Source organism: Pseudomonas sp. DWP3-1-3b3 (genome assembly GCF_049896305.1).
Classification (GTDB): Bacteria; Pseudomonadota; Gammaproteobacteria; order Pseudomonadales; family Pseudomonadaceae; genus Aquipseudomonas; species Aquipseudomonas azotoformans_A.
The window spans coordinates 112,163-158,941 of the sequence record NZ_JAFCUA010000011.1; the positions used below are offsets into that span (position 1 = coordinate 112,163).

Below are 46,779 nucleotides of genomic sequence, written 5' to 3' on the forward strand. Positions count from 1 at the left end.
TTGCATGACAGCCATGCACTGCGGGTTGTAAGTCACCGAACCATCACAATGGATTTCGTCGATGCCATCCTGGCTCTGGCAGATGCTGTTGATCCGCACCGCTTCGTCCTGCGGGCAGGCGTCGGAGAACTGCACCTGGATCTGACCATCGTGCAGCCGCACCGGATACCCGCCCGGAAGCCCTAGAGGCCCCGGCGCATGCACCAGGACCGGCACCAGCGAGAACAGCCCTTCGATGACCGTGACGGCAGAGCACGCGGTGAGGAACTGCCCATCCACTCCGCCCAGGCGACGGAACTCGGATTTCACCGTCGAGAAAATCGCCTCGGCCGGCAGGCGCGTCACCTCTGGTCGGTCACGCACCTCATACAACAGGCGGTAATTGGCACGCGGCGGCAACCCACCGCGCGGCACGTAGTGGCTGAAGTAATGCTGGGCATACAGCTGCACTTGCACATCCGCAGGCGCACATTCGAGCAACCGTGCGATGGATAAACGCACCGCTGGAATCAGGTTGGCCACATTACCCACGCCGATGTCCGGCGCCAGGCCAATGCGCGCCAAGATCGGGTTGACCGCATCCGGGAACGCCGCATTCACGGTTTTAGTGGTGATGCCGGAGGCTTTCACCGCCTGCATCAGGCAATGCATCAACGTCAGGTGCATGGGCAGCCAGGGGCCGAACTGGGCCTGGTCGAGCTTTTCGAACGACAGCTTGGGCAGCCCGGTGATCACCCGCCATGACTGCAGCGATGCGCAGTTCACCAGCATATCCGGGGCTTCTTCACGCAGCAGCTGCGTGACCCTGCCGATATCCGTCAGGTCGGCAACCACGGGCTTGATGTCGATAAACTGGCCCAACTGCGCACACGACAACGTCACCAGGTTGCACAAGCGGATCGTGGCTTCTTCATTGCGCCCCAACACCACAAAGTCGAACGCGTTTTTCGGCCCCAGAATCTTCAGGATCTGCAGGCATAGGTTGCCGGCGCCGACCAGCAGCAGCTTTTTCTTGCGCACCGGAAGGCTCATCGTGGGTAGGCCCCGTTGTCGACCGGAATCACACGGCCGGTGATGTGACGCATCGCATCACCCACCAGCAGCAAGATGACTTCGGCCACGTCACTGGGCAGGATCGGGTCCTTGAGGACTTCCTGGCGGGCGTACTCGGCGCGTCGGTATTCGGGGATGGTGCCGTAGATCGCGGTGTCATGGATCAGCGCCGGGGACACCACGTTCACCCGCACGAACGGCGCGAAGTTCCAGGCGTTGGCCTTGGTCAGGCCGATCACCGCTGCCTTGGTGGCGCCGTAGAGTGCGTCGCAGCTGCCCACTTCACCGGCCAATGAAGCGATGTTGACGATGCTGCGCGGGGCTTCGTGCTTCATCTCCCGTTCGGCAAAGTCTTTGGAGAGGTAGACCAGCGCCTTGAGGTTGACGGTGAGGATCTCGTCTATCTGCTCATCGGAGTAGGCGTAGACACTTTTACCGTGATAAATACCGGCGTTGTTGACCAAACCGTAAATACTTGGATGCCGCTCATACAGTTTTGGAATAAAGCCCTTGATAACGGCCATGTCCGAAAAGTCAGCAATATGCGCTTCAAACACGTCAGCGCCATAGACACCTTGCAGCTTTTTCAAACCCTCGGCATCCTTGTCCGCACCGATAACGAAATAACCCTGTTGAATCGCCAGTTCCACAGTAGCCCGGCCAATTCCGTTGGCCGCTCCGGTAACAATCAACTTTTTCATACAACAATCCCTATTGGCAAAATTCATTCATGCGCGCGTAATACGTACGGTGATATTCGTACATCGCCTTTAAATTCGGATATTGATCAAATAGCTTGATATCAACGTGCGGATTCTCTGGAGAAACAATCCGCTCACTGTTTTCCGCGTCGACATGCCAACTACGCCACGTTTTCCATTGTTGGGGACACTCACGTTTCCATGTCATGGCGTGTGGCAGAAACTCTATATTCAAATGATCACAGAGTTTACGGATCACTCGTTCTGGTTCTGCGGCCAGATCATCCGCATTGATCACATAGGGCACTTTGCCGGTCAGTTTGGTGACCACACAAAATATGTCATACAGTGCTTTATGCCCAATGGCCTGCAAGGGCATATCGGGATGCACCCGATGATGGGAAATAATACTGCTGGCAGGTTCACGAATCAGAAAGATATTGTCCTGTTGCGCGAGAAAACCAACATCAACTTTCAAGTCATCCAAACAGTGATAACACATGTCTTTATGGAAGACGTTCGCACGCTCACGGGCACTCAGTAGATGCTCTTTTATGCCTGGGTAAGTCGTGGGCAAACTGTGATCCCACTCATCCGAAGGAATCGCCGAGTCCTCGGAAAACGCCATGTGCGCAAAAGGTTCATGGAAGACCTCGAAATCGCCCCGCTCGATAAACACGCGTTCGAGCACTGTGGAGCGCGAACGTGGGTGCGCCCACAACCCGATCATCCGGTTCATGCGATCACCCCAAATTCAGCGGCGAGCAATGCGTTGAATGCGCGCTTGAACGGTGTCGTCACGGGGCAGAGCCGAACGCAGTAATCCGCCAGACGCCGGTGCGCGCTGTTGGCTTCATTGCAGGCGTTGATAAAGGCTTCGTGGTTGCCGAAGTCGTACGGTTCGATGCTATCGACAAAGTAGGCTTCGTAGAAATACGGGATACGGATCAGCTTCGCGAAGGTCGAGGCCGGGGGTTTCTGGGGTTCCTGCGCGGGTACGACCGGTTTGCCGTGGCTTTCGCGCTCAATCAGGAACTCCACTACGTCCGGCGTCAGTGTGTAGCAGGTCGCGGTTTGCCCGGTCTTTTCCAAGTGCCAGCAATGCTTGTTGCCACGTTCGTCCACATCGACCTTTATGCTGGAAAGCAGGGTTTTGATCGGCACGGTCGAGGCCGCCACCAGCGTCTGGATCTGCTCGTAAATCATCAACTCGGCCCAGCGCAGTTCCTCGGCGCTCAAGGTCAGGCCACGCTCGGCAGCCTGCAGGGTGAACTCGGGCTGGCAGGCGAAACGCCCAATCATGAAAGTGATCACGTACTTGCAGCGGCAGGTGTCGATACCGTTGCTGCGCGCCGTCGCCCTGCCACGCTCGATGGCCTGGATACCGGCCTGGAACTGGGCAACCGTGAAGCAAAAAGTGATATTGATCGAGGCGCCCTGAGCCACCAGTTGCTCGACGGTGTCCAGCCCTTCCAGGCTGCCCGGCACCTTGACCATCACGTTCGGCGCCAGGCGCTGCAGTTCCAACCCTCGGGTGGTCATACGCTCGGTGCAACGCACGTCCACCGGGTCAACCTGGGCAGAAATCCAACCTTCAGCCTGTGCCGATTGAACCCACCGCGACTTGAGCGTGGCAGCCCCTTCGACGATGACTTCGTTGTACAGCTGCTTGCGCAACTCATTGGGAGACAGCTTGGCCAGGTTGAAACGTGAAGACCAATACTCGCGCTTTTCGAGGATGACGGCCGTCACCAACCGAGGGTTGGTGGTCGCACTGCACAAGCCCCAGGGCTGGGAGAACTCATCCGGCATCAACGTTTGTATATAGGTCGCGGCCGCCGGGTACTTTTCCAGTAGGTGTTGTTTATACGGCAGGTATACGGCAGGCGATGAATCCCACCACACTTGCGAAGATTGATCGTTGCGTTTGAGCCGTTCCAGGTAACCAAGTGTGTTCACGACGCCTCCTCCCTGAGTCAATTAAAAATGGTCAATACTTCGCGTATGTCGGCAATCGGCAATGCCCCTGCCGCGGCCAACTGCGAGTGCCGATGCGCAGGACCAAAGCCCAACACTTTTATATTGGCCGCTACCGCAGCCTGGATACCCGTCACACTGTCTTCCACCACCAGCGCATCACTCACATCAATGCTGTAAGTCCGGCAGGCCGTCAGGAACACCAAGGGATCAGGTTTCCAACGACCCAATTCATAACAACTGAATATTCGCCCTTCGAAATAAGAAAACAATCCCGCCAGGCGCAAGCAGTGCTCTATCTTGTTACGTGGCGCACTCGAAGCAACGCAATAAGGCACGTCCAACTTTTCCAGGACGTCCAGCATTCCATCCGTGGCTTTTAAACTGAGTGTCAGTGCGTGCAGCGCCCGCTCACGAAAACGCTGTTCAAACGCGTCGTCCACACTGACATTTAATAATTGCTCAGCCTCGCGCAAACACTCAGCAATCTTGCGCCCACGAAAGTGTTCGATAAAACGTGTGACATCAAGCAGCGTGTCGCCCTGAGCCAGGGCATTAAGCATGGAGATCAATACAGACAGGGTTATTTCTTCACTTTGGACCAGAACACCGTCGCAATCGAAGATAACTAACTTAGGCACGCCAACTAAGGCCGCTGCTTTTACCTGAACTGGTAGTTCCCCTATATCGGCCGAAAGGCACATAGAAATCTCTTATAGGTGGCCCCGCGATGACTTCCGAACTACCAACGGAGCGGGTTGATGTGTGCCTATAAGACACGCGGCGAAAAAGCCTGTCAAACGCTTTTGAGCGGTTTTTTAGTATCTTATGGTTATTTTTTATAGTTCTGTTATTCCATTTTTCACCATGGTTGTAGTCGCTAAATTCACACGGGTGAACTTCCCTTGCGCACGATCAGTCAGCTACTTGAACTCGCGAATTTAAGGTCGGTGAGCAATGCGTATCTCGTTGGAGCAACAAGTGGCGCTGGTGACCGGCGCCAGTTCCGGAATCGGTGCCGGCGCGGCCAAGGCTATGGCGCAAGCCGGAGCGGCGGTGGTGCTGAATTACAACAGCCAGGCCGCGCCAGCCGAGGCACTGGCAGAACAGATCAGAGCCGAGGGTGGCCGGGCGATTGCCATCGGCGCCAACGTGGCTAAAGAAGAAGAGGTAGAACGGCTTTTTGCCCAGACCCTGGATGCCTTCGGCCACTTGGACATCCTGGTGGCCAACTCCGGGATGCAGAAGGACGCCAACCTGGTGGACATGAGCCTGGATGACTGGAATGCGGTGATCGGCGTCAACCTCACCGGCCAATTCCTGTGTGCCCGCGCGGCGGTGCGCATCTTCAACCGCCAGGGCGTGCGCGAAGGCGTGTCGCGGGCGGCGGGCAAAATCATCCACATGAGTTCGGTGCACCAACTGATCCCCTGGGCCGGGCACGTGAACTACGCAGCGTCCAAGGGTGGCGTGGAGATGTTGATGCGCACCCTCGCCCAGGAAGTCAGTGAGCAACGCATCCGCATCAACGGCATTGCGCCCGGGGCGATTCGCACCGCGATCAACCGAGCCGCCACCGAAGGCGCGGCAGCACAAGAGCTGCTCAAGTTGATTCCCTACGGGCGGATCGGCGACGTGGAAGACGTCGCCAACGCGGTGGTGTGGCTGGCCAGCGATGCGTCCGATTATGTGGTCGGCAGCACACTCTTTATTGACGGCGGCATGAGCCTGTATCCGGAGTTCCGTGGCAATGGTTGATCTGAACGAACCACAAAGCGCCATCGATGCCCACGGCATCATTGGCGACATGCGCAGTGCGGCATTGGTGAACGACAAAGGCAGTATCGACTTCTTCTGCTGGCCGGAATTCGACAGCCCCTCTATCTTCTGCTCGCTGCTGGACAGCCCCGACGCCGGCATTTTCCAACTCACCCCGGACCTGCCCAACGCGCGCCGCGAACAGATCTACCTGCCCGACACCAACGTGCTGCAAACCCGCTGGCTCAGCGACGAGGCCGTGGTAGAGATCACCGACCTGTTGGCCATCAGCGAAGAGATCGACGACTTGCCGCTGTTGATCCGCCGGGTGCGGGTGGTCAGCGGCAAGGCCGACCTTCATCTGCGCTGTGCGGTGCGCCATGACTATGCGCGCACGCCCACCCAGGCCACCCGTGACAACGGCACGGTGTGTTTCAGCGCCGAAGGCCAGCCCGGCCTGCGCTTGTCCAGCAGCCATCCACTGCAGATCAAAGACGGTGCCGCCGTGGCCAGCTTTACCCTCGGCCAGGAAGAAGGTGCAGAATTCGTCCTCGGCGGCCTGGAGGATGAACGGGTGGACAGCAGTTGCACCGACCTGGCGCTGGCCCACACCTTGAAGTTCTGGCGCGGCTGGATCGCGCAATCGAACTACCGAGGGCGCTGGCGCGAAATGGTCAACCGCTCGGCCCTGGCGCTTAAGCTTCTGACGTCGCGCAAACACGGCGCGATCATCGCCGCCGCCACCTTCGGCCTGCCGGAAACCCCCGGCGGCGAACGCAACTGGGACTACCGCTACACCTGGATCCGCGACGCATCCTTCACCGTCTACGCCTTCATGCGCCTGGGGTTTGTCGAGGAAGCCAACGCCTATATGCGCTGGCTCAAAGGCCGCGTGAGTGACTGCTGTGGCCAGCCGACCAAGATCAATATTCTCTACGGCATCGACGGGCGCCAGGAACTGCCGGAAGCCGAGTTGGAACACTTCAGCGGCCATGGCGGCGCCAAGCCGGTACGTATCGGCAACGAAGCCTTCGACCAGATCCAGCTGGACATCTATGGCGAGCTGATGGATGCGGTGTACCTGGTCAATAAGTACGGCGAGGCCATTTCCCATGAAGGCTGGAAACACACCGTGGAGGTGGCTGATCAAGTCTGTGAAATCTGGAACACCAAAGACGTGGGCATCTGGGAGATGCGCGGCGAGCAGCATCACTTCCTGCACTCACGACTGATGTGTTGGGTAGCGCTGGATCGCGCCATCCGTTTGGCTTCCAAACGTTCACTGCCGGCGCCGTTTGCACGCTGGGACCAGACTCGCCAAGCGATCTACGCCGACATCTGGAGCAACTTCTGGAACGAAGAGCGCGGGCATTTCGTGCAGCATATCGGCAGCACCGCGCTCGACGGTTCGATGCTATTGATGCCGTTGGTAAGGTTTGTCGCGGCCACCGACCCGCGCTGGCTCTCGACCCTGGAAGCCATCCAGAAAAGCCTGGTGCGCGACGGCATGGTCTACCGCTACCGCAACGACGACAGCCAGATCGATGGCCTGCAAGGCACCGAAGGCGCATTTGCGGCCTGCTCGTTCTGGTACGTCGAATGCCTGGCCCGCGCCGGGCAAGTGGAAAAGGCCCACCTGGAATTCGAGCAACTGCTGCGCTATGCCAACCCCCTGGGTTTGTACGCCGAAGAGTTCGACAACCAGGCCCGCCACTTGGGTAACACGCCCCAGGCCTTGAGCCACCTGGCGTTGATCAGCGCGGCGACGTTCCTGGACCGTAAACTCAGCGGGGAGAAAACCACCTGGCAACCCTGAAGTGGTCTGTGCACAATGAGCAGCCCCTCGACCACGGACAGGAACGCCATGCGCCAGGTACTGCTGATCATCGATGTGCAACCCTCCTTCAACCCGCCCGCGTGGCTGGTGGACGGCATCAATGCCCTGCTGGGGCGCATGCCGTCAGTCGCCACCGTGGAGCGCCACGACGAGAGCGTCACGCCCTTCGCCCGGCAACTCGGCTGGCAACCGGCGCCGAACGACCAGAGCCTGGTGGCCGCCGATCGCATCTGTATCAAACACGGCTATGCGCCAACACCCGAGACCGTCGCCTACCTCAAAAGCCTCGCGCCGCAACGCGTGCTGGTGTGTGGTATCCAGACCGACACCTGCGTGCTGGCGGCCGGATTTGCGCTGTTTGACGCGGGGTTGCAGCCCACCTTGATCAGCGACCTGACGGTGGGTTCGTCGCTGGATCGGTCGGGGCAATTGGGGGTGGATCTGTGGCGGCATCATTTTGGGCAAGTGGTTGATCGGGACCAGGTCGCTGCCACCTTATGAAGCCCTTCCCTACCCTGCGCACGCCACGCCTGCAGTTGCGGGAATTAGTGGCTCAAGATGCCCAGGCGCTGTTCGCCATCTACCGCGATACCGACAGCATGCGCTGGTTCGGCGCTGACCCGATGACCGAAATCAGCCAGGCACAAGCCCTGATCGAGACCTTTACCCAATGGCGTACCCAGCCTAACCCGGGCACTCGCTGGGGGCTGGAGTTCGAGGGCAGACTGATCGGCAGTTGTGGCTTATTCAAGTGGAACCGTGGATGGAACAGTTGCTCGCTGGCCTGCGAGCTTGCACCCGACTTCCGAGGGCAAGGCCTGATGAGCGAAGCCCTGCGTGCCACACTGGAATGGGGTTTCATGCAGATGCACTTGGACCGTGTCGAAGCGCTGGTTCATCCACACAATCACGCCTCCCGCGCGTTGCTGGAGCGTCTTGGCTTCAAAGTCGAAGGAAAACTGCGAGAAGCCGGATTCTGGAACGGCCAGCGGCATGATCTTGAGGTGCTTGGGCTACTGGCGCGGGAATGGTCGAACCTATCGGTCTAGACAAGTAAGCCCACTGCCGCAAATCCCCCCCAACCCGTCACGGCTTTCGGCTAGAGTTCCAGCATCCCTGGCCAGCCGATGAGCGCTCACCATGACCATTACCGCCCCGCTGCTCTACGTACGTACGTCCATGCTCGATATCGCTTACGAAGCCCACGGCCCCCTCGACGGTGAGCCGGTGATCCTGCTGCATGGTTTCCCCTATGACCCGCGCGGCTATGACGCGATTGCGCCGATACTGGCCGAGCGTGGCTACAGGGTACTGGTGCCGTACCTGCGCGGTTACGGCCCGACGCGCTTTATCAATGAGCAGGTGATGCGCTCCGGACAGCAGGCGGCGTTGGCCAAGGATCTGCTGGATTTCATGGATGCATTGGCGATCCCGCTGGCCACCCTTGCCGGCTACGACTGGGGTGGGCGAGCCGCGTGTATCGTTGCAGCATTGTGGCCCGAGCGGGTGCGCGGGCTGGTGACAGGGGATGGCTACAACATCCAGGACATTGCCAAATCCCTCAAGCCACGGGCGCCTGTGACGGAGCATCGCTTGTGGTACCAGTTCTACTTCCATACCCAACGCGGCGTAGACGGGTTGACCGCCAACCGAGGCGAACTGTGCAAGTTGCTGTGGGCGCTTTGGTCGCCCTCCTGGACCGAGGGGCCGAGCCTGTATGACCAGACGGCACCGTCGTTCGACAACCCGGATTTTGTCGAGGTGGTGATTCACTCCTATCGCCACCGTTTCATGTATGCCCCCGGTGACCCGGCGCTGGAAGCCATCGAGCAGGCGCTGGCGTTGCAGCCGCCGATTTCGGTACCGAGCATTTCGCTGTGCGGTGCCGATGATGGCGTGGGCCCGCCGCCTGAAGTGGATGATGATGTCGAGCATTTCAGCGGGTTTTACCGACGCCAGGTGCTGCCCGGCGTGGGCCACAACATTCCTCAGGAAGCGCCGCAGGCCACGCTCGACGCACTGCTGGAATTGCTGGGCGAAAAGCGTTCGCGGTAAGCCTGGGGTGTGACCGACAAGGCGCGCAGGAAGCTGCGACGCAGGGTCTCTTCGCTGCCAAAGCCACACTGCACGGCGATGCGTTTGATCGATACTGGGCTGTCAGCCAACTGCCGGCGCGCGGTTTCGACGCGGATCAATTCGACGGCGCGTGCCGGGGTCTGGCCGGTTTCGGCGCGGTAGTGGCGTACAAAGCTGCGTTCGCTCATGCCGGCTTGGGCGGCCAGGGTCGAGATGCTCAAATCCAGGGTGAGGTGTTCGGCGATCCAGGCGTGGAGTTCGGCGAAGCGGCTGTCGTCTTTTTGCAGGGACAGGGTCACGCTGAATTGGGACTGGCCGCCGGGACGCTTGAGGAACACCACCAGGTGCCGCGCCACTTCCAGGGCCACGGCGCGGCCCAGGTCTTCTTCCACCAGCGCCAGGCACAGGTCGATGCCAGCAGTGACACCGGCGGATGTCCAGACGGCGCCTTGCTGGATAAAGATCGGGTTGGACTCTACCGTCAATGCCGGGAATTTGCGCGCCAGTTCTTCACAACGCGTCCAGTGGGTGGCTACGCGACAGCCATCGAGCATGCCGCTGGCGGCCAGCAAAAACGCGCCGGTACACACCGAGGTCATGCGCCGGGTATGCCTGGCTTTCTCGCGCACCCACTCCACCAGCGCCGGGTCTTCGGCGGCGCCGTAAACGCCCCAGCCACCGGCAATCACCAACGTATCGCACGGTGCATCGACGGCGGGCAGCGGTTCGGCCAGCAGTGCCAAGCCAGCCGACGTCATCACCGGCTCCGCTTGCGCGGCGATCACCGACACGGCGTAGGGCAACGGCAGGCCGCGTTGACGCGCCAGGTCATTGGTGGAGGCGAACACCTGCAACGGCCCGGTGGCATCCAGCACCTGGGCGTTATCGAAAGCGAGTACGTGGACGATTCTGGGCATGATTGGCGTGATTCGTGGGTTCAATGGCGTACTCGCCAAAGCCTAGGCCTCTAGAGTGAAGCCGTCCACCCCTTTTGACGGAGCGCTATTCATGACCTTGCAGATTGGCTTTGTGTTGTTCCCCGGCATCCAGCAACTGGACCTCACCGGTCCTTATGACGTGTTGGGTTCGCTGCCGGATGTGCAGCTGCACCTGGTGTGGAAAGACCTGGAACCGGTCACTTCCAGCACCGGCCTGGTGTTCACCCCGACCATGACCTATGCCGACTGCCCGCGCCTGGATGTGATTTGCGTGCCCGGAGGCTCAGGTGTTGGGGCGCTGATGGAAGATCCGCTGACGTTGGACTTCCTCAAGGTGCAAGCCCAGACCGCGCGCTATGTGACGTCGGTGTGCACCGGCTCACTGGTACTCGGCGCCGCCGGTTTGTTGCGCGGGCGCAAGGCGACGACGCACTGGGCCTATCACGACCTGCTCGCCCCGCTCGGTGCGATCCCGGTGCAAGAACGCGTGGTGCGCGACGGCAACCTGTTGACCGGTGGCGGCATTACGGCTGGCATCGACTTTGCCCTGACTTTGGCGGGCGAGTTGTACAGCGAAGCGGCGGCGCAACTGGTGCAGTTGCAGATTGAATATGCGCCGGCACCGCCGTTCGATTCCGGGCGTCCGGACACGGCGCCCAAGCATGTGTTGGAGGAAGCCAACAAGCGCACGGCGGAATCGCGCAGGGTGCGTGGGGAGATCGTTGCGCGGGCTGCGGCTCGGTTGGGGTGATTCTGCATAGCACCTGTGGATACTGCAAAAGCGATGCTTGGGTCGGATCGGGGACATATCCGTTATTTGGGTAACGGATATGTACTCAGGATGGCCGAGACATCACCGCCAAACGCACCGCCAGCACCGTCAGCACCGTCGCCAACCCCCACTTCTGCAGCCAGGCACCTTTCGAGCGCCTGGCAAAAAACCGGCTGAGCGCTCCACCAAACACCCCCAGCAGCACATGAAACACCGCTGCAATCAAGGTCAGCACGCCCCCCAGCACCATCAACTGCACCGCAATAGACCCCGCCTCCGGCCGTACGAACTGCGGCAAGAACACCAGAAAAAACAGCAAAGCCTTGGGATTGAGCAAACTGTTGAGCATGGCTTGCAGAAACACCCGCCCCAAGGGCACACGACTGACATGCACAGCGTCGCCTCCAGCATTTTTCTGCAACGTCTTGAACACCAACCACAGCAAGTAGACCACCCCGGCATACCGGATCAGGTCAAAGGATGGCGGCCAACTGGCAACCAACGCCGTCACCCCGGTAGCCGTCAAGGCCGTCAGCAGCAGGTCAGCCACGCCGATGCCCAAGGCCGACGCCATCCCACCACGCCAGCCGTGGGTCACGCCATGGCTGATCACAAAGGCCATGTTCGGCCCCGGCGATAGCAGCAATAACAGCACAGCACCGGAAAAAACCGCCAGGGTCGCAAGGTCGATCATGCTCAAAGCCATCCACCGGAAAAAGCCTGCAGATTAGTCGGTGTCCCTGTGGCGGACAAAAAATTGTGCTGGATACAATGCTCTGCGGTAACTGCGAATGGCCACGCGACTACAACACTGCCGGCACTGCCTCGCGGAGCAACTTCTACCGTGCCCCGCATCATTTCATAGTTACTGTTCCAGACAACTTCCCTGCAGACGAAAGCCCCGCAGACAGGGCACTTAGTGCGCCCTGCCAATCCCTGTCTGTCCCCCTTTCCCACCTCGTTTCGAAAAAGGTTTTTCCATTAAGCAGGAAAAATCTCACATTTGTTCCTACACTCAAAAACACAGCTGATGACCGAGTGTTCAGACAAGGAACGTCAATAAAATGCCGAAAAAAAGACTCATTAACCTGTCTAGCATGCCACCTCCGCACCATAGTCAATTCATTGACTGAATACAGTAAGGGAACACTCCTTTAGTCACTACCCCCGCAAAATCCCTTCAAATGGATAGCTGCATTTGGAATGGAAAATTGCGTATTACCCAGAGTAGCCGGTTTGATCTGAGCTCTAAAGCAGCCTGCTGCTTTATTGAACACACCCTCAAACAGCGAAGTCTGGAGTGCAATGAGGGATGTTTTTATGCGAGAGAAGTCGTCCGTCGACAGTTTGTTTCTAACACGCGCTGGTTTTGTTGAGTTCTTTGTTGTTTTCGTCAAGTTGATCCATGGCCTGACGGCCATTTTGCCCCCACTGGTCCTGGTGCTCTTCCTGGACCCGATGGACCCTGAGCTGCGCGCCCATTTCCTGGGGCTGCTGGTGTTTTTCGCGGTCCTGACCATTATTCTGTTCCAGGCTCTGGGCATCTATTCCGAAGAATTGTTCAGCAACCGGCTGCGCTTGAAAACCAAGATCAAGGCCTGGACGGCGGCCTTTTGCATCCTGCTGTTCATGTACCAGATCCTGCAGTTCTTCCCACAGTTGACCCCGCGCAACCTAGTGACCTGGTACGTCGCCAGCCTGGCGCTGTTCTGCCTTGAACGCCTGGTGATGTTGCGCCTGTACCGTCGGCTGATGCGGGCCGGCAAATACCTGCAACGCACGGTGATCCTGGGCTTTACCGACACTGCCGTGCACGTCGCTGATCACTTGCAACGCAACGGGGATATCCGTTCCGGCCTGATCGGTTTCATCGACGACCGCACCGAGCGCATTCCCAAGGAACTGAGCAACCTGCCGTTGCTGGGCAACACCCGCGACCTGGAAAAACTGATCCGCGCAGAGCAGGTCAATCAAGTGATGATCTGCCTGCCCTGGGCCGCCGAGCAGCGCATCCACGGTTTGGTCAATCGCCTGCGGCAGTTGTCGGTGAATGTGATGCTGGTGCCGGACATGGCCGCCCTGCGCTACGGCCACAGCAAAATCACCGACGTGGGCGGCATCCTGATGTTCAACACCTCGCAACTGCCGCTGCGCGGCTGGTCGCCGGTGATCAAACGCTGTGAGGATTTGCTGCTCGCCAGCCTGGCCTTGGTCGCGCTGTCGCCGGTGATGCTGGCGACGGCGATTGCGATCAAGCTCGACTCCAAGGGCCCGGTGCTATTTCGCCAGAATCGCTACGGCTACAACGACAATGAAATCCGCGTGTTCAAGTTCCGCTCGATGTACACCGACCAGAGCGACTTCACCGCCGAACGCCAGACCACCCGCGAAGATCCGCGCATCACCCGCGTGGGCCGCATCATCCGCAAGACCAGCATCGACGAGCTGCCGCAACTGTTCAATGTGCTGCTGGGCAACATGTCCATGGTCGGCCCTCGCCCGCATGCCACGGCGACCAAGGCGGCCGGCATTCCCTTTGAAGTGGCGGTCAGCGAGTACAGCTCACGGCACCGGGTCAAGCCGGGTATCACCGGCTGGGCGCAGATCAATGGTTACCGGGGCGAGACCGACACCCTGTTCAAGATCCAGAAACGTGTCGAGTACGACCTGGAGTACATCTCCAAGTGGTCGGTGTGGTTTGACTTGTACATCGTCTTCATGACGGTCCCGGCCGTCCTTTCCACCAAGGAAGTCTATTGATGAATACCCTCAACGGATTAATTCCCTGCATCATTTCCGGTGGTTCGGGCACGCGGCTGTGGCCGGTGTCCCGGCAGAACATGCCCAAGCCGTTCATGCGCATGCGCGACGGCCAGAGCCTGCTGCAGAAAACCTTCCAGCGCGCCGCCAAATTGCCCGGCGTGGAAAGCGTGTTGACGGTGACCAACCGCGACCTGCTGTTCCGCACCCTGGATGACTATCGCCTGGTCAATAAGGCCCACCTGCCCCTGGATCTGCTGCTGGAGCCGTTCGGCCGCAACACGGCGGCGGCAATTGCCGTGGCGGCGTTGCACGTGCAGGAACACTTCGGCGGCGACGCGCAATTGCTGGTGATGCCCGCCGACCATTTGATCCTCAACGAGGTGGCGTTCGCCGAAGCCGTGACACAAGCCCGCGACCTGGCCGAGGCTGGCTACCTGGTGACCTTCGGCATCCAGCCGGATCATCCGGAAACCGGCTTTGGCTACATCGAGCAAGGCGAGCCGTTGAGCACGGGCAACCGGGTCAAACGCTTCGTCGAAAAACCCGACCTGGCCACTGCCCAGGCCTACCTCGACGGTGGCAAACACCTGTGGAACGCCGGCATGTTCTGCTTCAAGGCCAGCACGCTGGTGGACGAACTCGCCGCCCATGCGCCCGATGTGCTCGAAGCCGCCCGCGCCGCACTGGACCACAGCCAGAGTCTGCAGAACAAGACCTCGCACCAGCGCGAACTGGACTCGGAGGCCTTTGGCAGCGCGCCGGATATTTCCATCGACGTGGCGCTGATGGAGAAGTCCAAGCAAGTCGCCGTGGTGCCCTGCGACATCGGCTGGAGTGACATCGGTTCCTGGGAAGCCCTGCGCCAGCTCACCCCCAGCGACGCCCATGGCAACCAGGTCAATGGCGAAGCGATTCTGCATGACGTGCACAACTGCTACATCGACTCGCCCAAGCGCGTGCTCGGCGCCGTGGGCGTGCGTGACTTGATCATCGTCGACACCCCGGACGCCCTGCTGATCGCCGACGCCCAGCGCAGCCAGGATGTGCGCTACATCGTCGCCGAGCTCAAGCGCCAGAACCATCCGGCGTACAGCCTGCACCGCACGGTCACCCGGCCTTGGGGCACCTACACCGTGCTGGAAGAAAGCAGCCGCTTCAAGATCAAGCGCATCGTGGTCAAGCCCCAGGCGTCGCTGTCGTTGCAGATGCACCACCACCGCAGCGAGCACTGGGTGGTGGTCAGCGGTGCGGCGCAGATCACCAACGGCGAGCGCGAATTCCTGATCAACGCCAACGAGTCCACCTACATCCCCGCCGGGCACAAACACCGCCTGACCAACCCCGGCATCATCGACCTGGTGATGATCGAGGTGCAGAGCGGCGAATACCTGGGCGAGGACGACATCGTGCGCTTCGACGACATCTACGGGCGCGCCCCGGCTGAAGTGAAAAAATGATATGCGTACGTCTCTGATCATCCCGACCCGTAACGCCTCCAGCCACCTGGCACGCCTGCTGCCGGCGCTGCGCATGCAAACCCTGCAACCTGACGAAATGCTGGTGGTGGACAGCGCCTCCAGCGATGACACCGTGGCGCGCTTTCGCGAGTTCGGCGCACGGGTCGAGGTGATCGACGCGCGCGACTTCAACCATGGCGGCACCCGGCGCTGGGCCAGCCAACAGGTGGGCGGCGATGCACTGATCGTGATGACCCAGGACGCGATTCCCGCCACCCCCGAGACCTTCGCCAACCTGCTCGCCGAATTGCAGCAGGACCCGCTCAACGGCGTAGCCTACGGTCGCCAACTGCCCCACCCCGATGCCGGTGTGCTGGGTGCGCAATCGCGGCACTTTAACTATCCGGAACAGAGCCGCAGCAAGAGCCTGGCCGATGCGCCGGAGTTGGGCATCAAGACCTGCTTCAGTTCCGACTCGTTTTCCGTGTACCGGCGCAGCGTGCTGGAAGCAGTGGGCGGTTTTCCAGCAGATGTGATCGGTAGCGAAGACGCCTTTGTCGCTGCGCGCATGCTGCTTGAAGGCTACAAGGTGCGCTACGCCGCCACGGCGCGGGTGCATCACTCCCACGATTACAAACTCATGGATGAGTTTCACCGCTACTTCGATATCGGCGTGTTCTACGGCCGCGAACCGTGGATCAAACAGGCCTTTGGCGACGCGGGGGGCGAAGGCAAGCGCTATGTGCTGGCCGAACTCGCGGCCTTGCGCAAAGCCGGGGTCTTGCACCGCGTCCCCGAAGTGCTGGTGCGCAGTGCATTCAAACTGCTCGGCTACCGGCTGGGCCATCTGGAGCGTCGCCTCCCCCTCGCCCTCAAGCGGCGCATCAGCATGTTTCCCGGTTATTGGAGGTGAGCATCATGACCTACAGGAAGTCCCCCTTGATGAAACGAACCCTGCTCGTCGTGGCCATGATGGCCCTGGCCGCCTGCAATACGCCGGCACGCATCGTCCCGCCCGATGGCAAGACCGTCGAGGAAGGCAAGCGCGCCCTCGAGCAGCTTGCCCAACTGCCGCCGGCGGTGGAACGCATCCGCATCGGCGACCAGTTGCGTATCGTGCGCGATGCCGGGGAAATGCCGACATTGTCGGCGTTCAACGTCAGCACCATTTATGAGCTGACGCTGTACACGGTGCAGACCGACGGCAAGATCAACTACCCGTTCCTGGGGCCGGTGCAGGTCGCCGGTCGCCAGCCTTCGGAACTGGCCACGGAGTTGACCGGCAAGCTCGCGCCGATCTACCGCGAACCGCGCGTGACGGTGAACATCAACCAGGCGCCGAGCGGTTCGATCATCGTCGGCGGCGCGGTGAACAACCCGACGGCGGTGCAGATCGCCACGGCCAACACCCTGGAACAAGCCATCATCGGTGCCGGCGGGGTCAGCCCGGCGGGCAACGCGAGCATGGTCGCCCTGCTGCGCGAAGACGCCCAGGGCGCGTATCGCGCGTACTTCCTGGACTTCAGCCAATTGCTCAAGACCGGCCCCAACGGTCGCAAACCCGTGCGCCTGCAACGCGGCGATGTGGTGTTCGTGCCCAAATCCAACGTGGGCGAGCGCATCCAAGGGGTGGATACCTACATGAACCAACTGATCCCGTTCACCAAGTCCATTGGGGTGGGCTACAACTACACCCGAACCAGCGGCGGCAATAACTAAAGGAGCGACATCCCATGATCGAGATCCGTTCTTTTCGTGATCTTCTGCGCTTGTTCTTCATCTTCCGGCACGAGTTCAAACTCGCGGCGATTGCCGCGCTGGTGATCATCCTGCTGGGGGCGTTCCTGCTGCCGGCCAAGTACGAATCCACCGCGCGGCTGTTGGTGAAACCGGGGCGTGATTCGACCTTGCCTATCGAGATCAGCAACCGCCAGGCGCTGGTAATGCCCAGCACCCAGCGTGACCCGATTGTCGACGAAGAGCGCCTGCTCACCGGCCGGCCCATCGTGCGTGCGGTGGCCGAGCATTACCTGGAAGTGATCGAAAACGCGCCGCCGCCGGAGGGCTTCTGGAAGCGCACCAAGTACTACGTCAAGAGCGGCGTGGGGGCAGTGTTCGACGGCGTGCGCGTGGTCATGGAAACCGTGGGTATCGTTGAGAAAACCACCCCGGTCGAACGCCTGGCCGCCGGCCTGGAGAAAAACTTCGAGGTGAGCCACGCCGCCGGTTCCACGGTGATGGACATCACGTTCAAGTGGAGCGACCCGGAAATCGCCCAGGCGGTGGTCAAGGATTGGGTCGAGACCTACATCAACGAGCGCACCGAGGCCTTGGGCCGCAAGAGCCTGTATGCCTTTTATGAAGGCCAGGTGGCCAACAGCGCGACCGAGATCAAGAGCTACAAGGAACAGATCCTCACCCACTTGAACGAGATCGGGGCGGCGAGTATCACCGATCGCCTGGAAGACTTGTCCGAGCGCATCAACGTGTTGCGCGGCGAGACCTTCAACACCACGCGGCTGATCGCGTCCTCCGACAGTGCCATTGCGAGCACGCGCACCCAGCTCAAGGGCCAGCCCAAGGAAGTCACCACGGTCCGCCAGATCGCACTGAACCCGCAGCAGCAGGATTTGCGTCGCCTGCTCAACCAGAAGCTGCTGGAAAAGGCCGACATGATGCGCACCTACACCGACAACGCGCCGCCGGTCAAAGCCCTGGACGCGTCGATTCGGGCGATGCAGGTGCAGGTCAACAGCGAGGCCAGCACCGTGCAAGCCTCGGAAAACCGTGCGCCGAACACTCTGGAAATCCACTTGCAGCGCGTGTTGCTGGATGAAACCAGCAACAACCTGGCGCTGCGCACCCAACTGGTTCAACAGCAGAAACAACTGGTGAACCTGGAAGCCCAACGCAAGGAGGCCCTGGAGATTGAACCGGAGCTGGCCCGCCTCTCCCGCGAGCTGAACACCACCGAGCGCAACTACGCGCTGTACGTGGATAACCTGGAAAAATCGCGCATCGACCGTGAGCTGGACAACAGCCAGATCAGCAACATCGCGGTGATCGAAGAAGCCACCCTGAACCCGGGTCGCATCTTCCCGAAAACCCTGGTGATGCTGGTGTTGGCGATCCCGTTTGCCATCGTGGTCGGCCTGCTGGTGATCTACCTGTGCTACTTGCTCGACCAGCGCATTCACGACGGTGGCCTGGTGGAGCGCAAGTTCGGCCTGCCCCTGTGGACCACCCTGCCGGAGCTGGACACCTCCACCGCGCAAAGTACCAACGCGTTCAATGCGAGCATCTACCGCTTGTACAGCCTGCTGCAGCCCGACCGCATTGCCGAGCAAGGCCTGACCCTGGGCCTGACCTCGGCGCGCCATGGCGAAGGGGTGACCTTTGTGGTCGAACAACTGCGCCAGTTGCTGCACGAGAACGGCATCAACGTGCGGGTCGGCGGGCTGGAAGCCGCCGCGCCGGGTGAAGTGGTACTGCTCGACGCCTCGGCCCTGCTGGACAACCGTGAGGCGTTCGTCAACCTGCGCCGCGCCGACCTGATCGGCCTGGTGGTGGAAGCGCGCAAAAGTACCGTGCCGGTGGTGGAGCACGCGCTGTCGATCCTCAACACCGCGTTTGGCAAGGTGGACGGCATCATCATCAACCGCCGCAAGTTCGAAGTGCCGGGCAAAGTGCTGCACACCATCGGCAAATACCGGGGAGCGTTCTGATGCGTATCGCCCTGCTCGCGCCCTTGCCGCCGGAAAAGAACGGGATCGCCGACTACGCGAACCATTTCCGCACGGCACTGGAACAACTCTGCGTGACGGTGCTGACACCGTTGGCCGGGGTGGCGGGCAATTCCGAGGCGATCCAGCACGCCATCGCGGCGTTCGACTGGCAGTCCGTCGACCTGGTGCACGCCGAGTTGGGCGGCGGGCGGCTGGGGGAATTCCTGGCCTTGCGTGAACTGCGCAATGCCTACCCGCAGCTGCCGTTGACCGCCACCGTGCATGACCCGGAGCGCATCGTGTGGCGGCGTGAACACCTGCCCTTTCCCTTGAACCTGATGGAACGTTTGCCGAGCCCGTTGCCCCAGGCGGCAGTAGTGCTGGCCGACCCGCTGACCCTGCGCGAAGAACGCCAAGTCGCCAAAGGGCTGACCCGGCTGGTGACCCTCACCCGCCTGGGCGCCGACTGCTTGACCCAGCGCATGCAACTGCCGGCCGGCAAAGTCGCGGTGATCAACCATGCCAACCTGGCGATTGCGCCGGCGCCGCTACCGTCACTGGACACCCTGCGGCTGCTGTATTTCGGCTTTATCTACCGTGGCAAAGGCATCGAAGATCTGGTGCAAGCCTTGGCGGATGTGTTCAAGCAAGCCCCCGAATTGCGCGACCGCGTGCGCCTGACCCTGGCCGGCGGCACGGCCGCCGAAATGGCGTTTGGCGCGGGCGGCAATTACCTGGAACAGTTGAACGCGCAGATCGCGACACTGGGCCTGACCGACGCCATTGACTGGCGCCTGAACCTGCCGGCCGATGAGATCGCCCAGACCATCCAGGCCCACCATGTGATGGTGCTGCCCTACCGTGAATCGAAAAAACTCGGCCTGCTCGGGCGCCAGCGCGGCACCAGTGGCGCGTTGTCCTGGGCCACCGCCTGCGGGCGTGGCGCGATCACCTCCGACGCGCGCGCGTTTGCCGAGGAAGTCGCCAGCGGCAACGGCGCGATCTACCCTGAAGGCGATGTGCCCGCACTGGGCGAACAACTGCTGCGCCTGGCGCGCACGCCAGTGCTGGCGCGGGATTGGGCAGAGCGTGCCGGGGAAATCGGTCGCGAACGCCTGTGGCCGTTGACCGCGCAGAAATTCAAACAACTCTTCGAGCAGGCCATCAGCGGAGCCCCTTATGGCGCGTAAACGCACCTACCTTGCCACCTTTGCGCTGGTTGCCGCCCTGGGCCTGACCGCATTCTTATGGGGACGGCAAGCGGACGCCGAAAGCCATGTGCTCAAGGGCAGCAAGGAGGTGGTGTGGAAGGATTTCCTGGGGGTGAATGCGCAGTTCCTGTGGTTCAGCCCCGAGCGTTACCAGAAGCAGATTGACCGCCTCAAGGCCCTGGGCCTGGAGTGGGTGCGCCTGGATTTGCACTGGGATCAACTGGAAACCGCGCAGAACCAATACAAGCTCGCCACCCTCGATGAACTGGTAGGCAAACTGCAACAGAACCAGATCAAGTCGGTGTTTTATCTGGTGGGTTCGGCACGCTTTATCACCAGCGCGCCACCGCTGTCGCTGTACCCGGACCAGTACCCGCCAAAAGACCCCAACGTGTTCGCCAACCGCATGGCGTTGCTTTCCCAGCGCTACCCCAGCGTCGAGGCCTGGCAAGTCTGGAACGAACCGAACCTGATCGGCTTCTGGCGCCCGGTGGCGGACCCGGCCGGCTACGCGAACCTGTTGACCGTCACTACCAACGCCTTGCGCGCAGTGAACCCGACCAAACCGGTGGTCGCCGCCGGCATGGCGTTCTTCAGTGAAATGCCCAACGGCCAGACCATGTTCGACGCCTTGGGCGCGCTGGGCGTGGTCAGTCTGAACACGATCATCTCCTACCACCCCTACACCCAATTGCCCGAAGGCAACGACCCGGCCAACCTGGATTTCATCGCCAAGACCACCCAGCTCAACCAGGCCCTGCGCAACGGCGGCGTGCAAACCTTGTGGAGCACCGAGTGGGGCTGGTCGACCTACAAGGGCCCAAAAGACGCTCAGGACATCATCACGCCACAGGCACAGGCCGACTACGTGGTGCGCCGCCTGGCGCTGATGAGCGCGATGGATTACGACAAGATTTTCCTGTTCACCTTGAGCGACCTCGACCAGCGCGCCAGTGTGCGTGACCGCTCCTATGGCTTGCTCGACATCGACACCAACCCCAAGCCGGTCTACACCGCGCTGAAGAACTTCCTCGATGTCAGCGGGCCGAAGCTCACGCCGGGCGATCCACCAGCTGCCGACGCATTGCCCGACGGCCTGTTCAGCATCGGCTGGACCCGTACCGACGGGCGCAAGCTGTGGTTCTTCTGGTCGGCCCAGGGCGGCAACGCGCACTTGCCGGGCTTGGCCAGCGCCACCCTGTACGACCCGCTGCGCGGCACACAAACCCCGGTGAGCGGCGCCAACGGCCTGACCGTTCCGGTCAAGTCGAACCTGCAAATTCTGTTATGGGAGTGAGGCCTGCCATGCGCATTTTATGGATCCTGCCCTACTCGCCCTGGCCCGCCACCAGCGGTGGCAAGACGCGCCAGTTCCACCTGCTGCGCAGCCTGGCCGCACGTGGGCATCGGATCACCTTGCTGCTGCATGACAAACACCCGGTGTCGCTCACCGACCGCCAGGTGCTGGAGGCCTTTCTCGAGCAACTGATCATCCTGCCGCGCCGCCCGTTGCGCAGCGTGAAGACCCTGATCGCCGGGCTGTTCGCGCCCTACCCGCTGCTGGCCAGCGTGAATGGCTTGTCGGGTGCGTTGCAGGACCGCTTCAACCAACTGCTCAACGAACACTGGGATGTGGTGCAGATCGAGCACACGTACACCTTTCAACCGTATGAAGATGCGCTGGCGCGTAAATCCCAGCCGTTCGTGCTGACCGAACACAATGTCGAGTCCGCGCTCGGCGCGGCCACGTATGACCGCCTGCCAGGCTGGGCGCTGCCGTTCATTCGCTACGATCAATGGCGCTATACCCGCTGGGAACGCAGGGTGATGCGCCAGGCCACGCAGGTGGTGGCGGTGACCGACAGCGATGCTCAGACCCTGGAAACAATCGCCGGCAAACCGGTGTCGGTGGTGGTCAATGGCGTGGATTGCGATCACTTCGCAGCCGCGCGCCCCGACCCGTCGACTCGCCGCGTGCTGTTCCTTGGCAACTACGAATACGCGCCCAACGTGGACGCCATCGAGTGGGCCCTGGATGAAATCCTGCCCAAGGTCTGGGCGCGTTGCCCGGATGCGCGCATGAGTGTGTGCGGCTTCGGCATGCCGGACAGTTGGCGTGAGCGTTGGCCGGATCCGCGCATCGAGTGGCAGGGGTTCGTACCCAACCTGCTGAAATTGCAGTCGAGCTGTTCGGTGTTTCTGGCGCCGTTGCGTCACGGCGGCGGTTCCAAGCTCAAGGTGCTGGAGGCGTTGGCCGCCGGCTTGCCGTTGGCAAGTACCGAACAAGGCGTGTCGGGGTTGGACCTGGTCGAAGGCCTGGACTACCTCGGCGGGCAAACCGCCGCAAGCCTGGCCGATGCCGTGGTGCGCCTGCTGCAATTTCCCGACGCCGCCGCGCCCATGGGCGAAGCCGGCCGGGCCTATGTGCGCCGCGCCCATGACTGGAGCGTCGCCGCCAGCCAGTTGGAAAAGGTGTACGCCAGCCTTTCGCCCCTGACTCACAAGGAGCCCGCATGCGTGTAGGCCTGGATTACCGCACCGTCGGCACCTCGCCGCAATCGGGCATCAGCCGCCAGGTGTACGCGCTGGAAAGCGCCCTGCACGGTCTGCCAGGCATCGAGCTTGAGCGGTTTACCGTGGCGCCTCTGGGCGATGAAACCCGTTTGCAGGCCCATTGCCCGGCCTGGGGCTGCGCCAAGACCGCGATGCACCAGCCGCAGAATCGCCTGAGGTTCGAGGCCGGTTTTCTGCCGCGTGCGTTGCGTGAACAGCAGATCGATTTGTACATCAGCACCTTCAACATGGGCCTGCCTTTGCCGCCCAAGCCGAAGGGGCTGCGCACGGTGGTGCTGTTGCATGACCTGTTTCAGATCACGCTGAACAACTACCACGCCAACCGCCTGAAGGCGCTGATCTACAAGACCAGCGATCGCCTGTCGATTGCCTACGCGGTGCACAGCGCCGACCGGGTGTGGACGCCGTCGCAATACAGCGCCGATGAAACCGCGCGGTTGTTTCCCAAGGCGGCCGGCAAGATTCGCGTATTGCCCAACCAGGTCGATGGCTTTGCCGACCTGGCGGCGGACCTCAGCGCTCGCCAATTGCCCGAGCGCTTTTGGTTGCTGGTGGGCACGCGTGAGCTGCGCAAGAACGTGCCGTTCCTGGTCGACGCCTGGCAGCAGGCGCGACAGCAATCCTCCGCCGTGCCGGAGTTGGTGCTGGTGGGCAGTCTTGAGCATTTGCCCGAGGCCCAGCGTACCCTGCCGGGGATACGCGCACTCAGTGGCGTGTCGGACGCCGAATTGCACGCGCTGTACCGCCAGGCCTCGCGCCTGTGGCAGCCTTCCTATGCCGAAGGTTTCGGCCTGCCGGTGATCGAAGCCTTGAGCGTCGGCACCCCGGTGGCGGTGGCCAGCGGCACTTCGCTGGATGAAATCACGCCGCCCTCGGCGCCGCGTTTTTCGCCCACCGACGGCCCGGCGTTGACGCAACTGATGCTCAGCCTCGGCGAACGCACTGAAGAAGCATCCCCCGAGCAACACCGGCAATGGGCGCAACGCTTCAACCATCACGCCTATCGCCGACGCCTGGCCGAATTGATCGAGGAACTGAAGTGAGAATGACCCTGCCCAGCCTCGTCGCCATCCTCTTCGGCCTGTTGTTTGGCGCCGTTGCCCTGTTGTTGTCGCCGGCCAAGGCGTTCCTCGCCGTGATCGGCCTGGCCGGGGCGGTGACTATCTTGCGCTTTCCATTCTGGGGCCTGTTACTGTTCGCGCTGGTCGCTACGTTCATGCCGTATTCAACGATCAACCTGGGCATTCGCAGTACCGTCAGCGAAGCCATTTTGGCGATGACCTGGGGCGCCGTGCTGTGGAACAGCTTCCTGGTGCGCCTGCCGGATACGCCGAGCCTCACCCGGCGCCCGACCGACCAGATGCTGTTGTGGCTGATGCTGTTCAGCGTGTTTCCCTTTATTGTCGGCCAGGTCACCATCCACGCCGACAGCAGCGGCGTGGCCAACTGGCTGCGTTGGTTGCTGAACTTGTCGGGGGTGTTCCTCTGCGCCAAGCTGCTGGTGGACCACAAGCACCGCGAGTCCCTGGTGATCGCCCTGCTGCTGGGCAGCCTGGCGATGCTGGTGCTGTCGATCGCGGTGTTCGTGCGCACGCGCTCCGGGGCCGGCATCGCGCCGGTGCTGGCGCTGTTCAACTACGGCAACTTCGACATGCTCAAATTCGGCTTGGAGGCCATGGCTTCGCGCATGGGCTCGCCGTGGATGCACCCGAATGCCATCGGCGGGATCATGGCGCTGCTGCTGCCCCTGGCCTTCTGTTTCGGCATGACCGAACAAGGCTGGAAACGTGCATTGGGCCTGGGCGTAGCGTGCTTGGGCGCGGCGGCCTTGCTGCTGGCGAGTAGCCGGGGGGCGATGGTCAGCCTGGCGCTGGTGCTGCTGTGGATGGCCACGCGCCGGGTGCCCTACACCGGGCGTCTGCTGATGATCGGCGCGGTGTTGACCGTCGTGCTGGTGATGGCCTACCCACCGTTGCAGGAACGCTTAGCGACGATCTTCTCTTCGAGCAATGCCAGTACCGAAGTGCGTTTCGACGAATACCGCATGTTCCCGCAGGCGGTGGCGTCGTACCCGTTCGGCATCGGCTTCAAGGTCGATCCACCGGTGCCCGACACCCACTTGCTGGGCATCTCCAACCTGTGGCTGAACTACATCTACAAGACCGGCATCGTTGGCATGCTGTTCTTCATCGCGGTGACCGTGCGCTGGTGGCGTGAAGCCCGCCCGGAAAACGGCCCGATCCGTCTGACCAAGGACAATGCGCTGTGGCTGGGCACCACGGCCGGGATTCTCTCGGCGCTGGTCAGCGGCCTGTTCGACCACTACTTCAGCTTCGCCGTGGTGATGGTCGCGCTGTTCTGGCTGATGGTCGGCATCAACGTGCTGGAGGCACGGCGGCTGTTTCCGGCACGCCTGCCGCAGGTGAAACCGGTGGTCTTTCGCAAACCCGTGCTTGATGGCGCGAAGCCCTGATGCTGGGCTCCGCCGTCTGGCTGACACTGGCGACACTGCTGGGCCTGTGCCTGGGCTTTGCCCGCGAATGGTTGCTGGTGGCGGCCTGGGGCGCGGGCGAGCGCAGTGATGCGTTCCTGATTGCGCTGTTTTTGCCGGAAGCGCTGCGCATGTCACTCGCCGGCGGCGTGCTGAGTGCGGCCGCGCTGCCGCTGTACCTGGCGCGCAAGGACCACGAGCGACTGGGCTGGCTGGCCGTGTTGTTCCCGGCGCTGTTGCTGATCGCGCTGGTCACCAGCCTGTTGCTGACGCTGTTGGCGCCGTGGCTGGTGCAACTGCTCGGCCCGGGCTTGGCGGCGAGTGCCACGGCGCTCGCCAGCAGCAACTTGCAGATCGTCGCCTGGTGCGTGCCGGGGCTGATGCTGCACGCGCTGTTCAGCATCCCGTTGCAGGCCAGCGAACGTTTTGTGCTGGCCGGCCTGGGTTCGTTATTGTTCAACCTGCCGCCGGTAACTTACCTGGCCCTCGCTGGCACCGCGACCCAACCGCACTCGCTGGCCCTGGCCTGCCTGGCCGGCAGCCTGTTGATGCCGTTGGCGCTGCTGCCATCGATGTGGCACCAGGGCTGGAGGCCGTGGCGCTGGCAGTTTTCGTGGGCGCCACTGCGGGAGTTGGGCCAGCGCATCGGTCCATTGTTGTTGAGCAACGGCGCCAGCCAGGGCCTGGCCCTGATCGAGCGCCTGGTGGCGTCGCTGCTGGGTGAAGGCGCAGTGACCTGGGTCAACCTGGCGCGCAAGCTGATGAACCTGCCGCTGATTGCACTGATGAGCCTCAACCAAGTGCTGCTGGGCATGATGAGCCGCCGCCAGGGCGATGAACGCCTCGCCCTGCTCAAGCGCGGCCTGGAAACCGCCAGCGTACTGACCCTGCCCGCCGGTGTCGGCCTGGTGGCGGCGGCCCCGAGCCTGGTGGCGTTGCTGCTGCCCAAGCAATCGCTGGACTCGCCGTTGCCGCTGCTGCTGGCCTGGTTTGCCGTGCCGTTGGTATTCGGCGCCTGGAACGCTTTGCTCGCGCGGTATGCCTACGCGGCCGGGGACACGCGCCAGCCACTGCGCTGCGAATTGCTCGGCAGCCTGGTCAACGTATTGCTGCTCGGCGTGCTGCCGTTTGTGTTCGGCCTGGCGGGGATTCCGTTGGCGGCGCTGGCCGGGGTGATCTGCACCGCGCTGCTGCTGATGCAACGCCAGGCCTTGCTCGGCGCCCTGCCCTGGGCGCGGAGCTGGCTGCTCAGTGCCGTGCTGATGGGCGTCGCGGCGTTGGCGCTGTTTCGGATTGAAGGCGTGTGGCTGCAACTGGGGCTGAGTACCCTGGCCGGCGCCGTGGTGTTGCTGGGCATGGGGCTGTGGCTCAAGCCGTGGCGCAAGGCATGAATGATCGATCGGGGATAGGCGGATGAAACATCGTTGGATTCAAATGGACATTGCCAAGGGCATCGGCATCCTGATGATCGTGTACGGTCACAGTTGGTTCGTGGCGCACTCGCTGGAGCTGCAGTACCCGATCATCGCCTCGTTCATCTTGCCGTTGTTCTTTTTCCTCTCCGGCGTGTTCTTCAAGCCCGAGCAGCCGTTTGTGGAGATGGCCGTGCGCAAGGCCGATGGCCTGCTCAAGCCGTTTTTCTTCACCATGCTGGTGTACGTGATCGTACGCGACGTACTGCGCGGCCAACCGCTGCTGCCGGACATCGGCGGCGTGCTGTATGCCTCGGTGGATACCATTCCCTGGCAGGCGCTGTGGTTTCTGCCGCACTTCTGGGTGGCGATCCTGTTCAGTTGGGTGATGCTGCGCCTGATCCAGCGCCTGAAGCTGTCACTGCCGCTGAGCTGCCTGCTGATGGCGGTACAACTGTTGATCGGCATCTGGGTTCTGCCGTGGTTCTGGCAAATCCCGGTGAGCGTCGGCGGGCAGACCTGGACGTTGCCCGGCCTGCCCTTCGGCCTGGAAATCACCCTGATCAGCAGCACCTACTTCATCTGCGGCTACCTGCTGCGCGACTGGCTGCGTCGACATGAGGGATCGTGGCTGGGGCTGCTGATCTCGGTGGCGTTGTTCGCCGCCGTGTTCCTCTACAGCCACGCCACCATGGACTTGGCGCAGCGCCGCTACGACCACTGGCTGTGGACCAGCCTGCTCGCGGTGCTCGGCGTGTATGCGTGCTGGTCGCTGGCGCGGGTGCTGATGGTGTCGACCGTCATCACACGGGCGATGACCTACATTGGCCAGAACACCTTGATCCTGCTGATCTTCCATGGCGAGATCCAGCATAAGACCGTTGACCTGCTGGAGCGCCTGGGGCTGCACGCGCTTGTCGCGGCCTGCGTGGGTTTTGGGGTGGCCGTGGTGGTGCCTTTGTTGATCGGGGAAGTGATCAAGCGGGTGGCGTTTTTGCGTTTTTTCTACTTTCCGTTTCCGGTGCGCAAGGCGCCTGTCGCAAAAACGGCGCCTTGAGGGCGCCGTTCAATCGCTACGTCAGAAGTCGTATTTGACGCTGGTCATCAGGTTACGCGGCGGCCCGTACATGCCGTGGTTGCCGGCGTAGCTCAGGTATTCACGGTCGAACAGGTTGTTGAGGTTCAGCGAGGCGCTCAGTTTGGGTGTCACGTCGTAGCGCACCAGCAGGTGAGTGATGGCGTAGCTGCCTTGGCTGAGGGTGTGCAGGTCTTCCCCGACCTTGCTCTGCCAGTTCACCCCGCCGCCCACGGTCAGTTTGTTGAACGCGCCAGGCAAACGGTAGGAGGTAAAGGTTTTCAGGCTCTGGCGCGGCAAGGTGGTGACGATGCGTTTGTCGTCGGCATCGGTGCTGACCGCATAGGCATAGCCGGCGGAGGCCTGCCAGCCGTCAGCGAGTTCGCCGTTGAGTTCCAGCTCCACGCCTTCGGTGGTGGTGCCCTGCTCGTTGCGATAGGTGTTGCCGCCCGGGGTGTCGATCCAGATGGCCAGGTTGTCCTGCTCCAGCTTGAACAATGCCAGGCTGGTGTTCAGCTTCTCGTCGAAGAAGCTGCCTTTGAGGCCGACTTCATACCCTTTGCCCTCCATCGGCGGCAGCGCCTTGTTATTGATGTCGCGTACCCAACTGGCCTGAGGGTTGAAGATTTTGGTGTAGCTGGCATAGGCCGACCAGTTGTCGGTGAGGTCATACACCACGCCAGCGTAAGGAATATAGACGCCGGTTTCCGATTCGTCGGAGCGTGTCGCCGAGCCGCCGTAAGGGCGGTCTTCGGTTTCGCGCTTCCAGTCGATCACGCGGCTGCCGAGGATCACGCTCAGGTCATCGGTGACCCGCAGCCGTGTGCTCAGGTAGGCGGCGTATTGGCTCTCATCCACCGAGGATTTACCGGTGACATTAAACACAGGCTTGGCTGACTGGCCGTCCCAGTTGAGCAGGTTGTCGATGGCACCGGCAGGCGAGCTGGAATAGTCGTAATGCCATCCGCCGTAACTCGGCACGCTTTCCTTGTATTTTGACAAGGTGACACCCGCGATCAGCTCGTGCTCACGGCCGAGCAGGTCGAAGGGGCCGGTGGCGTAAAAGTCGAGGTTGTCCTGGCGCGGTGTACCGGAGAAACGCACCGGTAATTGGGTGGTGCCGCTGCCATCCGGGTTGAGGGACCCGTTGACGTAGTTGAAGACTTCGTCGAACTGGTTTTCGGTGTGGGTGAATTCGGCCTTGGCGCTCCAGCCGCTGTCGAACTTATGTTCGATAGACGTGAAGAAGCTGGTCTGCTCATGATCGTTGTAGGACCAGGCCGGAGCGGTGTTCAGCGAACGGTTAAGGTTAGTGCGCGAACCGTCGGTAAACCGTGTGGGCAAACCGGAACGTGCTGGCGAATCGACGTCGGTGCGCAGGTAGCTGAAGCCCAGGGTCAGCAGCGTGGCTTCGCTCAGGTCGAATTCGGTGATGCCATAGAGCAGTTGGGTTTCCTGCTTGTAGCGGTCGATCCAGGCGTGTTCGGTCTTGTAGTCCGCGACCAGCCGGCCGCGCACATTGCCGGTTTCGGTCAGCGGGCCGGAGACGTCCAGGCCCGTGCCATAACGGTCCCAGGTACCCCCTTCAGCCGTGACGCTGGCGCGAGCCTCGGCCGTCGGGCGTTTGCGGATCAGGTTGATGGTGGCCGCCGGATTGCCCATGCCGCTGATCAGGCCAGTGGCGCCGCGCACGATCTCGACACGGTCGTACATGGCCATGCTTTGGGTGTAATTGTCCATGCGCGTGGCGGTGGGCACACCATCGATTTCGAAGTTCTGGATCTGGAAGCCACGCGAGAAATAACCGTCACTCTCCGAGCCCAGGCCATCGCGCAACACAATGATGCCGGGAGTGGCATCGAGGGTGTCACTGAGGTTGGTGAGGCGCTGATCATCCAGGCGCTGGCGGGTCATTACGGTGAGCGACTGCGGGGTTTCCCGAGGCGTCAGATTCAGGCGCGTCGAGCTGCTGGAAGACTGCGTGGTATAGGAACCGGTGCCTTCGGTGGTCGAGCCCGGTGCCTTGCCCGAGATCGATACGGTGCCCAGTTGCAGCGCGCCACCCGCCGGGCGTGGCTCCAGTGAATAGTGGTTTGCGCTGCCATGCACCGCTTGCAGATCGCTGGTGCTGAGCAGGATCGCCAGGCCAGTGTCCAGGTCATGCCGGCCGTGCAGGCCGGGGCTGGTCTTGCCATCCGTGAGCGCCGCCGGGTACGACAACAGGATCTGGCTGGCCTGACCGAACTGATTGAGCGCCCCGGCCAACGAGCCGGCCGCAATATCGAAATCCAGGTCCGGTGCCGCTTGAACCCAGGTCGACGCCAGCAACAATGGCGTGGCGACCGTCACGCTGGCGATGCCTTGCATGACGGCCAGGGCCAGAGAGGTTTTCAACGTTCTGCGATGTGGTGTGCGTGGCTGCATGCCCAATTCCCCAGTGAAGGTAGTGTCTGGGGATATAAGTCTCGTGAGAAACGCAAACGGACCACCCTGGCGCGAACTAAATTCAAACCCGGTTCAGGCGGGGGTTGAGGGTGACCCAGAAGCGTGTGAAATGCTGCACGTCCAGCTTCAAGGTCTGCCCCAACGCGGCAAGGATGCGGTCGGTGTCGGACAGCGGATAAGTGCCGGACACACGCAAGCCTCGCACGGCCGGGTCACAGGTCAGGCGCCCGCGCCGGTAGCGGCTCAACTCGTCGAGGAAGTCCTCCAACCGCATGCCTTCGGCGACGATCATGCCCCGGCTCCAGGCCAGCTCGCCATTCCGTTGCGGACGACGGGCGAGCAAGGTGTGGGCATCAAAGCTGACCAGCTCATTCGCTTGCAGCACCAGGCTGCGTGATGGGATCTGCACCGACAGTGCGCCCTGGTCGGCCCCCAACTGCGTAAAGCCATCACGCTGGCGCACGCTGAAGCGACCGCTGACGGCACGGGTCAGGCCCTCGGCGGTCTGCACCCACAGCGGACGGGCGTCGGTGAGGTTGGGGTCCACCAGGATTTCACCGCGCAGCACCTGGATTTTCCGTGCGTGCGCGGTGTATTTCACATCGATGGCGGTGTCGGTGTTGAGCTGCACCTGGGTGTTATCCGCCAGGCCGATGCGCCACTGCTCGCCGACGGTGGTGCTGTAGTCGCTGGTCCAGTGCTGCACCAACGCCGTGTCCTTGACGCTCCAGGCAGTAGTGCCCGCCGCCAGCAGCACGGCAAGGTGCTTGATCACTCGACGACGGGACATTGCCGGCAGCAACGTTGCGCGAGCCAAGGCCTGATGAGCCGGCGCGCGCACGTCTTGCATGCGTTGGAGAAACCGCTGTGAATGCTGCCAGGCCAGTTCATGGGCCGGGTCCTGCTCGCGCCAGCGCTGCCAATCGGCGCGGGTCTGTTCAGTGACGTCCGGCGCCTGTAATTCCAGTTGCCAGTGCATCGCCTGCTCGGCGGCTTCGAGGGATAACGGCGATGGATTCATCAACGTTGGCTGTCCAGCAGGATGCACTGCGCACCCGCCTTGACGATGTAGCGCTTGACCGTGGTAACGCTGGCGCCGAGGCGCTCGGCAATCTCGCCGTGACTGAGACCATCAAGCTGCGACCACAGGAATGCCTGGCGCACCGGCAAGGCCAGGCGGCTGAGCACTTCATCGAGGGCCATCAGGGTTTCCAGCAGAATCCACTGGGTTTCGGCGCTGGGCACAGACTCTTCCGGCAACAAGGCCAGGGCTTGCAGGTAGGCTTTTTCCAGCTTTTGCCGACGGAAATGATTGGACAGCACACTCTGCGCCACCTTCGCCAGGAAACTGCGCGGCGCCAGAATTTCAACCGGCTGGTTTTTTGCAAGCAGCCGCAGAAAGGTGTCCTGAGCCAGATCGGCGGCACTCTGGGGGCAGTTCAAGCGACGCCACAGCCATTGCTGCAACCAGCGATGTTGTTGGCGGTACAGGGTGGCCAGGTCAGTGGGGCTTACCGCAGGAGTCGAAGACATGGAAGGCGCGCGCGAAGAATGAGACGTAAATGATAACGGTTATCATATTCTTCGTTGCGTCGATGCTGCAAGTTTCTGCTGCAGGAGCCGGCTGGCCGGCTCCTGGCGGGGGTCAATCGTCCAGTGGTTGCGGGGCTGCGTGCTTGGCGGGTTTGCCGGCCTTGGCACCGGGTTTCGCCGCCGGAGCAGTGGCTGCCGGTTCAGGCTCGGCGGGAGCGGCGGTTTCTTTCTCGGCCATCGGCATCTGGTCGATGGCGCTGAAGAATTCCTTCAGGTCGAGGGTATCCGGCGGTACGGTTTTCTCGACTTTCTTCTCGCCGTCCTTGCCCACCAGGATCACTTTGGTGCCACTGCCGGCACCCAGTTTGAGGGCACGGATCAGTGCATTCGTTTCCGGAGGCGTGAGCTTTTTATTGTCCTTGGGGTCCTTGGCGAACTTCTCGCCTTCGGCACCGATACTGCCGAACTTCACGGTGTAGAACACCATGTTGCGTTCTTCAAAGGACTGCTTGGTTGCAGGCTCGTCCAACTGTTTCTTGAGGGTCGCCAAGGTGTTGTTGCCGGAATCAAGCTCCACCACCACCAGCGGCCGGGCCTTGCCCAAGTCTTGCTTGAGCGGGTTGATATCATCAGCAGCCAACAGCGGCCCCGTAAAAGCCATCAAGGTAGCCAGGGTCAGCGACCGGATGAGCATGCGCACCTCCTTTGTATTCCATGCAGGGTTCTTGAGTTTCATGTCTGCGACAGTCAAATTCAAGGATGATTCCTACACCACTTTAAGAAAGCGTAGGACAGGACGCCCGCTACGCAAGGGTTTGGTAGGCTCAAGTGTCATTGTTTCCACTGATTTCGGAAACATCATGAGACCTTCCATTCGGGCCAATGCCGTGCAAATACGGGGGCGACGATGGGGTCGGCATCCACCTGCGCCAGGCTCTGGGCAAAGCTCGGCGCCAGACCGTTCAATGCCTCTCGCGCTTCATCCCAGCGCGACACCGCTGCCGCCATGAGGCCCAACGCATTCGGCACGCCGTTGGGCGCAAACAGTTGCTCGTCGAATTGATCAGCGAACACCACCCAGGCCTGGTGCAGGTAACGTCGGGTGCCCGTCACCAGTTGCGCCTGCACGGTTTCGTTGACGTTGCCGAGCCAGCGTTGCGGGTAGTCGATGATGCCGATGGCCGAATAGCAATTGGCCGCGATGTACACCAGGCCGCGAATGATCTGCGCGCGGTTGCCGGCCAGCAGGTCCGAAGCGGGGTATTCCAGGCCGAGGTGGATCAGGATCGCGGCACTTTCCGTCAGCACCTGGCCATTGGGGGTGACCAGGGTGGGCACCTGCTTGAGCGGGTTGATCCGGGCCAACTCATCACTGCCCTCACCCTCCGCCCAGGAGGCCGCGTCCACCCGTCGCCACGGCACTGCACAGCGTTGCAGGGCGATTTCGATCATGCAAGAGCCAGATTCGTCGATGCCATACAGCGTGTACATGGGCTTTTCCTCCTAACGGTGAAGTTTGGCCTGCAAGTTCGCCTTCACCTGCGGCCATTCAGAATCGATGATGCTGAACCGCACCGAGTTGCGCTTGCGCCCGTCGGGCATGATGCGTTCGTGGCGCACGATACCTTCCTGCACAGCGCCGAGGCGCAGGATCGCGGCGCGGGACTTTTCGTTGAGCTCATCGGTGGTGAATTGCACGCGCACGCAGTCGAGCACTTCGAACGCGTAGGTCAGCAACAGCAGCTTGGCTTCGGTGTTGATCGCGCTTTTCTGCGTGGACAGCGCCAGCCAGGTATGGCCGATTTCCAACTTGCGATTGACCCGGTCGACCTTCCAGAACCGCGTACTGCCGACCACTTGGCCGTCTTCACGACGCACCAGGGTGAACGGGATCACGCTACCGGCATCACGCCCCGCCAGGGCAGTGTCGATGTACTGATCAACCGTGTCCGGGCCCGGTACGTTGGTGACCTTCAGGTTCCACAATTCGCCATCGGCGGCGGCGTCGAGCAAGGCAGCCCTGTGTTCCCTTTGCAGGGGCAGGAGTTCGACCGTGGTGCCGGTCAGTGTGATCAGGGTCATGGTGGCAGCGCCGTCTGGGTGGTCATCAGAGACAGAGAGTGCAGGCTGCCACCCTGACGAATCAAGCGTTTTAAAACAGGCCCATCTGACCGCCCACCAGGGTGCTGAAATCGTCATTCACGAACGGCAGGATCGCATCCGCCACCGGCTGTAATTGCCGGGTGACGTAGTGGTCGTAATCGATAGGCGCTTGCCGCACTTCCAGCGGTTCCGGGCCGTTGACGCTGATCACGTAGCTGATCCAGCCACCGCGCTGGTACTGGCGCGGGCGGTTCAGGCGGTCGTTGTACTCATCGGCCAGACGCGCGGCGCGCACATGGGGTGGCACGTTGCGCTCGTAGTCGTCCAGCCGGCGGCGCAGGCGCTTGCGGTAGATCAGCAATTCATCGAATTCGCCACTGAGGGTACGGCGTACGTAGTCGCGGATGTAGTCCTGATGCGGCTGGCGATGGAAGATGCGCTGGTAGAGTTCCTGCTGGAATCGACGGGCCAGGGGCGACCAGTCGCTGCGCACGGTTTCCAGGCCTTTGTAGATCATGTCTTCGCTGCCATCGCTGCGCACCACCAGGCCGGCGTAGCGTTTCTTGCTGCCCTCCTCCGCACCACGGATGGTCGGCATGAGGAACCGCGTGAAGTGGGTTTCGTACTGCAACTCCAAAGCGCTTTGCAGGCCGAACGCGGTGAGCAGGTGCTCGCGCCACCAATCGTTGACGTGCTGCACCAAGGCCCTGCCGATACGGCTGGCGTCCTCCTGGGAGTGCGCGCTGCCGAGCCACACGAAGGTGGAGTCGGTGTCGCCGTAGATCACCTCATAACCTTGGGCTTCGACCAGTTCGCGGGTCTGGCGCATGATCTGGTGGCCACGCATGGTGATCGACGAGGCCAGGCGTGTATCGAAGAAGCGGCAGCCGCTGGAACCGAGTACGCCGTAGAAGGCGTTCATGATGATTTTCAGGGCCTGGGACAGCGGCGCGTTGTGTTCGCGCTTGGCCTCTTCGCGGCCTTCGGAAACCCGCGCGACAATGGACGGCAAACAATGCCGGGTGCGGGAAAACCGTGCGCCGCGAAAGCCTTCTACCGAGTCACTGTCGTCGGGATACTTGAGGCCTTCGATGAGACCCACCGGGTCGATCAGGAAACTGCGGATGATCGACGGGTAGAGGCTTTTGTAGTCAAGCACCAACACCGATTCGTAAAGGCCGGGACGTGAGTCCATGACAAAACCGCCGGGGCTGGCCTGGGGCGGCTTGTCGCCCAGGTTCGGCGCAACGAAGCCCTGGCGGTGCATCAACGGCATGTACAAATGGGTGAATGCGGCGACGGAGCCGCCGTTGCGGTCGGCCGGCAAGCCGGTGACGCTGGCGCGCTCCAGCAGGAACTTGAGCAGTTCGGTCTTCTCGAAAATCCGCGTGACCAGCTCGCAGTCCTTGAGGTTGTAGCGCGCCAGGGCGGGCTTGTCCTCGGCGAACATGCGGTTGATCTCGTCCATGCGCTGGTACGGCGTGGAGATGTCCTTGCCTTCGCCCAGCAGCGTTTGCGCGACGTTCTCCAGGCTGAAGGATTCGAAGCTCCAGGTGGCCGAACGCAGGGCTTCGATGCCATCGATGATCAAGCGCCCCGCCGCTGCGGCAAAGTAATGATTGCGGCTACCGTGCTCGCGCCAGGCCATCGGTTCTTCACCACGGCCAAGCATGAGCGGCACGTTGAGACGCTGGGCATGTTCGTGGAGCACGCGCAGGTCGAACTGCACCACGTTCCAGCCGATGATCGCATCGGGGTCGTGCAGCGCCAGCCACTGGTTGAGGCGTTCGAGCAGTTGGGCACGGGTGTCGCAGTAGTCGAGCTTGAAGTCCACGGCGTCGGTTTTGTTCGGCGGGCCAAGCATGTACACCTGGCGCTCGCCGCAGCCTTCGAGGGCGATGGAATAGAGATCGCCCTGGGCGGTGGTCTCGATGTCAAGGGACACCAGCTTCAGCGGCGGACGGTAGTCGGGCGCGGGTTTCATCTGTGCGTCGCACAGTACGCCGCTGGCGTCGGGTGTGCCGCCGAACCACACCGGGGCGGTGATGAAACGCTCCATCATGTAGCGTTCGGGCGGGCGCACGTCGCCTTCGTAGACGTCGACGCCCGCCGCGCGCAGGCGTTTTTCCACGTCCATCGCCTGGCGGTGCTGGCGGGTGTACAGGCCGAGGACGGGCCGGTGATGGAAATCGCACAGCTGCAACGGGCGCAATTCGATATCGCGCTCGCCCTTGAGCAGCCAATCCAGCGGCTTGCGATGGGCCTCAGGGATGAACATCACCGAGGTCTGCACGGGTAGGCGGACAAACCTCGGGCCCTGGTCGGTGGCCAGCCAGAAGCTGACCTCCGTGCCCGCCGGGGTATCGCGCCAATGCCGGGTCAGGACAAAACCCTGCTGTAAATCCACCGTACCGCACCTCAGGAATCGCTTTCAGGGCGTGATTCTACTCGGCATCCACGCGCGCAGACCGTGTCAGTAAAAATTTGTTGCGTGACGTTAATAATAATTACTATCATTCGCGCCGGAGTCGTATCCGCGCAGTGAGGACGCGCAACGCCGTTGCCCTTTTCCTCACACATGACGGTTAGCCGTCAGGATCGCCCATGCCCGCCCCATTCGCCGTGCCGTTGCGCCCAACCCTGCTCGCCCTGTGCTGCTCACTGAGCCTCAGCGCTCACGCTGCAACCCCAGCCACCCCGCAGGATGCGAACACCGGCCAGGAAGGCAACACGCTGGAACTGGGCGCCACCAACATCAACGCCGATGCCCCCGCGCCAAGCGCCCTGCCCCCTGTATATGCGGGTGGCCAAGTGGCACGCGGCGGTCAATTGGGTGTGCTGGGCAACCAGGACATCATGGACATGCCGTTCAGCATGGCCTCCTACACCGAGAAACTGATTCGCGACCAGCAAGCCGAAACCGTCGGCGATGTGCTGCTCAATGATTCGTCCGTGCGCCAGGCGTCGGGGTTTGCCAACCAGGCGCAGACCTTCATGATCCGAGGCCTGCCACTGAATGGCGACGACATTTCCTTCAACGGCTTGTACGGCATCCTGCCGCGCCAGATCATCTCCACCGACGCCTTGGAGCGCGTGGAAGTGTTCAAGGGCCCCAATGCATTCATCAACGGCGTGACGCCCGGCGGCTCGGGGATCGGCGGTGGTGTGAACCTGCAACCCAAGCGTGCCGATGATGTGCCGTTGCGTCGGTTCAGCACCGATATCAGCAGTGATGGCCGGGTGGGCGAACACTTGGACATTGGCCAGCGCTTCGGTGAAGACAACCGCTTTGGCGCGCGGGTGAACCTGTCCCAGCGCGAAGGCGATACCGGCATCGATGATGAAAACCAGCGCTCGAAGCTGTTTGCCGTCGGCCTGGACTACCGTGGCGATGCGTTGCGCCTGTCGAGTGACTTTGTGTACCAGAAGCAGCGCATCAACGGCGGGCGCAACTCGGTCTTTTTGGGCACCGCTACCCATGTCCCGGATGCACCGTCGGCCGACACCAACTACGCGCCGAGCTGGAGCAGCACCAACCTTGAAGACACCCTGGGGATGCTGCGCGCCGAGTATGACTTGAATGATAACTGGACGGCCTATGCGGCGGCCGGTGCCAAGCACACTCGGGAAATGGGACGCTACTCGTCGGTGACCCTGACCGATAACGTGGGCAATGCCACCGCCAGCGGTTCGACCATCGCCCACGAAGAAGACAACAGCAGCGTCATGGGAGGCCTGAACGGCAAGTTCCAGACCGGCCCTGTGAGCCATCGACTCAACTTCGGCTTGGCCGGCATCTGGACCCAGGCGCGCAACGCTTATGTGTTCGCCAGCCCACGCACCCTAACCAATATCTACAACCCTGTGACCGGTGCGCCACCGGCCTTGAACAACCCACGCAATACACCGGGCACCGACTTCAGCGACCCGACCATCACCGCCAAGACCTTTGTGCGCAGTACGGCTGTGTCCGACACGCTGGGGTTCTTCGATGACCGCCTGCTAGTGACGGTCGGTGCACGCCGCCAGCAGATCGTGGTGCAGGGCTACAACTACATGAGCGGCACGCGTACCGCCAATTATGACGAATCGATCACCACGCCGGTCTATGGCCTGGTCTTCAAGCCGTGGGAGCATGTGTCCTTCTATGCCAACCGCATCGAAGGTTTGGCCCAGGGCCCGACGTCGCCTGTCAATTCCGGGGGCAGGACCGTGATTGGCGGCGGCCAGCCCTTTGCACCGGCCCGTTCCAAGCAAATCGAAGCAGGCGTCAAGGTGGATATGGGCACCTATGGAGCAACGCTGGGTGTTTACCGTATCGAACAACCTGGGGCCGGCTACGTTCAAGTCATCGATGCGACGACAGCACGCTACGTTCGCGAAGGCCTGCAGATCAACAAAGGCGTTGAGTTGAACGTCTTCGGCGAACCGGTCAGCGGCCTGCGCTTGCTGGGCGGTGTGACCGTCATGAAGACCGAACTCAAGGACACGCAAAACGGCGCCAACGACGGTAACCGCGCCATCGGTGTGCCTTCGTTCCAGCTCAATGCCGGCGTGGATTGGGATGTGCCCGGCCTGCAAGGTGTGACCCTCAACGGCCGCATGCTACGCACCGGTGGGCAGTACGCCGACGCCGCCAACAACCTGAGCTTACCGGCATGGAACCGCTTCGATATCGGCGCGCGCTACAACTTCAAGGTGGCCCAACGTGATGTCACCCTCGGCGCCACCGTGGAGAACGTCGCCAACGAGAAGTACTGGGAATCGGCCCAGGGCGGTTTCCTGAGCCAAGGCGATCCGCGTGTCGCCAAGCTGTCGGCCAGCGTGGACTTCTAACAGAACGGCAACAACGTGAGCCGGCAGATTTGCGCATCGCCGGCTCACCACTAGACTCAGGACTCCTCTCACATGGAAGTCCCGACAATGAAGTTATCTCGCTCCCTTCGCCAGGCAATCGCCTTGGCCACTCTACTGTCCACCGGCCACCTGGTGGCCCATGCCGCCGATATCCCGCTGTCCAAATCCCTTGAAGCCGATGAAGTCACCACCAAGGTGCTGGCGGTAGATGCCGCCAAGCATCAAGTCGTGCTTGCGGGTGCCGAGGGCCGTGAGGTGCATGTGCAACTCACCGATGCCGCCAAGGACCTGGGCAACCTCAAGGTCGGCGACCAGGTCAAGGTGTTGACCACCCACTCGGTTGCGGCCGTGCTGGACACCGACGTGGACAAGAGCGCACCGGACGCCAGCGAAAAAACCGGCGTGATCCGCGCCACCGCCGACAACCCCAACCCAGGTGGCGCGGCCTTCCGTCAGGTGCAGGTGCAGCTGAAGATCACCCATATCGACCTGAAGAAAAACCAGGTCACCCTGGAGAATCCAGCCGGTGCGACGAAAGTGTTGAACGTTGAGAAACCGGAAATCCGCGCCGGCCTCAAAGACCTCAAGGTCGGGCAGAGTGTGGTGGTGACTTACACCGACACCCTGGAGATCACCACCGCTCACGAAAGCTGAGACCAGTGAAAGGCGGGCATCACTGAGGATGCCCGCCCCCCTCAAGCCTGGCGGGCCTGGCTCAGGTAGTTTTCGATGTTGCCCATCTGTTCGTCCCAACCACGGGAATTCATTTTGAAGGCTTTCTGCCGTCGTGCCTCAGGCACGGCATCGAACCCGGATTCGACCACCCGTAGCAGAATGCCTGGCGCCCGATCCTCAATGGTGAATTCCACCAAGGTTGGGGTTTCCTGGTCGTAGTCGACACCCTCCTCTACCGCGAAGGGATGCCACCAGAAAGAAAACAGTGTTTGCGGCAGGATGCGTTCGATCCTGGCCTTCCAGATCACATGTTCGTAGCCCGGATAAGTGATCGGCGCCTCGATACTTTGCCCGGCAACGAAGGTTTTACCCTTGAGTGCGATACCGAACCAACGGCCGAATTGCTCGGCATCGGTGAGGGCTTCCCAGACCTGTTTACGTGAAGCGTTGAGCAGGACTTTTCGTTCGATTCGATCCAATACGTGCATAAGTCACCTCCACCATTGACAGTAGGCGACATCGAACAATGCGCAACCTTTCGGCCGCGCATTGGTGTTGCGACTTACTTCAGAACGTCCACTTGGCATTGACCATCGCGTTACGCGGCTCGCCGTAGGAGCCCGAGTTGAACGTGCCCATGCCGTCGTAATACTTCTTGTCGAATAGATTGTTGACGTTCAGCCCCACCGACAAATGCTCGTCCACTTGGTAGTTGGCCAACAGGCCCACCACGGCGAAGGGGTCTTGGACCGCCTTGTAGTACGGCCCGGTGTAGTTGATCTGGGTGGTGGCGTACATCTCGCTTTGCCAGGTGACATTGCCGCCCACGGTCAAGCGGTTCAGGGCGCCCGGCAGGCGGTAAGTGGTGCCCAGCTTGAACAGGTTGAGCGGCTGGTTGACCTGCACGCGCTCGCCGTCCTTAGAGTGCGACTCACGGTAGGTGTAGCCGCCGAATACGTTCCAACCGGCGGCCACTTCACCGGAAATCTCGGTTTCGACACCGCGCGTGGTGGTGCCGGCGATGGCCTTGTACACCGTCTTGCCGGTGGCATCGTTACCCGAGTCGGCAGCGGTGTTCTTTTGCTCGATGTCGAACAGGGCGATGCTCGCGTTCAACGCACCGTCGAAGAATTCCCCCTTGAGCCCGATCTCGTAGTTGTCGCCTTCCAACGGCGCCAGCGAGCCGCCGCTGGCGGTTTTGTAGAACGTCTGCGGCAGGAAGATGCTGGTGTAGCTGGCGTAGACCGAGTAGGTGTCGTTCAGGTCGTAGATGATGCCCGCGTAGGGCGTCACAACGCCGGTCTTCTTGGTCCTGTCGGTCTTTTGCGAGTAAGGGGCATATTCCGTCACCTCATCGAGCTGCTTCCACCAACTGACGCGGGTGCCGAGAATGAGGGTCAGCGGGTCCATCGGTTTCAAACGCAGAGCACCATACACACCGGTCTGTTGCAGCGTGGTAACGGCCCCCCCGGCTTCGTTGTAGGAACGGCGCCCATACTGCCGGCCGTCCCACGTGAAGATGTTGTCCACATCACCATAGTCATTGTCCTGGCCGGCCAGGGAACTGCTGTAGTTGGGGAAATTCAGGTGAGTGTGCGAAGTGCTCGCGCCGACCACCAACTCATGCTCACGCCCTCCCAGCTGGAAGGGGCCATTGGCATACACATCCAGGGTGTCCTGGGTCTGGTAGCTGTCGAGACGGTAGATGAACGCCTTGGCGCCCTGGCCGGTGATCGGGTCCGGGTAGCTGCCACTGGCGGAAGCGCCCTGCCCTTTGCGATAGGAATACTGATGGCTGTAGGCAGTCTTCAAGCTCCAGTCGTTGTCGAGTTTATGGTCCAGCATCGTGGTGAAGGTGTAGCTGGTGTTGTCCATGTAGCTGGAACGCGTCGCCGGGTTGAAGGAGCGCGAGAAATCGGTCTGGCGGCCATTGTTGTAGAACAACGGAATATGACCGTAGCTGGTGCCATTGGCATCGTTGTTCTGGTAATCCAGGCTGGTGCGCAGGGTGGTGCTGTCATTCAGGTCGATATCCAGCGCGCCATACATCACACGCTTCTCTTGCTTGTACCAGTCCACGAAGGACTTCTGTTTCTGGTACGCGGCGACGAAACGCCCGCGCACATTACCGGTCTCGGTCAACGGGCCGGACACGTCGACTTCAGAGCGATAGCGATCCCAGGCGCCTGCTTCTCCCGCAATGTGCGCCTGGAAGTCTTTGGTCGGGCGCTTTCGCACCAGGTTGATGGTGGCCGACGGCGTGCCTGCACCGCTCATCAGGCCGGTGGCACCCCGCACCACCTCGACGCGGTCGTAGATGACCATGTCGGAGAGCGGGCCGATGAATTGCTGGGATTCGTTGGCGATCTGGGACGGAATACCGTCGTACTGGAAGTTCTGGATCTCGAAGCCACGGGAGTAAAAGGAGTAGCGCTCGCTGTCTCGATGGTTGCTGCTGACGCCGGGTGTGAAGCTCAGCACTTCGCTGAGGGTCGACAGGTGTTGATCGTCCATCAGTTGGCGGGTGACCACACTGACCGACTGCGGGGTTTCGCGCAGGGACAGCGGCAGTTTCGTCGCCGTGCTGGCAGCACCCGTGGTGTAGGAACCGCTGTTTTCGGTAGTCAGCCCCAGCCCTTCAGCGTTGATGCTGGTGGCGCCAAGGCTCAGGGTGCCCGTGCTGGCCTGGGGCGCAAGGCCGTAACTGCCATCGTTATTGGCGGACAGCGCCAGGTTGCTGCCCGCCAACAGTCGGGCAAAGCCTTGTTCGATGCTGTAATTACCTTGCAGACCGGCACTTTGCTTGCCGGCGGTCAGGCCCGAATCGAAGGACAACACCACGCAGGCATCACTGGCAAATCGGCTCAATACCGAACCCAACGGGCCAGGGGCAATCGCGAAAGCCTGCTGTTGGCTGGCCGCCATTGCGCTGGAACCTGTCGCAAACAGTGGGGCCAGCAGCCCGGTTTGCACCATCAACGACACGCCAAGCAGCGCGACCTGCAAAGGCTTTTTGTGAAATGACCGAAGCGGTTGAGTGGCGACTGAGGTTTGCCCTGCGCGCATGTTGACTCCTGAGGGTGCGAACGAATGAAGTGGGTTTGCAGGAGGAGTCGAACGAGGTGCGGCCAATCGACAACAGTTGTTGATAATTATTTTCAGCCGCGCGGGACGACGGTCGTCCAATAACGGGTGCGTGCACTGAGACGCACCGGCAGCGCGTGAGTCAGGGCGTTGAGGGCAAGGTCGATATCGTCCAGGGAATAAGCCCCCGAGACTGTCAGATGGCCGACTTCAGACGCGCATCCCAGGTAACCCGACCGGTAGCGCGACAGTTCGGCCAGCAGGCGATCCAGGCGCCAGTTGTCGACGATCAGCCGACCCTGCGCCCATTCGCCTTCGCCAGGTTCGTTGGCCCGAAGGGAGAGCATGCGCCGGGTATCGAAGGTGACAGTCTGGCCGGCGGTGATCACGGTTTCCGCAGGTTCTATGCCCTGACGCACCGCCACCGCGTGTTGCAATACGCTCATGCCGGTGAAGTCATCGAACTGGCGAACGGTAAAACGCGTGCCCAACGCGCGCATTTCACCTTGGGCACTGCGCACCCGCAAAGGACGCGGATCGGTGGCCGTTTCCACGAGGATTTCGCCGGCACGCAAAATCAGCAAGCGTTGCTCGGCGGTGTAGTGGATGTCCACGGCGCTGGCGGTGTTGAGGGACAGCCGTGTGCCATCGTCCAGGCGCAGGCTGTGGCGCTCGCCGGTGGTGGTGCGTTGACCGGCCATCCACAGCGGCGCTTGTCGATAGCCCGACCAACCGATGGCGCTCATGCCGCCACCGATCACCACACTCTTGAGCAGTGCGCGGCGGCCAAATCGCCGGGATTGGTCGGCAGCGACGTCCAACACATTGACGGCCACCGTGCCGGGCAGACTCTGGAGCTGGCTTTGCAGGATTTCCACGCGCTGCCACGCCCATTGGTTCAGCGGGTTTTCATCTCGCCAGGCGAGCCAAGCCGCGTGCAACTCAGGGTCGCCCGGCTCGGCTGCCAGACGTGCGACCCAGTGGGCCGCCCCGCTAAGGGCTTGGCGCTGCGCGTCACGGGTCACCGTCAATGCTCCAGGGCGAAGATCAGGCAATGCTCGGTGGCTTTGGCGATGTATTTGGTCACCGAACTTACCGAGACCTGTAGCTGTTCGGCAATGTCCTTGTAAGGCATGCCCTGCAACTGCGAAAGCAGGAAGGCACGTTTGGCCTTGCGCCCCAAGCCATTGAGCATGGCATCCAGACGCTGCAGGGTTTCGATGACCAACAGCCGCTCCTCCGGCGAGATGGCATAGGCCTGCGGCTGCTCGGCCATGGCTTGGAGATAAGCCTGCTCCAGGGCTTTGCGGCGAAAGCTGTCGATCATGACGCGCTTGGCAATTGTCACCAGGAAATGCCGTGGTTCCTTCAACTGAGCGGTCACCGGCTGCGTGCGTTCGGCCAGCAATAAACGAATGAAGGTGTCTTGAGCCAGGTCAGCCGCCTGATGGGAGCAACCCAGGCGCGAACGTAGCCAGCTGACCAACCAGCGGTGGTGGTCACCGTAGAGTTGCCCAATGGGTTCGTGGGAAGAATGAGGCCCAGCAGACAAAGGCATAATGATATTGCGCACGAATGAGAACGCTTCGCAATTTAGAGCAATGTAGGAATAAGGGCAATGGCTTGTATGACTGTGATGCGCAGCGTGTCGGCGAAAGGTAAATTGTTCCCCTCCCCCTGAGGTGATCACGATGACTCAACAGCTCCATGGAAGTTGCTTCTGCAAGGCCGTGCACTATCAACTCGACAGCCTGGATATGCCCATCAGCCACTGCCATTGCGACAGCTGCCGCAAGGTGCACGCGGCGGCATTTGTGGCGACAGCCGGCGTGATGCGTGAGCACTTTCGCTGGACACAGGGCCAGGAGTGGCTGGCGTCCTTCGAATCGTCGCCGGGCAAACTTCGGCATTTCTGCTCGCGCTGCGGCTCACACCTGATGGCGGAGCGTGGGCATCAGCCCCACGTCATTGTACGGGTGGCGACGCTGGACGATGATCCGGGCGTCAGACCCACCGCGCACATCTGGACGGCCCATGATGTGCCTTGGCTGGCCTACGAAGGCGTAGACCAGTGGGATGAGTGGAAGACCTGAATCAAACCTTGGGGTCGCCGGGCGCTTTGGCCGGCGTCGCATATTGCGGTTTCAGGTGGCCTTCCTGGTCGAGTAGCCAGGCGTCCATGATCTGGCGCACCACTGGACCCGCCACGCGACCGCCGGCCTCGCCGTTTTCGATCATCACCGAAATCACGATCTTCGGGTGTTCCGCTGGCGCGAAGCCGACGAACAGGGCGTTGTCGCGATGGCGTTCGAGGGTCTTCTCGCGGTTGTAGCGCTCGCCTTGCTTGATCGCCACCACTTGTGCCGTACCACTCTTGCCGGCAATGCGGTATTGCGCGCCTTGTGCGGCAGCACGGGCAATGCCGCGTGGGTCGTGCATCACCAGTTGCATGCCGTGATTGACCTGTTCCCAATCACGTGGGTCCTTGAGGACCACGTTGGGCATGGGGTTTTCATCCACGGGTGGCACGCCGTTGATGGTCTTGGCCAGGTGCGGTCGGTTCCACACGCCTTTGTTGGCAATCAATGCGGTGGCCTGGGCCAGTTGCAGTGGCGTGACCTGCATGTAGCCCTGGCCGATGCCGAGGATTACGGTTTCGCCCGGGAACCAGGGTTGGCGGCGCGTGGCACGCTTCCAGGCTTGGGAAGGCATCAGGCCGGCGGACTCTTCGAACATGTCCAATGAGACTTTCTGGCCCAGACCGAACTCAGCCAGATAGTCATGCAGGCGATCGATGCCCAGCTTGTGGGCCAGGTCGTAAAAATAGGTGTCGTTGGAGCGCATGATGGCCGCGTCCATGTCTACCCAACCGTCGCCGCTGTGGTTCCAGTTGCGGTATTTATGGTCAAAGTCCGGCAATTGGTAGTAGCCAGGGTCGAACACGCGGGTTTGAGCAGTAACAACGCCACTGTCCAAGCCGGCGATGGCGACTTCCGGTTTGATCGTCGAGCCTGGCGCGTAGAGCCCCCGTAGCACGCGGTTGAACAGCGGCCGGTCGATGGAATCGTGCAGTGCAGCGTATTCCTTGAAGCTGATACCGGTGACAAACAAGTTCGGATCGAAACTTGGCTTGCTGACCATGGCCAGTACTTCACCGGTTTGGGGATCCAGTGCAACCACCGAGCCACGGCGATCACCCAAGGCTTCTTCCGCCGCTTCCTGGAGATGCACGTCGAGGCTCAGCACGATGTTTTTGCCGGGAATCGGGTCGGTGTGCTTGAGCACGCGCAGTACGCGGCCCTGCGCATTGGTCTCGACTTCTTCATAGCCGACGTGGCCATGCAGCTCGGATTCGTAAAAGCGCTCGATACCGGTCTTGCCGATGGACTGCGTGCCGCGATACTCCACGGAGTCGAGGGCTTTGGATTCCTTCTCGTTGATCCGGCCTACGTAACCGATGGAGTGCGCAAAGTGAGCGCCCAACGGGTAATGGCGGACGAACTGCGGTTCTACGTCTACGCCTGGAAGGCGGAACTCGTTCACGGCCAGTAGCGCGATCTGCTCTTCGGTCAATTCGTAAAACAAGGTCACAGGAACGAAGGGATGGCGTGCCTGCTTCAGCGCTTTGTCGAAGACCGCGCGGTCTTCGGCCGGCAGGTGCAGCAGGCTGACGATAGCGTCCAGCTCGCCCTTGAGGTCGGTGGTGCGTTCGCGGGTGATGGTCAGGTTGTAGCTGGGGCGGTTGTCGGCCAGTACCACGCCGTTACGGTCATAGATCAACCCACGCGTCGGGGTGATCGGCAACACGTGGACACGGTTGTTTTCGGAAATCGTGGAGTGGTAGTCAAACTGTACGACCTGCAGGAAGTACATGCGCCCTACCAGGGCGCAGGTGATGCCAATCACCAACAGCGCACAGGCGAGCAGGCGCTTGTTGACCAGGCGGTTCTCTTTTTCGTGATCTTTGATCGGTATCGGTTCAGGCATTTCTACAGCATCTCGTTGAAGAAGGTCGACGCCGCGTCCTGCGGATAAAAGATCAATCCCTGTGAAAATGTGCTGCACCATACCAAAAATGCGGAAACACTTTGCATCGAATTCCCGAACGGCATGCTAATGAGCCGTTTTTGAGAGGAATTGCGCTGAGGACGTTTGGTGTTATGAGATTGATGTGTGGTGACTGGATTTTCGACCGCCCAAAACAAAACCCCATCTGCTTTCGCAAATGGGGTTTCGGAATTTAATCTTGACGATGACCTACT

General features: G+C 61.5%; 41 protein-coding genes (1 of these 41 running past the window's edge). 21 read left to right on the top strand and 20 right to left on the bottom strand.

From position 1 onward, the window contains the following. The 5 genes in view from ACP7BX_RS26500 to ACP7BX_RS26520 are tightly spaced (at most 17 nt apart) and all read right to left on the bottom strand, a layout consistent with a single transcriptional unit that may run on beyond the window. Positions 1-1,032: the 5' portion of a hypothetical protein gene (locus tag ACP7BX_RS26500; RefSeq protein ID WP_426127420.1), read on the bottom strand. The gene continues 105 nt to the left of window position 1, outside the view; the window shows 1,032 of its 1,137 coding nt (coding positions 1-1,032); its start codon is at positions 1,030-1,032; its stop codon lies beyond the left edge, outside the window. Continuing rightward, complete coding sequence (locus tag ACP7BX_RS26505) at positions 1,029-1,754, bottom strand: SDR family NAD(P)-dependent oxidoreductase (RefSeq protein WP_426127418.1); 726 nt, start codon at positions 1,752-1,754, stop codon at positions 1,029-1,031. Before ACP7BX_RS26505 ends, ACP7BX_RS26500 begins: the two co-directional genes overlap by 4 nt. A gap of 10 nt (positions 1,755-1,764) precedes the next feature. Next, the gene (locus tag ACP7BX_RS26510) at positions 1,765-2,493 is read right to left on the bottom strand and encodes a sulfotransferase family protein (RefSeq protein WP_426127416.1); all 729 of its coding nucleotides are present in this window, start codon (positions 2,491-2,493) and stop codon (positions 1,765-1,767) included. Further along, on the bottom strand, positions 2,490-3,713 hold the full coding sequence (locus tag ACP7BX_RS26515; protein WP_426127414.1) for a transaldolase family protein: 1,224 nt from the start codon (positions 3,711-3,713) through the stop codon (positions 2,490-2,492). Before ACP7BX_RS26515 ends, ACP7BX_RS26510 begins: the two co-directional genes overlap by 4 nt. Positions 3,714-3,730: 17 nt before the next feature. Continuing rightward, positions 3,731-4,435: an HAD family hydrolase gene (locus tag ACP7BX_RS26520; RefSeq protein WP_426127412.1), complete on the bottom strand. Its 705-nt coding sequence runs from the start codon at positions 4,433-4,435 to the stop codon at positions 3,731-3,733. 253 nt (positions 4,436-4,688) lie between these two features. Between ACP7BX_RS26520 and ACP7BX_RS26525 the strand changes: the two genes are divergently transcribed. The 5 genes from ACP7BX_RS26525 to ACP7BX_RS26545 all read left to right on the top strand — a co-directional run bounded on the left by ACP7BX_RS26525 (position 4,689) and on the right by ACP7BX_RS26545 (position 9,381). Next, complete coding sequence (locus tag ACP7BX_RS26525) at positions 4,689-5,489, top strand: SDR family oxidoreductase (RefSeq protein WP_269133424.1); 801 nt, start codon at positions 4,689-4,691, stop codon at positions 5,487-5,489. Next, the gene (locus ACP7BX_RS26530) at positions 5,482-7,305 is read left to right on the top strand and encodes a glycoside hydrolase family 15 protein (protein ID WP_426127409.1); all 1,824 of its coding nucleotides are present in this window, start codon (positions 5,482-5,484) and stop codon (positions 7,303-7,305) included. The genes ACP7BX_RS26525 and ACP7BX_RS26530 overlap by 8 nt, the downstream gene beginning before the upstream one ends. Before the next feature lie 48 nt (positions 7,306-7,353). Continuing rightward, entirely contained in the window at positions 7,354-7,827 is a 474-nt protein-coding gene (locus ACP7BX_RS26535) for an isochorismatase family protein (RefSeq protein WP_426127407.1), read from the top strand. Next, positions 7,824-8,375, top strand: coding sequence for a GNAT family N-acetyltransferase (locus ACP7BX_RS26540; protein WP_426127405.1), 552 nt, complete (start codon positions 7,824-7,826; stop codon positions 8,373-8,375). The genes ACP7BX_RS26535 and ACP7BX_RS26540 overlap by 4 nt, the downstream gene beginning before the upstream one ends. Before the next feature lie 91 nt (positions 8,376-8,466). Further along, positions 8,467-9,381 (top strand): alpha/beta fold hydrolase, encoded by a 915-nt coding sequence (locus ACP7BX_RS26545; RefSeq protein WP_426127403.1) that lies wholly within the window; start codon positions 8,467-8,469, stop codon positions 9,379-9,381. On the opposite strand, the gene ACP7BX_RS26550 is transcribed toward ACP7BX_RS26545, so the two are convergent. Continuing rightward, positions 9,315-10,319 carry a GlxA family transcriptional regulator gene (locus tag ACP7BX_RS26550; protein ID WP_426127401.1) on the bottom strand — a complete coding sequence of 335 codons (1,005 nt, stop codon included), beginning with the start codon at positions 10,317-10,319 and terminating at the stop codon, positions 9,315-9,317. The genes ACP7BX_RS26545 and ACP7BX_RS26550 overlap by 67 nt on opposite strands. Before the next feature lie 91 nt (positions 10,320-10,410). On the opposite strand from ACP7BX_RS26550, the gene inhA reads away from it, so the two are divergent. After that, entirely contained in the window at positions 10,411-11,091 is a 681-nt protein-coding gene (gene inhA, locus ACP7BX_RS26555) for an isonitrile hydratase (protein ID WP_061436029.1), read from the top strand. 85 nt (positions 11,092-11,176) lie between these two features. On the opposite strand, the gene ACP7BX_RS26560 is transcribed toward inhA, so the two are convergent. Further along, entirely contained in the window at positions 11,177-11,806 is a 630-nt protein-coding gene (locus tag ACP7BX_RS26560) for a LysE family translocator (RefSeq protein WP_061436027.1), read from the bottom strand. Positions 11,807-12,432: 626 nt separating this feature from the next. Here ACP7BX_RS26560 and ACP7BX_RS26565 point away from each other — a divergent pair. Genes ACP7BX_RS26565 through ACP7BX_RS26620 form a run of 12 tightly spaced genes read left to right on the top strand, consistent with a single transcriptional unit; the run spans position 12,433 to position 27,802 of the window. Further along, complete coding sequence (locus ACP7BX_RS26565; protein ID WP_314533717.1) at positions 12,433-13,872, top strand: undecaprenyl-phosphate glucose phosphotransferase; 1,440 nt, start codon at positions 12,433-12,435, stop codon at positions 13,870-13,872. Continuing rightward, a complete protein-coding gene (locus ACP7BX_RS26570; protein WP_426127398.1) occupies positions 13,872-15,332 on the top strand; it encodes a mannose-1-phosphate guanylyltransferase/mannose-6-phosphate isomerase in 1,461 nt (486 codons plus the stop codon). Before ACP7BX_RS26565 ends, ACP7BX_RS26570 begins: the two co-directional genes overlap by 1 nt. Before the next feature lies 1 nt (position 15,333). Continuing rightward, positions 15,334-16,245, top strand: coding sequence for a glycosyltransferase family 2 protein (locus tag ACP7BX_RS26575; protein ID WP_426127396.1), 912 nt, complete (start codon positions 15,334-15,336; stop codon positions 16,243-16,245). Between the two features lie 29 nt (positions 16,246-16,274). Further along, positions 16,275-17,051, top strand: a complete 777-nt coding sequence (locus tag ACP7BX_RS26580) for a polysaccharide biosynthesis/export family protein (protein WP_314533722.1) — start codon at positions 16,275-16,277, stop codon at positions 17,049-17,051. A 14-nt stretch (positions 17,052-17,065) separates the two neighbouring features. Continuing rightward, a complete protein-coding gene (locus tag ACP7BX_RS26585) occupies positions 17,066-19,057 on the top strand; it encodes a GumC family protein (RefSeq protein ID WP_269133441.1) in 1,992 nt (663 codons plus the stop codon). After that, positions 19,057-20,247 carry a glycosyltransferase gene (locus tag ACP7BX_RS26590; protein WP_426127393.1) on the top strand — a complete coding sequence of 397 codons (1,191 nt, stop codon included), beginning with the start codon at positions 19,057-19,059 and terminating at the stop codon, positions 20,245-20,247. The genes ACP7BX_RS26585 and ACP7BX_RS26590 overlap by 1 nt, the downstream gene beginning before the upstream one ends. Then, positions 20,237-21,565: a GH39 family glycosyl hydrolase gene (locus ACP7BX_RS26595; RefSeq protein WP_314533725.1), complete on the top strand. Its 1,329-nt coding sequence runs from the start codon at positions 20,237-20,239 to the stop codon at positions 21,563-21,565. The genes ACP7BX_RS26590 and ACP7BX_RS26595 overlap by 11 nt, the downstream gene beginning before the upstream one ends. A gap of 8 nt (positions 21,566-21,573) precedes the next feature. After that, positions 21,574-22,791: a glycosyltransferase family 4 protein gene (locus ACP7BX_RS26600; protein WP_426127391.1), complete on the top strand. Its 1,218-nt coding sequence runs from the start codon at positions 21,574-21,576 to the stop codon at positions 22,789-22,791. Beyond that, on the top strand, positions 22,782-23,885 hold the full coding sequence (locus ACP7BX_RS26605; RefSeq protein WP_426127389.1) for a glycosyltransferase family 4 protein: 1,104 nt from the start codon (positions 22,782-22,784) through the stop codon (positions 23,883-23,885). Before ACP7BX_RS26600 ends, ACP7BX_RS26605 begins: the two co-directional genes overlap by 10 nt. 2 nt (positions 23,886-23,887) lie before the next feature. After that, a complete protein-coding gene (locus tag ACP7BX_RS26610; RefSeq protein WP_269133437.1) occupies positions 23,888-25,315 on the top strand; it encodes an O-antigen ligase family protein in 1,428 nt (475 codons plus the stop codon). Beyond that, entirely contained in the window at positions 25,315-26,724 is a 1,410-nt protein-coding gene (gene murJ, locus ACP7BX_RS26615; RefSeq protein ID WP_314533731.1) for a murein biosynthesis integral membrane protein MurJ, read from the top strand. Before ACP7BX_RS26610 ends, murJ begins: the two co-directional genes overlap by 1 nt. A gap of 22 nt (positions 26,725-26,746) precedes the next feature. Then, entirely contained in the window at positions 26,747-27,802 is a 1,056-nt protein-coding gene (locus ACP7BX_RS26620) for an acyltransferase family protein (protein ID WP_426127386.1), read from the top strand. A gap of 21 nt (positions 27,803-27,823) precedes the next feature. Here ACP7BX_RS26620 and ACP7BX_RS26625 read toward each other — a convergent pair whose 3' ends face one another. The 7 genes from ACP7BX_RS26625 to ACP7BX_RS26655 all read right to left on the bottom strand — a co-directional run bounded on the left by ACP7BX_RS26625 (position 27,824) and on the right by ACP7BX_RS26655 (position 36,308). Further along, positions 27,824-30,187, bottom strand: a complete 2,364-nt coding sequence (locus ACP7BX_RS26625) for a TonB-dependent siderophore receptor (RefSeq protein ID WP_426127949.1) — start codon at positions 30,185-30,187, stop codon at positions 27,824-27,826. Between the two features lie 139 nt (positions 30,188-30,326). Then, entirely contained in the window at positions 30,327-31,286 is a 960-nt protein-coding gene (locus ACP7BX_RS26630) for a FecR domain-containing protein (protein ID WP_269133411.1), read from the bottom strand. Continuing rightward, positions 31,286-31,798: a sigma-70 family RNA polymerase sigma factor gene (locus ACP7BX_RS26635; protein WP_177112107.1), complete on the bottom strand. Its 513-nt coding sequence runs from the start codon at positions 31,796-31,798 to the stop codon at positions 31,286-31,288. The genes ACP7BX_RS26630 and ACP7BX_RS26635 overlap by 1 nt, the downstream gene beginning before the upstream one ends. Positions 31,799-31,910: 112 nt before the next feature. Next, positions 31,911-32,492 (bottom strand): DUF4174 domain-containing protein, encoded by a 582-nt coding sequence (locus ACP7BX_RS26640; RefSeq protein WP_061436011.1) that lies wholly within the window; start codon positions 32,490-32,492, stop codon positions 31,911-31,913. A 164-nt stretch (positions 32,493-32,656) separates the two neighbouring features. Next, positions 32,657-33,289, bottom strand: coding sequence for a glutathione S-transferase (locus tag ACP7BX_RS26645; protein ID WP_426127383.1), 633 nt, complete (start codon positions 33,287-33,289; stop codon positions 32,657-32,659). Between the two features lie 12 nt (positions 33,290-33,301). After that, the gene (locus ACP7BX_RS26650) at positions 33,302-33,880 is read right to left on the bottom strand and encodes a GNAT family N-acetyltransferase (protein WP_426127381.1); all 579 of its coding nucleotides are present in this window, start codon (positions 33,878-33,880) and stop codon (positions 33,302-33,304) included. A 70-nt stretch (positions 33,881-33,950) separates the two neighbouring features. Further along, positions 33,951-36,308 carry a DNA polymerase II gene (locus ACP7BX_RS26655; RefSeq protein WP_426127379.1) on the bottom strand — a complete coding sequence of 786 codons (2,358 nt, stop codon included), beginning with the start codon at positions 36,306-36,308 and terminating at the stop codon, positions 33,951-33,953. A gap of 197 nt (positions 36,309-36,505) precedes the next feature. On the opposite strand from ACP7BX_RS26655, the gene ACP7BX_RS26660 reads away from it, so the two are divergent. Beyond that, complete coding sequence (locus tag ACP7BX_RS26660) at positions 36,506-38,737, top strand: TonB-dependent receptor (RefSeq protein WP_426127377.1); 2,232 nt, start codon at positions 36,506-36,508, stop codon at positions 38,735-38,737. Between the two features lie 87 nt (positions 38,738-38,824). Beyond that, the gene (locus tag ACP7BX_RS26665) at positions 38,825-39,412 is read left to right on the top strand and encodes a hypothetical protein (RefSeq protein WP_426127375.1); all 588 of its coding nucleotides are present in this window, start codon (positions 38,825-38,827) and stop codon (positions 39,410-39,412) included. Between the two features lie 41 nt (positions 39,413-39,453). On the opposite strand, the gene ACP7BX_RS26670 is transcribed toward ACP7BX_RS26665, so the two are convergent. The 4 genes from ACP7BX_RS26670 to ACP7BX_RS26685 form a co-directional block, all read right to left on the bottom strand. Further along, positions 39,454-39,921, bottom strand: coding sequence for an SRPBCC family protein (locus ACP7BX_RS26670; RefSeq protein WP_061436001.1), 468 nt, complete (start codon positions 39,919-39,921; stop codon positions 39,454-39,456). A 79-nt stretch (positions 39,922-40,000) separates the two neighbouring features. Beyond that, a complete protein-coding gene (locus ACP7BX_RS26675; RefSeq protein WP_426127373.1) occupies positions 40,001-42,499 on the bottom strand; it encodes a TonB-dependent siderophore receptor in 2,499 nt (832 codons plus the stop codon). Positions 42,500-42,591: 92 nt separating this feature from the next. Further along, complete coding sequence (locus tag ACP7BX_RS26680) at positions 42,592-43,542, bottom strand: FecR domain-containing protein (protein ID WP_426127371.1); 951 nt, start codon at positions 43,540-43,542, stop codon at positions 42,592-42,594. 2 nt (positions 43,543-43,544) lie between these two features. Further along, the gene (locus tag ACP7BX_RS26685) at positions 43,545-44,075 is read right to left on the bottom strand and encodes a sigma-70 family RNA polymerase sigma factor (protein ID WP_426127369.1); all 531 of its coding nucleotides are present in this window, start codon (positions 44,073-44,075) and stop codon (positions 43,545-43,547) included. 133 nt (positions 44,076-44,208) lie between these two features. Here ACP7BX_RS26685 and ACP7BX_RS26690 point away from each other — a divergent pair, with 133 nt between their 5' ends. Continuing rightward, complete coding sequence (locus tag ACP7BX_RS26690) at positions 44,209-44,610, top strand: GFA family protein (protein WP_033899646.1); 402 nt, start codon at positions 44,209-44,211, stop codon at positions 44,608-44,610. 1 nt (position 44,611) lies between these two features. On the opposite strand, the gene mrdA is transcribed toward ACP7BX_RS26690, so the two are convergent. Then, the gene (gene mrdA, locus ACP7BX_RS26695; protein ID WP_016974809.1) at positions 44,612-46,504 is read right to left on the bottom strand and encodes a penicillin-binding protein 2; all 1,893 of its coding nucleotides are present in this window, start codon (positions 46,502-46,504) and stop codon (positions 44,612-44,614) included. 2 nt (positions 46,505-46,506) lie between these two features. Beyond that, on the bottom strand, positions 46,507-46,779 hold a 273-nt coding region (locus tag ACP7BX_RS26700), incomplete at its 5' end, for a hypothetical protein (protein ID WP_426197808.1).

Bases quoted from the DNA above. Each gene is read 5' to 3' on its own strand.
- ACP7BX_RS26505 (WP_426127418.1), bottom strand. From the start codon at position 1,754: ATGAAAAAGTTGATTGTTACCGGAGCGGCCAACGGAATTGGCCGGGCT.
- ACP7BX_RS26510 (WP_426127416.1), bottom strand. From the start codon at position 2,493: ATGAACCGGATGATCGGGTTGTGGGCGCACCCACGTTCGCGCTCCACA.
- ACP7BX_RS26520 (WP_426127412.1), bottom strand. From the start codon at position 4,435: ATGTGCCTTTCGGCCGATATAGGGGAACTACCAGTTCAGGTAAAAGCA.
- ACP7BX_RS26525 (WP_269133424.1), top strand. From the start codon at position 4,689: ATGCGTATCTCGTTGGAGCAACAAGTGGCGCTGGTGACCGGCGCCAGT.
- ACP7BX_RS26530 (WP_426127409.1), top strand. From the start codon at position 5,482: ATGGTTGATCTGAACGAACCACAAAGCGCCATCGATGCCCACGGCATC.
- ACP7BX_RS26535 (WP_426127407.1), top strand. From the start codon at position 7,354: ATGCGCCAGGTACTGCTGATCATCGATGTGCAACCCTCCTTCAACCCG.
- ACP7BX_RS26540 (WP_426127405.1), top strand. From the start codon at position 7,824: ATGAAGCCCTTCCCTACCCTGCGCACGCCACGCCTGCAGTTGCGGGAA.
- ACP7BX_RS26545 (WP_426127403.1), top strand. From the start codon at position 8,467: ATGACCATTACCGCCCCGCTGCTCTACGTACGTACGTCCATGCTCGAT.
- ACP7BX_RS26550 (WP_426127401.1), bottom strand. From the start codon at position 10,319: ATGCCCAGAATCGTCCACGTACTCGCTTTCGATAACGCCCAGGTGCTG.
- inhA (WP_061436029.1), top strand. From the start codon at position 10,411: ATGACCTTGCAGATTGGCTTTGTGTTGTTCCCCGGCATCCAGCAACTG.
- ACP7BX_RS26560 (WP_061436027.1), bottom strand. From the start codon at position 11,806: ATGATCGACCTTGCGACCCTGGCGGTTTTTTCCGGTGCTGTGCTGTTA.
- ACP7BX_RS26565 (WP_314533717.1), top strand. From the start codon at position 12,433: ATGCGAGAGAAGTCGTCCGTCGACAGTTTGTTTCTAACACGCGCTGGT.
- ACP7BX_RS26570 (WP_426127398.1), top strand. From the start codon at position 13,872: ATGAATACCCTCAACGGATTAATTCCCTGCATCATTTCCGGTGGTTCG.
- ACP7BX_RS26575 (WP_426127396.1), top strand. From the start codon at position 15,334: ATGCGTACGTCTCTGATCATCCCGACCCGTAACGCCTCCAGCCACCTG.
- ACP7BX_RS26580 (WP_314533722.1), top strand. From the start codon at position 16,275: ATGAAACGAACCCTGCTCGTCGTGGCCATGATGGCCCTGGCCGCCTGC.
- ACP7BX_RS26585 (WP_269133441.1), top strand. From the start codon at position 17,066: ATGATCGAGATCCGTTCTTTTCGTGATCTTCTGCGCTTGTTCTTCATC.
- ACP7BX_RS26590 (WP_426127393.1), top strand. From the start codon at position 19,057: ATGCGTATCGCCCTGCTCGCGCCCTTGCCGCCGGAAAAGAACGGGATC.
- ACP7BX_RS26595 (WP_314533725.1), top strand. From the start codon at position 20,237: ATGGCGCGTAAACGCACCTACCTTGCCACCTTTGCGCTGGTTGCCGCC.
- ACP7BX_RS26600 (WP_426127391.1), top strand. From the start codon at position 21,574: ATGCGCATTTTATGGATCCTGCCCTACTCGCCCTGGCCCGCCACCAGC.
- ACP7BX_RS26605 (WP_426127389.1), top strand. From the start codon at position 22,782: ATGCGTGTAGGCCTGGATTACCGCACCGTCGGCACCTCGCCGCAATCG.
- ACP7BX_RS26610 (WP_269133437.1), top strand. From the start codon at position 23,888: ATGACCCTGCCCAGCCTCGTCGCCATCCTCTTCGGCCTGTTGTTTGGC.
- murJ (WP_314533731.1), top strand. From the start codon at position 25,315: ATGCTGGGCTCCGCCGTCTGGCTGACACTGGCGACACTGCTGGGCCTG.
- ACP7BX_RS26620 (WP_426127386.1), top strand. From the start codon at position 26,747: ATGAAACATCGTTGGATTCAAATGGACATTGCCAAGGGCATCGGCATC.
- ACP7BX_RS26625 (WP_426127949.1), bottom strand. From the start codon at position 30,187: ATGCAAGGCATCGCCAGCGTGACGGTCGCCACGCCATTGTTGCTGGCG.
- ACP7BX_RS26630 (WP_269133411.1), bottom strand. From the start codon at position 31,286: ATGAATCCATCGCCGTTATCCCTCGAAGCCGCCGAGCAGGCGATGCAC.
- ACP7BX_RS26635 (WP_177112107.1), bottom strand. From the start codon at position 31,798: ATGTCTTCGACTCCTGCGGTAAGCCCCACTGACCTGGCCACCCTGTAC.
- ACP7BX_RS26640 (WP_061436011.1), bottom strand. From the start codon at position 32,492: ATGCTCATCCGGTCGCTGACCCTGGCTACCTTGATGGCTTTTACGGGG.
- ACP7BX_RS26645 (WP_426127383.1), bottom strand. From the start codon at position 33,289: ATGTACACGCTGTATGGCATCGACGAATCTGGCTCTTGCATGATCGAA.
- ACP7BX_RS26650 (WP_426127381.1), bottom strand. From the start codon at position 33,880: ATGACCCTGATCACACTGACCGGCACCACGGTCGAACTCCTGCCCCTG.
- ACP7BX_RS26660 (WP_426127377.1), top strand. From the start codon at position 36,506: ATGCCCGCCCCATTCGCCGTGCCGTTGCGCCCAACCCTGCTCGCCCTG.
- ACP7BX_RS26665 (WP_426127375.1), top strand. From the start codon at position 38,825: ATGAAGTTATCTCGCTCCCTTCGCCAGGCAATCGCCTTGGCCACTCTA.
- ACP7BX_RS26670 (WP_061436001.1), bottom strand. From the start codon at position 39,921: ATGCACGTATTGGATCGAATCGAACGAAAAGTCCTGCTCAACGCTTCA.
- ACP7BX_RS26675 (WP_426127373.1), bottom strand. From the start codon at position 42,499: ATGCGCGCAGGGCAAACCTCAGTCGCCACTCAACCGCTTCGGTCATTT.
- ACP7BX_RS26685 (WP_426127369.1), bottom strand. From the start codon at position 44,075: ATGCCTTTGTCTGCTGGGCCTCATTCTTCCCACGAACCCATTGGGCAA.
- ACP7BX_RS26690 (WP_033899646.1), top strand. From the start codon at position 44,209: ATGACTCAACAGCTCCATGGAAGTTGCTTCTGCAAGGCCGTGCACTAT.
- mrdA (WP_016974809.1), bottom strand. From the start codon at position 46,504: ATGCCTGAACCGATACCGATCAAAGATCACGAAAAAGAGAACCGCCTG.